A 57,671-nucleotide genomic window follows, 5' to 3' on the forward strand; every position below is an offset into this window, starting at 1 on the left:
GTCGTGGCCGAGCAGTTCGCCGCGCTGGAGGCGCTCGCGCCGGGCCGCATCGATCTCGGCCTCGGCCGCGCTCCCGGTTCCGACCCCGTCATCACCCAGCTGCTGCGCCAGAGCGGGACCACGAGCGACGTCGAGCGGTTCCCCGACCACGTGCGCGACATCATGTCGCTCGTCGCGCCCGACGGTGCCGCGCTGCGCTTCACCTCGGGCGGAACCTACGACGTCCACGCCACACCGGCCGCCTCCTCGACGCCTGAGGTCTGGCTGCTCGGCTCGAGCGACTACTCGGCGCAGCTCGCCGCCGCGCTCGGCCTGCCCTACGTGTTCGCGAACCACTTCTCGGGCAACGGCCTCGAGCGGGCGCTCGACCTGTACCGCAGCGCCTTCGTGGCGTCCGAGACCCTTGCCGCGCCTCGCACGTTCCTCACGGCCAACGTGCTCGTCGCCCCCACCCAGGCTGAGGCCGACGCGCGCGCGCTCCCCAACCTGCGGATGACGGCGCGGCTGCGCACCAACCGTCCGCTCATCCCGCTCGAGACCGTCGAGCAGGCGATCGCGGGCGCCGCCGACTTCGACGGCCTGGGCGACTCGTTCATGGCCTCGGCCCGCGCGAACTGGTTCGTCGGCGAGCCCGCGGCCGTGGCATCCGAGCTCCGCGCCTTCGCGGCGACGCACGGCGTCGACGAGGTCATGATCTCGCCGATCGCCGGCGCGTACGAGGACGAGCCGATGGATGCCTCGCCCGGCCGCGTGCAGACACTCGAGCTGCTGGCGGCCGAGCTCGCGCTCTGAGGGCCGATCGTCGTCGCAGACGTTTCGTCTCGCTTCGCTCGCTCGACCCACCCGGTCGTCGAGCGGGCGAGGAACGAGCGAGACGAAACGCTCCCGAGGGAACGACCGCGGGTCAGTCCGCGTCGGGCTCGCCCGAGATGAGCCCGCGCAGCCAGTCGCGCGCCTCGACGAAGACGTCATCGGCGTAGCGCTCGGGGTAGTGCACGACGGCGCGGTCCGCGCGGGGGTACGAGCCGAGGAACGTCACGCGCGGGCTGAACCGGCGCAGGCCCATGAGGGCGTCGGCCATGCGCTCGTCCTGCAGGTGCCCGTCGGCGTCGACGACGAAGCGGTACCGGCCGAGCTCGTCGCCGATGGGACGCGACGCCAGCAGCGAGAGGTTGATCCCGCGCGTGGCGAACTGCTCGAGCATCTCCAGCAGCGCACCGGGGTGGTCGTCGGGCAGCTCGACGATGAGCGAGGTCTTGTCGGCGCCGGTCGGCGAGGGCGGCACGACCGTGCGTGCGACCAGCACGAAGCGCGTCACCGCGTTGGGGTTGTCGCCGATGTTCGAGGCGAGCAGCTCGAGCTCGTGGTGCTCGAGGATGCCGGGAGGCGCGATCGCGGCATCCGCGTCGCTCGATCCGTCGAGCAGGCCCATGGCGCTGGCGACGTTGCTCGCCGCGGGCACGTGCGAGTGCGCCGGCAGCTCGCGCGACAGCCACTGCAAGCACTGCGCGTACGCGACGGGGTGGGCGGCGATGAGCCCGACGTCCTGAAGCCGCGCCCCGGGGCGCCCGACGAGGACGAACTCCACGGGCACGAGGTACTCGCCCACGATGCGCAGGCCGGGGATCGTCGCGAGCGCGTCCTGCGCCGTCGAGACGCCGCCGTCGACCGAGTTCTCGATCGCGATCATCGCCGCGTCGGAGCGCCCCTCGACCACATCGGCCAAGGCCTCTCCGACATTGCGGACCGGACGCCAATCGTGACCGCGAGCCTCGGGCACCTGCGCGAGGGCAGCCTCGGTGAACGTTCCGGCCGGGCCCAGGTAGCTGTATGTACGGCGGACGGGCGCCTCGGCACCGGGGAGGTCGGAAGTCACGGAACCACCCTAGTCCGCGGCATCCCTCCCCCTCCGCGCACCGGACGAACGTCACGGGCCGTGCATCAGGACCGACGGACAGGCAGACTAAAGGCATGAGTCGCGCAGGACAGCCCGCCGAACCTTCCGACCTCATCGACATCGATGAGCTGATCGCCGCGTACTACGACGTCGCGCCGGACCCGGCGGTCCCGGAGCAGCGAGTCGCGTTCGGCACGAGCGGCCACCGCGGCTCCTCGCTGTCGGCGAGCTTCAACGAAGTGCACATCCTCGCCACGACGCAGGCGATCGTGGACTACCGCCGCACGCAGGGCATCGAAGGGCCGCTCTTCCTCGGCCGCGACACGCACGGACTGTCGCTGCCCGCCGAGCGCAGCGCCATCGAGGTGCTGGTCGCCAACGGCGTCGACGTGCGCGTGGACGCCCGCGACTCGTGGGTGCCCACGCCCGCGCTCAGCCACGCGATCCTCGCCTACAACCGCGGGAGGGATGCCTCCGACCCGGGCCGCGCAGACGGCATCGTGGTCACCCCGAGCCACAACCCGCCGCGGGACGGCGGCTTCAAGTACAACCCGCCGAACGGCGGACCTGCCGACACCGACGCCACGGGCTGGATCGCGGACCGCGCCAACGAGCTGATCGCCGCCGGCCTGCAGGCGGTCAACCGGACGCCGTTCAAGGACATCGACGGCGACCGGCTCGGCGACTACGACTTCCGCGACGCGTACGTGCGCGACCTCGCGAACATCATCGACCTCGAGGCCATCCGCCGCGCCGGCGTGCGGATCGGCGCGGACCCGCTGGGCGGGGCATCCGTGGAGTACTGGGCCCTCATCGGCGAGATGCACGACCTCGACCTCACGGTCGTCAACCCCGACGTCGATCCGACGTGGCGCTTCATGACGCTGGACTGGGACGAGAAGATCCGCATGGACCCGTCGTCGCCGTCGGCGATGGCCGGGCTCATCGGCCGCCGCCACGAGTACGACGTGCTCACAGGCAACGACGCCGACGCCGACCGCCACGGCATCGTGACGCCCGATGCGGGGCTGATGAACCCCAATCACTACCTCGCCGTGGCGATCGACTACCTGTACTCGCACCGTCCGGAGTGGCCGGCGTCTGCCGCCGTGGGCAAGACGCTCGTGAGCTCGATGATCATCGACCGCGTCGCCGAATCGCTGGGGCGGCCCCTCCTGGAGGTCCCGGTCGGATTCAAGTGGTTCGTGCCGGGTCTGCTGGACGGCTCTGTGGCGTTCGGCGGCGAGGAGTCCGCCGGGGCGTCGTTCCTGCGGTTCGACGGCACCGTCTGGACGACCGACAAGGACGGCATCCTGCTGTGCCTGCTGGCCGCCGAGATCATCGCCGTGACCGGCAAGACGCCGTCGCAGCGCTACGCGGAGCTAGAGGCCGAGTTCGGGGCGTCGGCCTACCAGCGGGTGGATGCCCCGGCATCCCCCGCCCAGAAGGCGGCGCTCGGCAGACTCGCCCCCGAGGCCGTCACGGCGACCGAGCTCGCCGGCGAGCCGATCACGGCCAAGCTCTCGCACGCACCGGGCAACGGCGCGGCCATCGGCGGGCTGAAGGTGCAGACCGAGCACGCGTGGTTCGCCGCGCGCCCGTCGGGCACCGAGGACGTGTACAAGCTCTACGCGGAGTCGCTGCGCGGCCCCGAGCACCTCGCTCAGGTGCAGGCCGAGGCCCGCGAGGTGGTGTCGCAGGCGCTCGAAGGCGCCTGAACCGCAGCGAGTCCACCCGCCGACCGGCGGGTGGACTCGCTTCTCCGTGGGGACGGGGTCAGGAGCGCACGGCGCCCCGGCGGCGCGTGAACAGCACGTACAGACCGAGGACGATGATCGAGCCGAGGATCGACCCGATGATGCCCGAGGGCTGCAGGAAGCCGCCGTTGGGGTCGCTGCCGAACAGCAGGTAGCCGAGGAACCCGCCGACGAACGAGCCGACGATGCCGAGCACGATCGTGAGCAGGATGCCCATGCTCTGCTTGCCCGGGATGAGGGCGCGAGCGATGAGACCTGCGATCAGGCCCACGATGATGAGGCCGAGAATTGTCCAGAGCATGTTTCCTCCTCCTTCTCCCGGGCGCCTGTCGGGGTGCGGCGCCCGCTGTGAGATGGCCATGACGCTACCGCCGGAGGATTCCGCCGAACCTCCTCTACCCAAACCTGCCGAGAAGCGGTACATTTCCGCCCCGCAACACCTGCTTCAGAGGGCGATGGGGATCTGCGTCGTCAGCAGGCCGACGTCGGCGAGGTAGCGCTCCAGTGCGGTCGTCGCCACTCCCGTGGCCACGGAGTTGCCCTCGACGGTCGACACCTCCAGCAGCAGATCGCGCGCGGACCAGCCGGGCGCCTGTTCCTGCAGGTGCCGCCGCGTGGCCGGCAGCAGCTTGTCGCCGAGCGCCCATGTGGTCCAGCCCGTGAGGACCACCACCTCGGGATTGACGACCGCGACGAGATCGGCGAGCGCCGAGCCCAGGTAGTAGGCGGTGCGCGCGATCGTCTCGTCGACGGCAGGGTCGGGCTCGGCGCTGTCGGCCGCGCGCGCGAGCGCGGCGATGAAGTCGCTCTGGGCCTCCAGCCGGACCAGGGCGTGACCGGGGTCGATCTCGCGGAGCGTCTGCTGGATGCCGGGCACCCCGACGTACGCTTCGACGCAGCCCTGACGCCCGCAGCGGCAGCGCCGACCGTCCAGCACGAGGAGCGAGTGACCCCACTCGCCCGCCGAGTTGGTCGCGCCGCGGAGGATGCGGCGCTCGAGCACGATGCCCGCGCCGACGCCGGTGCCGAGATTGATGGTCGCGAGGCTCGAGAAGTACCGCCCGCGGCCGAGCCAGAGCTCCGCGGTCGCCATGGCCTTGAGCGGGTTGTCGATGACCAGCGGCATGCCCACGCGCTCGCGAAGGCGATCGAGCTCGAGCTCGTGCCACGTCCAGTTCGGCACCACGACCGACACCGTGTTCGGGCCTTGCACCAGCCCCGGCAGCGAGACGCCCACGCCGAGCACCTCGTCCCGGCCGACGTCGCCTTCTGCCAGCACGAGCTCCACGGCACGGCCGATGCCCTCCACGACGGAGTCCGGGTCGAGGACGTGCTCATCGCGCGCGACCTGCGCGTGCGCGAGCGGGGTGAGCGCGGCGTCGAACACGACGGCCCGGATGTACGTCTCGGCGACGTCGACGCCGACGACGCGGCCGCGTGCGCCGTTCATCGCGAGCGTCGCGGTCGGCCGGCCGATGCGCCCGGCCGTCACCTTCGTCTCGACGACGATGCCCTCGCCGATCAGGTCGCCGACGACCGTCGCCACCGTCGCGGGGCTGAGCCCCGTCGTCTGCGTCAGCTCGTTCCTGGTCGTCTCACCGGCCGACAGCACCGCGTGCAGGACGTCCAGCCGCGAATCGCTGCGGATGTCGCGCGACGTCCGTCGAAGCACCCCCATGCTCACTCCTGCACCGTCGAATCCCGCCAGTATGTCACGCGCCGTGCACCACGAGCCCGTCGGCGAGGCCCGCCGCCCGCAGCCGCACCGTGACGGTTCCGTGCGGGCGGATGTAGACGATCAGACGCCCCTCCCGCGTCGCGCGCGAGGGGGTCGAGTACGGCGTGTGATCGGCCAGATCGCCGTTCTCGACGCCGAGCAGCTCGCCGCCGTCGACGATCGCCTCGACCACGCGGTCGTCGCGCGCGATGCCGCCGGCCGCGTCCCGCAGGGTGCACTCGATCTGCAGCACGCCGTGAAGCGGGATGCCGGCGGCCGTGCACGCCGCCACGGCCTCGGCCGGCGGCGTCCACACCTCCGCCTCGATGCGGGCGGCCTCGCTGCGGGCGGCGAGCTCGTCGCGCGCGATGACCTCGCCGTCGCGCCGGGACTCCAGCACGAGCGGCTCCGCGCGCGGGCCGGTCACGGCGGTCCAGTAGCCGTGCTCGTCGTCGCGCACCAGCGGGAGCTCGTCGCCGCCGCACGACAGCGCGAGGTCGTCGCCGTTGGCGAAGACCAGGACCTCGACCGGGTGCGCGTCGGCGGCATCCCAATCGCGTCCTATCGGGTGCGACCAGAAGTCCGCACCCGCGCCCTCGGCGTGCGGTCGGGTGGCGAGATACGCGACGGGCTCGTCCGACCACCAGCTACGGCGCAGATGCCACGCGTGCTTCTCGAACCCGGCGAGGGTCAGCAGCCCGGCACCGGATCCGTGGACGGGCCAGCCGTGGGCCTCGCCCAGGTAGTCCACCCCGGTCCACAGGAACTGTCCGGCGATGAAGTCGTGGTCGGTCACGGCCTTCCACTGCGCGTACCCGTGCCCGTTCTCGCTGCCGAGGAACGGCACGGCCGGAAAGCGCTCGTGGTCGTCCTCGTACAGGTGCTCCTTGTAGTTGTAGCCGACGACGTCGAGCTCGGCGAAGAGGCCCGTGCGGCTCGACAGCTCGGGGAACGCGGCCGCGAAGGTCACCGGCCGCGACGGGTCGGTGCGGCGGGTGATGCCGGCCAGGCGCCGGGCGATCGTCGTGAGCCGGCGGACGTCGGGACGGCTCGGATCGTAGACGCGCTCGGCGGCGGGCTTGTTCGCGTCGTTGTTGCCGGTCATCTCGTCGAACAGCGGGCTCGCGTACGGATCGTTCGGGTAGTCGACCTCGTTGCCGATGCTCCACGCGATGACCGACGGGTGATGCCGGTGCGCCTCGATCATGGCGACGAGGTCGCGCTCGTGCCACTGCGGGAAGTCCTTCGCGTACCCCTCGTGCCGCGGCGGGTACACGTTGTGTCCCTGCCACCACTTGTTCTTGGGGTTCTCCCACTCGTCGAACGCCTCGTCGATGACGAACAGCCCGAGCGCGTCGCACAGCGCGTACAGTTCGGCGGCGTGCGGGTTGTGCGCCATCCGCACGGCGTTCGCGCCCATGCGCTTGAGCGACAGCAGGCGCCTCAGCCACACCGCGGTCGGCACCGCGACGCCGAGGGTTCCGGCGTCCTCGTGCAGGCACACGCCTTTGAGCACCCGCGGCTCGCCGTTGACCGAGAACCCGGAGCCGGCATCGAACGCGACGGTGCGGATGCCGGTCACGAGCTCGTACGCCGACCGGCGCTCCTCGTCGCCGGCGTGCCACACGAGGGTCGTCGTCAGCCGGTACAGGTGCGGCGCGGTGTCGGACCACAGCTCGGGGTCGGGGACGAGCGTCTCCAGCGCGACGTCGGACGCGCCCTCGGCGGGGATCACGAGGTCGGCGGAGAACTCGTGGACGCGGTCCGTGGTCAGCGAGCGGAGCTCGTGGAGGACGCGGACGGCGACGGGCTCGTCGAGGTCGGACTCGAGCGCATGGGCGACCCGGAGGGCCGCGGAGGCGGCGGGACCCACGCTCTGGGTCGTCACAGTCGTGCCGTGCTCGCGGAGCCGCACCCCCTCGTGCACGTGCAGTGCGACCGCCCGTGTGATGCCCGAGCCGTTGTACCAGCGCGCGTCCGAGATGTCGGTGTGCTCGACGCGGACGGCGATGACGAGATCGTCGTCGGGTGCGTACTCGAGCAGCTCCGTGAGATCGAACGAGAACGGGATCCACCCCGACGGACGACCGCCCAGATGGTAGCCGTTCACCCAGACGTCCGCGTTCTTGTAGACGCCCTCGAACACGATGCGCACGTGCTGGCCCGATGTCGCGGCCAGCTCGCGCAGCGACACGTGCGCGCGGTACCAGCCGATGCCTCCGGGGAGGTAGCCGGTGCCGCTGGAGGCGTGGGGGTCGAAGCCCAGCTCGACGCTCCAGTCGTGGGGCACGCGGACCGTGCGCCAGGCCGAGTCGTCGTGGCGCTTGGACCAGGCGTCGCGGTCGTCGGCGAGCGCGAAGGCCCACTGCTCTACGGCGAAGGTGCGCATACGGGGTTCAGTCCTCTTCTTCGAGGGCGGACGGGGTGGTGGGGGTCGGCGCGTACCGTTCGAAGACGCGCGAGAAGAGCAGGGCGCCGAGATACGCGATCGCGGCGAAGCCGATGAGCAGCCAGAGCAGGCCGTACCCGGTGGCCTGCGGCGAGAAGATCGTCACGACCGCGGCGAGGACGCTCAGGACGATGACGGTGAGCGGGGCGAGAGGATGCCGGAACGACATGAGCCGCGCGTTGCGCAGCACCTCCCGCGTCGAGCCCTCGAACGTGGCGAGGTACGGGAAGACGTACAGGGCCCACATCAGTGCCACGAAGACCAGCACGAACCAGACGGCCAGCAGCACGAACCGCGCGACGCCGTCCGTCACGAGCTGCGTCACCACGACGTACCACGCCGTCAGCGCGGCGCCCGCGGCCGCCACCAGCAGCCCCAGGGCCGTCGCCTGGCGGAAGTTCTGCCGGAACGAGCGGACGAAGTCTCCCGTGATGGTGCGGTCGGTGTCGCTCGCGATCCGCAGCGACACGAAGCTCAGCGCCGTGAGCGAGGCCGGCAGGGTCACCAGCGGGATCGAGGTCACCAGGAACAGCACGTTGAGGATCATCAGATCGGCGATGCGGGTGAGGAACCGCATCAGCGTCGAGTCCGGCGCGAAGATGCCAGCCATGCTGGTGCTCTCTTTCGTGGGAGGTGTGGCCGGGCGGGCCCGCGATCGACGCGGACCCGCCCGGCCGGCAGACGGGATCAGTCGACCTGGTGGTCTTCCGCCCAGGTGTCGAGGTCGGACTGGATCGAGGCGCGGGCGTCGTCGAAGCCCACGTCCTTCAGCTTCTGGCGCATCTCGGCCACCGCTGCGGCGGGGTCGTCGAACTTGCCGTACTCCAGCTGCGGGATGTACTCCGACAGCACGCCGCCGATCGCCGCGAGCGTCGGGTCGATCGCCGACTTGTCGACGATGAGCGTCGAGTACGGGTAGTCCTTGGCGACCTCATCGAGCGAGGCGTAGATCTCGTCCTTGTTCGGAGCGTCCGTGAGCTTCGTGTACTCGAACTCGTCCATGCGGCCGGCCCAGAAGTTCGAGCCGAGCGAGTCGGTCGACGAGTCGTAGCCCTCGGGGTAGGTGAGCTTGCCGTCGTCGGTCAGGACGTAGTCCGTGCCCTCGATGCCGAAGTTGAGGAGGTCGTAGTCCTCCTCGTCGTTGCGGATGAGGTCGTACACCTGGAGCGCCTTCTCGGGGTTCTTCGAGTTCGCGCTGACCGCCATGGCGCCGTGCGTCTTGATGTCCTTGAAGACGTTGCCGTTCTCCTGGCCCCAGTAGAACATCTTCGGGTCGGAGCCGGGCTGCTTCGTGGTCATGTTGTTGACGATCTGGCCGATGAAGGTCTGCGTGTGGTGCTGATCGGTGCCCGACAGCCCCGCGTAGAACTCCTCACGCGTGTCGCCGTCGTAGTTCAGCGCGTCCTCGCGCCACACCCCGAGGTCGTTCCACTCCTTCGCGAGCTCGGCGGCCTCGACCAGCTCGTCGCTGTCCATGTACCACGAGGTGACCGTGTACGGGTCGGACGCCGAGATCTGGAACGGCGCGTAGTTGCCCGCGCTGACGCCCTGCAGCGTTCCCCAGTCGGTGTTCCCCTGCAGGTAGCCGGTGAGCGCGGCCTCGCCGTTGGCGGCGCCCGCGACATCCCACGGGTACGCGTCGGGCTTGTTGGCCTTGATCCACTCGAAGTACTTCGTGAAGTCCTCGAACTTCGTGATCTCGCCGTTCGCGAAGCCCGCCTCCGTGGCCCAGTCGCCGCGGTAGAAGAAGCCGTGGTTCGTGTACTGCGTGTAGTTGTCCTCGGGGATGAACATGATCTGGTCGTCGAGCTTGGTGAGGTCCCAGTCGCCGTCCGCGTCGACCTGCGCCCACGTCTTCGGGGCGTTCTCTTTGAGCATGTCCTCGGTCAGCGGCAGGAAGGCGCCCTTGTCGGCGTTCTCCCACGCGTACAGCCAGTCCGTCGCCGTCGTGATGAGGTCGACGTTGTCGTCGCCCGACAGCAGCTGCAGGTTGTACTGCGTCTGCCAGTCGGCCCACTCGACGTAGAACAGGTCGAGCTTCGCGTTGGCCTGCTCGACGAGCTTGTCGTTCAGCTTGTCGAGCATGGCTTCGAGCCGGCCGTTGGTGGGCTTGTCGCCGAGCACCAGCATGGTGATCTCGGTCGGCTTGCCCGAGTCGTCGCTGCTGTCTGCGGTGCAGCCCGCCAAGGCGCCGACGCCCAGGCCGAGCGCCGCCGCGGCGGCGACTCCCTTGATGATTCTGTGTGACATGTGAGGCTCCTTCGGCTCTCATCTCTTGGGTGGGGACGTGCAGGGGCGTCGCCGGATGGCGGCATCCCGGATCGCGGTCCCCGCTGTCGCGGGGACCGCCGGAGTCAGCGGCGGCTCAGCCCTTCACGGCGCCGACCGTGATGCCGCTGACGAAGTAGCGCTGGACGTACGGGTAGGCGAGCAGGATCGGCCCTGTCGCGAGCACGGCGCTGGCCATCTTGAGCGTGTTGCTCGGCAGATCGGTGATGCTGACGTTGGAGCCGGCGACCGAGTTCCGCAGGGCGTTGGCCGTGTTGATGATGTTGTAGAGGTAGTACTGCAGCGGTTTGAACTCGACGGTCGACCCGAGATACAGCGACGACAGGTACCACTCGTTCCAGTAGCCGAGGGCGAGGAACAGGCCGACGGTGGCGAGCGCGGGCTTCATCATCGGAAGCGTCAGCTGCCAGAAGATGCGGAAGTCCCCGGCGCCGTCCACCTTGCCCGACTCGATGACCTCGTACGGGACGGTGCGCATGAAGTTCTTCATCAGGATGATGAGCCACGGCGTCATGAGCAGGGGCAGCCAGACCGCGAGGTAGCTGCCGCGCAGTCCCAGCGTGCGGCTCACCCACAGGAACGTGGGGGCGAGACCCGCCGAGAACAGCGTCGTGAAGTAGATGAAGAACGTGATGTGGTTGCGGAACCGGAAGTCCTGCCGGAACAGCGCGTACCCGGTCATGGCGATGATGATGAGGCCCACCGCGGTGCCCGTGACCGTCATGGTGATGGTCACGATGTACGAGCCGAGGATCTGCTGCGGCGCCGCGAAGATGTACTCGTAGGCGTCGAGCGTGAAGTCCTTGGGGAACAGCCCGAACCCGCTCTCGCGGATCGCCGACTCGCTCGAGAAGGATGCCGACAGGATGAGCACGAACGGCAGCAGGCAGAACAGCGAGAAGACCGTGATGAAGACGTACGAGATGCCGCGCAGGGCGTAGTCGCTGCGCGCGAGCTTGACCGGGCGCGCCCGGTTGGACCGCGTCCACCAGCGCTGCTTGGGCCGCTTGCCGGAAACGGTGGTGAGCGTCTCGGTCGCCGACGGCAGCAGCAGATCAGAAGAGGGCATAGTCCTTGTTCATCTTTCGGACGATCCAGTTCGCCAGGAGCACGATGGCGAAGCCGAACAGCGATTGGTACAGGCCCACGGCCGTCGAGGTCGTGAAGTTGTTCTGCGACATCACCATCCGGTAGACGGAGGTCTCGATGATGTCGGTGGTCTGGAACAGCGCCGCGTTGTTGCCGACGAGGTTCCAGAACAGCCCGAAGTTGCCGTGCATGATGCCGCCGAGCGAGAACAGCAGCAGGATGATGAACGTCGGCTTGAGGCTCGGCAGGATGACGTAGCGGATGCGCTGCCAGGCCGATGCGCCGTCGATCGCCGCCGCCTCGAAGAGCCCCTTGTCGATGCCCATGATCGCCGCGAAGTACACGATCGAGCCGTAGCCCGTGCTCTGCCACAGGAAGACCAGGATGATGATGATCGGCCAGATGCCGGCCATGCTGTAGATCTTGATCGGGTCGCCGCCGGTCTCTTTGATCAGCGTGTTGAGCGCACCGGTGTCGTAGTTCAGCAGGTTGAAGGCGATGACGCCGATGAGCACGACCGAGATGAAGTACGGCAGGAACATCACGCCCTGCGTGACCTTCTTGAAGTACTTCATCCGCACCTCGTTGAACATGATCGCGATCGCGATCTGGAAGATGTTGCCGAGCACGATGAAGGCGACGTTGTAGAGGATCGTGTTGCGCGTGAGCACCCACAGCTGCCCCGACTTCACCAGGAACTCGAAGTTCTTGAAGCCCACGAACGGGCTCCCGAAGATGCCGTCGGTGTAGTTGAAGTTCGTGAAGGCGATCCAGATGCCGGGCAGCGGCCCGTAGTTGAACGCGAGGAAGTACAGGATCGCCGGGACGCACATCAGCAGCAGCATGCGGCTGTCTCTGACGTGCTGCCAGAACGTCTTGCGCTTACGGGGCTGCGGCGCCTTCGGCGTCCGCTGCCGGGGTGGCGCCGCCTGCTGGGGCGCTTCTTTCAGAGCCATCCTCCGCCTCTCTGCGGTGACAACCGGTGTCGACGTCGACACCAAGAACAGGGATAAAACTAACCCTCGATGAAACTCCCGCCACTGTAACCTCACGCCTCTGCGACTGACAAGGACCAATTTTGGAATGCGTTTTCCGTTACGGTCGGCGACAATGGAGCCATGACCGACCTGGCGCTTCGCATCGACGACGCGGAGGCCGTCGTCACCACCGGTGGCGTGGACATCGCCCGCTACGCCTTCGACGGCGGCGGTGCCGCCTCAGAGGGGCCGAAGCCCTACCTGCACCCGCTGCGCACGCTCGGCGGCGCTCCGCTGACGGCGTACCGCCCGTGGGATCACCGCTGGCACAAGGGCCTGCAGCTCACGTGGACCCACGTGTCGGGCGAGAACTTCTGGGGCGGGCCGACGTATCGCCGCGACAGCGGGTACGTGCAGCTCGACAACGTCGGCCGCATGCGTCACGACGCGTTCACGGAGGTGGTGGATGCCGGTCCCGCGGTGTCGTTCGCCGAACAGCTGACGTGGATCACCCGGGCGGGCCGGTCGTGGGTCGCCGAGACCCGGAGCCACCGCTTCCACGGCGTGGACCCCGACCGCGGCCTGTGGATCCTCGACTTCGCCACGACCCTCCGCAACATCGCGGAGCATGACCTCGAGCTCGGCAGCCCGACGACCCAGGGCCGCCCGAACGCGGGCTACACCGGGTATGTGATCCGGATGCCGCGGGCCTGGACCGGCGGACGGGTGCTCGCCGGCGGGCTCCCCGACGACGCGGGCGCCGACGCCGTGATGGGCGTCGAGGCGCCCTGGGTGGCGTTCTCGGGCGAGCACGACGAGGTCGACGGCGGCGGCACGGTGCTCGTCTACGCCGGCGCCTCGACCGGGGGCCCCGCGATCCGCTGGTTCGTGCGCAGCGAGCCCACGCCGATCCTCGCGCCCTCGCCGTCCTTCGCCGAGCACATCGTGCTCGCACCGGGCGCCGAGCTCTCACTCACCCACCGCCACGTCTTCGGCGACCGCATCTGGACGGCGGAAGAGACGCGGATGCTGGCGGCGGAGCTCGCACCGTGAGATCGGGGTCGACGCACCGCGCTTCGTCTCGCTGGCGCTCGCTCAGCGACCGGAACACAGGTCCCGTCGGGAACCTGTGACCCGGTCGCTGAGCGAGCGAGGAACGAGCGAGACGAAGCGCAACCCCGGCGTTCCGAACGGACTCAGTCGGTGACCTCCAGCACCCCCGAGACCGGGAGGTCCCACGCCGAGGGACCCGCGGCGAGCGTGTAGGCGCCGGGCTGGACGCGCAGCGCGCCCTCATGCACCCAGTCCTCGACCGCGCCCGGCAGGCGCACGGCGTCATCCCACACGGCGAGCCGGTCGACGCCGAACGCCAGCTCGACGTCGCGGGCCTCGCCGGGCGCGAGGCGCACGCGCGCATAGGCGACGAGCAGACGGCGCGGGGTGGGCAGGTCGAGGCCGGGCGCCGGCAGCGCGTACAGCTGCACGAGCTCCTCGGCGTCGCGCTCGCCCGTGTTCGCCACGCGGACGGTGACGCGCACGGCGTCGTCGTCCTCACGCGGTCCGAACGCCGCATGCCGGTGGGTCCCGGCAGGCGCCGGCACGACGGCATCCGTCACCGTCACGGACTCGTACGACACCGACGTGTAGGTCAGGCCGTGGCCGAACGCGAACGCGGGTGCGTCGGCCTGGTGCCGGTAGGTCGCGCCCTGGCGCAGCGTGTCGTAGTCGAACAGGTCCCCCGGCTGCTGCTCGGTGGCAGGCCAGCTCTGCGACAGGCGGCCCGCCGGTTCGCGATCGCCCGAGAGGACGTCGACCAGGCCATGGCCGAGCTCCTGCCCGCCGTGGCTCGACCATACGACGGTCTCTGCCGCGTCCGCGCCGTCGAGCACGTACGGGTAGCTCGAGACGATCGTCAGCACGGTGCGCGGGTTGGCCTCGCGGGCGACGCGCCAGAGCTCCGTCCAGGCTGACGGCAGCCGCAGGTGCGGGCGGTCCTCGGTCTCGCGACCGTTCAGGTGCGGGTCGTTGCCGACCGCGACGATCACCGCGTCCGCGCGCGCGGCGGCCTCGGCCACCGCCTCGACCCCCGAGCGCACGACGCGCACGCCGAAGCGCTCGGCCGTTGCGAGCGTCACGGCCTCGGCCGCCAGCAGCCCCGAGTCGCGGAACGCGCGCACCCACCGCCCCGAGCCGAGGTGCAGCAGCGACACGGTGCCGTCGGGGTGATGGTGCAGGCGGAAGCTCTCTTGCACGACCCACTCGCCGACGCGCGTCGCGTCGGCGCGAATGGGCCAGCGGCCGCCCGTCAGCAGCAGCCCGCTGGCGTGCGAGCGGAGGGTGAGGATGCCGTCGCCCCAGTCGGTCACGTCGAACAGCGCATCCTCGCCGACGGTGGCTGCCGACGCCTCGACCGTCGATCCGTCGGCGGCGGCGGTGACGTAGCGGCCGGTGGACGTCGCCCGCAGCGCGATCGTGTCGGCGCCGCTCACGATCTCGGCCTCGCCGAACCGCTCGGCGGCCGCCGCCCCGATGCCGACGGCGTACGGCGGGGTTCCCGCGTACCAGTCGGTGAGCACGGCATCGGCGAGCGGTCCGACGACGGCCACGCGCGCGCCGGGGGTCAGCGGCAGCACGCCGGCGTCGTTCCGCAGCACGACGACCGAGCGCGCCACCGCCTCCCGCGCGAGGTCGCGCGCGCCGGGCGCGTCGATGGCGTCGGCCGTGATGCCCGCGTACGGGTCGGCCCCGCCGTCGAACTCGCCGGTCCTGATCCGCAGCTCCAGCAGCCGCAGCACGGCCTGATCGACGTCGTGCACCGTCAGCAGACCCGCGGCGAGCGCCTCGGTCACGTACCCGATCGTCGGTGCGGCGTTCGCCTCGTTGTCGGTGAACGAATCCAGCCCCGATCGCACGAGGGCCGCCGCGGCATGGACGTGGTCGGGCTGCGCGCGCTGGGTCGTGACCAGGAAGGTGGGGGCTCCGGCATCCGACACCACCGCGATGGACTCTTCGGACCACGACCGCGCCTCGGCGACGAGCTCGGGCTGCGTGTGCGCGGGCACGCCGTTGACGCGGTTGTAGGCGAGCATCATGCCGCCCGCGACGCCGGCCTCGATCGCGCCGCGGAAGGCAGGCAGCTCTTCTTCGTGCAGGGTGCGCAGCGACAGCTCGGACGACGTCACCGACCGGTCGGTCTCGTTGTTGTACGCCAGGAAGTGCTTGAGCGCGGGCACCGTGCGCCACACGCGCTCGTGGTCGCCCCGCAGCCCGCGGGAGTACGCGGTGCCGAAGACGGCGGTGACGTGCGGGTCCTCGGAGTAGCCCTCCTCGTTGCGGCCCCAGCCGGGGTGGCGCAGCGTGTTGACGACGGGCGCCCACACGTTGAGGCTCACGCGCGGGTTCTCGGCGTGCTTCGCGCGCACCTCGATGGCGGCCACCTCGCCGACACGGCGCACGAGGTCCTCGTCCCACGTGGCGGCCAGGCCCACCGGCTGCGGGAAGACCGTGGCGCGTCCGAGCCACGCGGCGCCGTGCAGCGCCTCGCATCCGGTGTGCCACTCGTCCAGCCCGAGGCGCTCGATCGCCGGGGCGACCTGATGCAGCATCGCGATGCGCTCCTCGGGCGTCAGCCGGCCGAGCAGATCGCGCGCCCGCTCGGCGAGCGGCCGGTCGACCTGCCGGAACACGGGCTGCTCCGGGGTGACGGCATCCTGGGTGTCGGTCATCGTGCCGCCTCCTCGACGTCGAGCTGGAGCGAAAGGGTGGATGCCTCGCCCCGGACGATCCGGTCGCCCACCTGCAGCGCCCACGCAGCACGTGCGTCGTCCGAGATCGCGGTGATCGTGCGGCCTTCGCGCAGCACCCGGAACGAGGTGGGCGCCGAGCCGTCGTGACCGGGAACCGTCGTGACGGCGTCGTACCCGTCGGGCAGTGCGAAGCAGCGCAGCGTGACGCCGTCCGCCCAGTCGTAGTCGGGTCGGCTGTCGTCGGCCCCGAAGGGCAGCACCGTGCCGGGGCGCACGCGCAGCGGCACGGAGTCGTAGCCGTGGGTCTCGGTGATCCAGCGGCGGCCGTCCACGACCGATCCGTCGAGGAGCGAGGTCCACTCCCCCTCCGGCACGTAGTACTCGACGGTGCCGTCCGCGGTGAACACGGGCGCCACCAGCAGGGCCTCGCCCAGCATGTACTGCGTGTCGGCGTCGAAGCCGGACCGGTCGCCCGGGAACTCCAGCACCATCGGCCGCATCATCGGCGTGCCGTCGGTGTGCGCCTGCTCGGCTGCACCGGCGAGGTACGGCATGAGGCGCATCTTGAGCTTCGTGAACTCGCGGGCGACGTCGACCGCCTCGTCGTCGAACGCCCACGGCACCCGCACCGTCGACGACCCGTGCAGGCGCGAGTGCGACGACAGCAGTCCGAAGGCGAGCCAGCGCTTGAACAGCCCGGGATCGGGCGTGCCCTCGAAGCCGCCGATGTCGTGGCTCCAGTAGCCGAAGCCCGACATCGCCAGCGACAGGCCGCCGCGCAGCGACTCGGCCATCGACAGGAAGGACGAGTCGCTGTCGCCGCCCCAGTGCACCGGGAACTGCTGCGAGCCCGCGGTCGCCGAGCGCGCGAACACGACGGCGTTGCCGACGCCCTTGTGGCGCTCCAGCGCACGGAACACGACCTCGTTGTACAGTTTCGCGTAGAAGTTGTGCATGCGATGCGGGTCCGAGCCGTCGTGCCACACGACCCCCTCGACCGGGATCCGCTCGCCGAAGTCGGTCTTGAACGTGTCCACGCCCTGATCGAGCAGCCCCTGGAGCTTGCCGACGTACCAGTCGGCGGCATCCGGATTCGTGAAGTCGACCAGGGCCATGCCGGCCTGCCACATGTCCCACTGCCACACGCCGCCGTCGGTGCGCCGGAGCAGGTAGCCCTTGTCTGCGGCTTCGCGGAACAGCGCCGAGCGCTGCGCGATGTACGGGTTGATCCACACCGACACGTGCACGTCGCGCTCGTGCATGCGGGCGATCTGCCCCACCGGATCGTGGAACGCGCGGGCGTCCCACTCGAAGTCGGTCCACTGGTACTCGCGCATCCAGAAGCAGTCGTAGTGGAAGACCGACAGCGGGATGTCGCGCTCGGCCATGCCGTCCACGAACGCGCTCACGGTGTCTTCGTCGTAGCTCGCCGTGAACGAGGTCGTCAGCCACAGCCCGAACGACCACGCCGGCACGCGCGCCGGGCGTCCGGTGAGCTCGGTGTAGCGGCGCAGCACGTCCTTGGGTTCGGGACCGTCGATGACGTAGTAGTCCAGCGACTCCCCGTCGACCGAGAACTGCACGCGCGAGTTGACCTCGCTGCCGATCTCGAACGACACATCGGCCGGGTTGTCGACGAACACGCCGTAGCCGCGGCTGGTGAGGTAGAACGGGACGTTCTTGTACGACTGCTCGCTGGACGTGCCGCCGTCCGCGTTCCACGTGTCGACGGTCTGTCCGTTCTTCACGAACGCGCCGAAGCGCTCGCCCAGGCCGTAGACCCGCTCCCCCGGCTCGATCGTCAGCTGCTGGTGCACCCACGTCGGGTCGCCGCCGCTCGGCCGGATCGCCGTGTGCGGCCGGCCGTTGCCGGTCATGTGCCCGATCGAGCGCGGCAGCGACGTCGTCAGCACGCGGTCGCCGCTCAGGAACTCGACGCGCCACGGCCCCGAGCGGGCGACGCGCACGCGCAGCGACCCCGCCTCGAGCACGCCCCACTCGTCGTCCAGCCGCACGGTGGGGACGAAGCCCTCGGCCGGCCGGACCTCGAAGTCAGGTCCCCGGTGCACCGCTCCGGAGTGGTGCTCGATGCGGACCTTGACGACGCCGGGCGCCGGCGCCGAGAACACGACCGTGAGCATCGGCCGGTTGAGCGTGTCGCCGCGCTCGCGGATCGCCGCGGTCGGCGCGTACACGCTCATGGTCCCGGCGGCCTCGTCGACGCGGATGTCGTCGACCTCGATCGCGTAGAGCGGGCTGAACGAGGGCCTGGTGAGCCAGTAGCCATCGGTGAACTTCACTGTGCGTGCCTTTCGATGAGCACCATGGCGGCGCCGGGTGCCAGGGCGACCTGGCCCTCGACGTCCGCGTCCGACAAGAGATCCCGCCGGAGGCCGGGCACTATCACGTGCCCCGTCGTCCGGCCGTGGTTGAGGAGGAAGAGGGCGTCGCCGCGCTGGACGGCCTCGACGCCGTCGGGCAGCGCGCGGTCCGGGGTCGCGCCGGTGACCCCGGCCGCGTCGAGCGCGTCGTCGAGGACGGCGGCGAGCGCCTCGTCCGACATGACGGCGCCGAGGTACCAGGCCGTGCCCGCGCCGACGCCGTGGCGCGTGATCGCGGGGGCGCCGTCGAGGTGCCCCCCGTCGAAGCGGGCCAGCACGTCGGCGCCGTCGGCGCGCAGGCGCTCCCCCAGCACACCGGCCTCCAGAGCGACGGCGGGGACGCTGGTCCACGCCGCGTCGGCGGTCACCGCCGTCGGCTCGTCGGGGAGTCCCACCCACTCCTCGCCGCTGACCCCGACGAGGTCCCGCAGCAGCACCGGCGACCGGCCCTGCAGGATCTCGGCGTTGCGGTCGGCGACGCCCGAGAACGGGCCGACGACCAGGCTCGCGCCGGCATCGACGGCCGCGGCCAGGGCGGTCGCGGCATCCTGCTCCACGATGTACGAGTGCGGCACCAGCACGACGCGGTACGCCGAGAGGTCGGCGCCCGGCCGCACCAGGTCGACCGCGATGCCCCGCCGCCACAGCGTGCGGTGCCAGCGGCGCACCTGCTCGAGCGTCTCGAGGCGGCTCGTCGGGCGGCCGGGCTCTTCGCCCGCCCACCACGATTCCCAGTCGAACAGGACGCCGACGGATGCCGTCACCCGGGCGCCCGTGACCGGCCGCAGCCGCCGCAGATCGCCCCCGAGCGCGCAGGCCGAGCGGAAGACCTCGGTGTCGGCGCCGGCGTGCGGCAGCAGCGCGGAGTGGAAGCGCTCCGCGCCGGAGCGCGCCTGCCGCCACTGGAAGAAGCAGATCGCGTCGGCCCCCCGGGCGACGGCCTGCAGCGAGTCCAGCCGGAGGCGCGCAGGCGACTTGGGCAGGTTGTGCGGGCGCCAGGAGGTGGCGCTCGGCGCCTGTTCCATGAGCACCCAGGGGCGTCCGCCCCCGAGCGACCGCATGAGGTCCTGGATCAGCGCGATGTCGCTCGACGCGGTGGGCGAGGAGTGGTCGGGGTACTGGTCGTCGGCCACGACGTCGACCTCGTCGGCCCACGACCACAGGTCGGTGAGAGGCTCGAAGCCCATGAAGTTCGTCGCCACCGGCTGCGTCGCCCCCGCGGCGCGGATGGCGTCGCGCTGCTCGGCGAACACCCGCTGCAGCGCGAAGGACGTGTACCGGCGGAAGTCGAGCGACTGGGCCGGGTTGACGAGGTAGGGCATGCGCCGAGGCGGCACGATCTCGTCGAAGTCGCGATAGCGCTGCGCCCACACGAGCGTGCCCCACGCGTCGTTGAGCGCCTCGATGGTGCCGTACTTCTCGCGCAGCCACAGCCGGAACTCGCGCTCGGCCTCCGGGCCGAAGTCGATCTGCCCGAACTCGTTCCCGACGTGCCACATGCGCACGGCGGGGTGGTCGCGGTAGCGCTCGGCGAGGTCGGTCGCGATCGCGAGCGCGTAGTCGCGATAGACGCGGGATGCCGGCGTGAACTGGTTGCGCGAGCCGGCGACGAGCCGCACCCCGTCGCGGTCGACCGGCAGGGTCTCGGGGTGGAGGACGCCCATCCAGGGCGGGGGTGAGGCGGTGGGCGTGGCGAGGTCGACGGCGACACCGTGCGCATGCAGCAGGTCGAGGACCTCGTCGAGCCACGCGAAGTCTCGCTCGCGGGGGCCCGGTTCGAGCCGGGCCCAGCTGAAGACGCCGACCGTCACCAGGTTGACGCCCGCCCTCGCCATGAGCTCCGCGTCCTCGCGCCACACCTCGGGCGACCACTGCTCGGGGTTGTAGTCCCCGCCGAAGCAGACGCCGAGCTCGGCCGTGAGCGGCGCGAGCGCGTCGGGGCGACCCGGGGTCGGAGTGCTGGCCATGGGGCGGGAACCTCTTCGCTGAGTCTCGATCGTCGACAGATTTCTGAGAGCGGTTCCGAGGAGTCCGTCGAACTTTCGAAGCGCTTCAACACGGAGACCATATACTAAGGGTGTGACGATGTCCACGCGCCGCGATGCTGCTGCCCCGCCGGCCCCCTCCGAGGCGCTCCATGCGCTTCGCGCGTCCACTCCGGCGTCGCGCTGGCTCGAGGCGTACCCGGTCGGCAACGGCATCCGCGGGGCCATGTGCGCCGGGCTGTCGGGCGGCGACCGCCTGTGGCTGAACGACATCACCGCGTGGTCCGGTCGCGCCGACGCCGACCCGCTCGAGGGCGTGGCGCTGCGCGGCTCGGGCGCCCTCGACGCCGTGCGCGAAGCCCTCGACGCCGACGATCTCGACGGCGCCGAAGCGCTTCTGCAGCGCATGCAGGCGCCGTGGGTGCAGGCCTACCTGCCGTTGGGCTGGGTGGATGTGGACGTGCGACCGGTCGTCGACAGGGCGCCCCTCGACGACCCCACGGACCGCGGGCGGGACGAGACGCCCCCACCATACGGACGCCGCCTCGACCTGCCGACCGGCATCGCGACGCACGAGTACGCCCGCGACGCAGTGGCGGTGCGCCATCGCACCTGGGCGGACCTAGTGACGGGCGCGATCATGCACGAGATCACCGCCGACGCCCCGGTGCGCGTGAGCGTCCGGGTGGGCTCGCTGCTGCGCGCGAGGTCCGCGCCGCACGGCCACGACGGCACGCTGGCGACGCAGTGGTGGCTTCCCGTGGACGTCGCCCCGGGTCATGAGCAGCCGGACGAGCCCGTCCGCTACGACGAGTCGACGGGCCGCCACGGCGCCGTCGTGGTCCGTCACTTCGGCACCTCCGAGTTCGACCGCGACACCCTCGTCGCCACGCCGGCGCGCACGCACCTGTTCGCGATCGCCACAGCCACCGCACCGTCGATCCCCGGCGACCCCGGCCCCGGCCGCGGCTCCGGCCACGGAGCGGTCGAGCGTGCGGCGGCCCTGGTGGGCGGCATCCCCTCCTCCGACGCGGACGTCCTCCGCACATCTCACGAGTCCGCGCACCGCGCCCTCTACGACCGGTGCGCGCTGGAACTGCCCGGGCTCGACGGCGACGTCGACACCGTCGAGCGCGTGCGGCGCGCGCAGGAGCACGACGACCCCTCGCTCGCGGCGCTCGCCTTCCACTACGGGCGCTACCTGCTGATCGGCTCGTCGCAGCCGGGCGGGCTGCCACTCACGCTGCAGGGGCTGTGGAACGCCCAGCTGCCCGGCCCCTGGTCCAGCGCCTACACGACCAACATCAACCTGCAGATGGCGTACTGGCCCGCCGAGACGACCGGCCTCGCCGAATGCCACGAGCCGCTGCTGCGCTTCACACGGCGGCTGGCCGAGACGACAGGCCCCGTGGTCGCGCGCGAGCTGTACGGCGCCGACGGCTGGGTGGCGCACCACAACTCCGACGCGTGGGCGTTCGCCGCGCCCGTGGGCGCGGGTCACGGCGATCCGGCCTGGGCCAACTGGGCTCTGGGCGGCGTCTGGCTCGCGCTGCACCTGTGGGATCACTACGCGTACGGGCGCGACCCGGCCTACCTGCGCGAGGACGCCTGGCCGGTGCTGGCCTCGACGGCGGCCTTCGCGCTGTCGTGGATCCAGGGCGACGACGAGCACGCGTGGACGAGTCCGTCGACGTCTCCTGAGAACCACTACCTCGACGCGGAAGGCCGCGAGCGCGGCGTCGCCGTCACGGCGACCATGGACGTCGCGCTGCTGCGCGAGCTCGCCGACGTCTGCGGCCGCGCGGCGACCGTCCTCGGCGTCGACGAGCCCTGGGTCGCCGCGCTGGCCGCCCGCACGGCGGCCCTCCCCGACCCCCGCGTCTCACCCCGCGGCGAGCTGCTCGAATGGGATCGCGAGCGCGTCGAGGCCGAGCCGCTGCACCGGCACCTGTCGCACCTCGTCGGGCTGTACCCGTACGCGCAGATCACGCCCGAGGCGACGCCCGGGCTCGCGCGCGCGGCCTCAGAGTCCATCCGGCTGCGCGGTCCCGAGTCGACCGGCTGGGCCCTCGCGTGGCGCGCGGCCATGCAGGCACGGCTCGGCGACGGCGCCGCCGTGCACGAGCACGTGCGGATGGCGCTGCGCCCCGCGGATCCTGTCCCCACGGCCCCTCCACTCGCCGCTGACGCGTCGAGCGGAGCCTCCGGCCGCGTGGGCCCAGCCGGCGGCCAGCGCGGCGGCCTGTACCCGAACCTCTTCAGCGCCCACCCGCCGTTCCAGATCGACGGCAACCTCGGGCTGACCGCGGCGATCGCGGAGGCGCTCGTGCAGTCGTTCGACGACGACCCGGCCGGAGCGGTGCGGGTGCGCGTGCTGCCGGCGCTTCCGCCGCAGTGGCCGGACGGCGCCGTGCGCGGCATCCGGATCCGTGGAGACGTGTCGGTCGACGTGGAATGGGTCGACGGCCGGCTCGTGCGCGCGTGTCTTCGGGCAGGCGCGCGAGCGGCCACAATGAATGTGTACGGGCCGGACGGTCCGATCGGCACCTGCGATCTCGCTCCCGGGACCACCCAGGTGTTCGACCTAGCAGGACGGGGAACCTCATGGTGACGATCGCGGACGTCGCGCAGGCGGCAGGGGTGTCGATCTCGACCGTGTCGTACGTCATGAGCGGCAAGCGCGCCATCTCGCAAGAGACGCGGGACCGCGTCGAGAAGGCCATCGACAGCCTCGGCTTCAGCCCGCACGCGGGCGCGCGGTCGCTGGCCTCACGGTCCACCAACGTCATCGGCCTGCAGGCGCCGCTGCGCACGGGCGTCGACGTCCACGTCGTCATGCAGATCGTCACGGGCGTCGTGACGCAGGCCCGCAAGCACGGCTACGACATCCTGCTGCTCGCCAGCGACGACTCCAAGGCGCTCCAGCGCGCCGCGAAAGGATCGATGGTCGATGCGCTCCTCGTGATGGACGTCGAGTCCGACGACCCCCGCATCGACACGCTGTCGGGCCTCGACCATCCCAGCGTGCTCATCGGCCTGCCAGAGGGCCGGCGCGCGATCCCCTGCGTCGACTTCGACTTCGAGGCCGCCGGCTGGCTGGCCGTCGACCGGCTGGTGGCGCTCGGTCACCGCCGCCTCGCCCTCATCGGCTCGCCGCTGGAGGTCATGGCCCGCCACACCTCGTACGCCGACCGGCTGGCCCGCGGGTTCCTCGCCGCGTGCGAGGCGAGCGGCGTCGTGGGCACGGTGCACGCCTGCCCCAGCACGGCCGAAGCCGTGACGACCGTCGCCGACGTCATGACCGACGACCCCACGATCACGGGGTTCTTCGTGCACAACGAGGGCGCCCTCCCCCACGTCACCGCCACCATCGCGCAGCGCGGCCGGCAGCGCGGCGACGACCTCGCCGTGCTCGCCCTGTGCCCCGAGGACGTCGCGCGCTCGGTGCCGGGACTGGCCGACAGCATCGCGGTCCCCGCCGAGGCGATCGGCGCCGCCGCCACCGACATGATCTGCGAGATCCTGACCAACGGGACCAAGCCGTCGGTGCGCCTGCTGCCGCCCGCCCTGACCGGAAGCACGGCCGCCGCGTAGCACCGTCATGCGCATCGACCCCGAAAGCCGCGCGCTCAGCGGCCTCACGACGTTCCTGACGTTCGTCGCGCTCAACCTGCTGTACCTGCTGCTGTGCGTGCCCATCGTCACGATCGGGGCCGCCACCAGCGCGCTGTACGAGGTCACGATCCGGTACTCCGACGACGAGAGCGGCCACCCGCTGACGGACTTCCTCCCGGCGTTCCGGGCGAACTTCGGCCGCGCGACCCTCGTGATGCTGTGCCTGCTCGCGCCGGCCGCCCTGCTCGGGTTCAACAGCGTGTTCTGGTTCGCGATGCCGTCGATCCTCGGCGGCGTCGCGGGCATCGTCGCCCTGCTCGGCGCGCTCTACCTCTTCGCCGCGTTCCTCTACGGCATGGCGCAGGTGGCGTACTTCCGCGCCGCGGTGCGTCAGACCCTCAAGAACTCGCTGCTGCTGCCGGCCGCCGAGCCGGTGCGCACCCTCGGGGTGCTCCTCATCCCGGTGACCCTCGTGGCCTTCACGATCCTGTTCCCGCCGTTCGGCTTCATCGTGCTCACCGTCGGGTTCTCGGTCGGCGCCTACGCCACGGCGTTCCTCTTCCGCAGCGTCTTCCGCCGTCACGAGTCCTGAGATCCCCTCGGCGTCGGTCCGGGATGCCGGCGGCCGCGCGCGGCCCGCGGTCGCGGCATCCTCTCCCCTCAGAGGACGTCCTCGGATGAGGAGCATCGCCCGAATGCTGAGCCTCGGAGCGCTCCGGCTCCGCAGCCCGGCACAGCACCTCGAATGAGGAGCCTGCGCCGACGCAGCCGCCGGCGCGCGACCGGCTGAGCGCGGTGGCATCCACTCCCGCTCACACGAACGGAGGGCTCGGGATGCCGCATCCCGAGCCCTCCGTGTCAGGCGGGTGTCAGTCGAACGCCTTGGTCACCGCGACGCGGGCGTCGTTCTGCGCCTTCGCGTTGTCCATGTCGAACTCGAGCACCTTGTCGTAGCCGAGGCCTTCCGCCGTCGAGATGAGCTCGTCGCGGAGCGACTCGAACTGGCCCTCGTTCTCGGCGAAGACCATCTGCCACGAGTACTGCTTGATGATCTCCTTGACCTGGTTGCGCAGCGCCTCGATGTCGGACGGGTCGGCCGGAGCCGCGTAGCTGGCACCCGGCGCGACGAGCAGCTCGTCGTTCGTGGTCAGGTACTCCATCGTCGAGGTCGCACCGCCCATCTTGGCCGACCAGTCCTCGGTCAGCGGGTTGGCGATCTTCGCCTGGTACGTCGGCCAGAACGTGTAGCTGTACGGGTAGCCGGTCTCGGGGTCCTCCTGCTTCGGCAGCACCGCGCTGAGGTTGAGCGCAGAGACGCCGTCCTCGTACTTGCCGCCGCCCCACTCCTCGGGCACGGTCGCACCGCCGCCGAGGAACTGCTGGTAGCCGAACTCGGTCAGCTCGGGCTCACCGGCGTCGTTGACGTCCCACGTGAGGCCCTTCGGGCCGGCCGTGCCGCCGGTCTGCGCGCTGCTGGCGTAGGCGCCCTCGGACGAGTACAGCCAGTCGACGAACGCGGCGATGCGCTCGGGGTCCTCGGCCTTCGAGCCGATCGCGAAGACCTGCTTTCCGCCGTACGCCTCGGCACCGTACGAGAAGATGTCCTGGTCGCCCAGCGGCACCATCTCGAAGCCCTTGCCGGCCTGCATGTTGGGGTCGGTGTTGTACGCCGACTGCCCCAGCCACGGCCACCACGAGAACAGCACCTGACCGGCCTGCATCTTCGAGAACAGCGTGTCGTAGTTCTGGGTGGTCGACTCGGGGTCGACGAGGCCCAGCTGGTTGGCGTCGAAGTACAGCTTCAGGTTGCGCATGTACTCGCCGTCGGGGTCGAGGATGCTCTGATAGTCGGAGCCGTCCGCCTTGGCCAGCACGAAGCCGAGCTCGTCGTAGCCGTAGTAGGTCGCCGGCTGCTTCGCCGTGACCATCATGTTGCCGTCCCAGTCCTTGAACAGCGAGAAGCCGTACGTCGGCTGCCCGTTGTCGGCGGCCGGGTGCGCGGTCTGCATCTGCTTCAGGATCGGGAGGAGGTCCTCGAGCGTGCCGACCTCGGGGTAGCCGAGCTCCTTGTAGTAGTCCCACCGCATGTACGCGCCGAACGTGGGGTCCAGTCCCTCCGACGGCTCGGAGGGCTTGATCGTCGACAGCGTCGAGGGGAAGCCGTAGATGCCGTCCTTGCCGTCGTTGAGGTGCTGCACGGCGGTGTCGTAGGTGTCGAGGTTCTTCATCGCGGGGTAGTAGTTCGACGCGTCGGCGACGAGGCCGCCCTCGATGAGCTCGTCGAGCTTCTGGCCCTTGTCGGTGATGATGAGGTCGCCGAGGTCGCCGGCCGAGACGCGCGTGTTGTAGAGCGTGTCGCCGCCGCCCGCCACGTTCGGGGCGATGATGTTCAGCTTCATGTTGAACTTGTCTTTGACGATCTTGGCGAACCAGCCCTGCTGCACGCCCATGTAGTTCGCCAGGCCGTCGAACACGTCGATCGTGATCTCCTTGTCCCACTTGTCGGGGAACTCGTCGATCGCGCCCTGGGCGGCGTTTCCGCCGCCCGCGCTGCACGACGCGAGCGACCCCGCGGCGAGGAGCGCCACGAGCGCCAGGGACACCTTCTTTCGCAGCTTCATTGCTTTCCTTTCTCGGTGGTGCGTGGTCGCTGTCAACCCTTGACGGCGCCCAGCATGATGCCCTTCACGAAGAAGCGCTGGAACAGGGGGTAGATGAAGATGATGGGCAGCACGACCAGCACCGACACGGTCATGCGTATCGACGTCGGCGTCTGCGTGGTCGCCACGCTCGCGATCTGACCGAGGTTGCCCCCGGCGTTCTGCGCGGCCTGCGCGAGGCTCGACGCCTGGTTGATGAACATGTAGAGCAGGTACTGCAGCGTGTACAGGCTCTGGTCGGTGATGTAGATCAGCGTGTCCTGGAAGCTGTTCCACTGCGTCACGGCGCTGAAGATCGCGATGGTCGCGAGGATCGGCGTCATGTTGGGCAGGTACACCTTGAAGAACACCTGCAGGATGTTGGCGCCGTCCATCTCGGCCGCTTCCTGCAGCTCCTTCGGCATCGACTCGACGTACGTCTTCGCGAGGATGACGTTGAAGGGCTGCACCACGAACGGCAGCACGTACACCCAGAAGTTGTTCGTGAGCCCGAGCGTCTTCATCACGATGAACACCGGGATCAGGCCCGCGCTGAAGTACATCGTGATGATGAGGAAGCGGTACCAGAACCTGCGCCCCCACATCCGCGTCTGCGTGAACATGAAGCCGAGGAACCCGGATGCCAGCACCGTCAGGGTCGTGCCGAGCACGGTGCGGCCGACGCTGACCACGGTCGCCATCGGTAGTCCGGGCAGGGCGAACACCTGCGAGTAGTTCGACAGGTGGAACCCGATCGGCCACAGCCGCACGTCGCCGAGCGCCGAGACGTCGTTGGCGCTGACCGAGTTGATGATCAGGTAGTAGAAGGGGTAGGCGCAGATCACCGCGAAGACGGCGAACAGCAGGTAGTTCGCGCCGCGGAACACGTGGTCGCCCGCGGAGGCGCGGTAGCGGGCCGAGGTGTCGCCGCGCTTGACGGTCGTGAGGGTCTTCGTCATCGTCATGGCGGGCTCCTCAGACGATCGATTCGCCGCGGACGCGCTTGGAGACCGCGTTGACGGTGAGCAGGAGGGCGACCGAGATGATGCTCTTGAGCATGCCGATCGCGGTGGCCATCGACAGGCTGTTGCCGGTCATGCCGATGTTGTAGACGTACAGGTCGAGCACCTGGATCCACTGTTTGTTGAAGGCGTTCTGGAACACGTAGTACTGCTCCATGCCGTTGTTGAGGATGTTGGCGATCGACAGCAGGAGGAGCACGAGGTACGTGGGCATCAGCTGCGGCAGGGTGATGTGCCGCATGAGCTGGAATCGGCCCGCGCCGTCGATGCGGGCGGACTCGTAGAGCGACTGGTCGATGCCCGCGATCGCGGCGAGGTAGATGATCGCGCCCCAGCCGAGGCCCTTCCAGATGCTCCAGAGCGTCATGGTGATCCACACGTTCTGGTCGGTGTCGAGGAACTTCACCGGCGTCGTGATGAGGCCGGAGTCCATGAGGACGTCGTTGACGAGTCCCGAGCTGGAGAACAGCGAGAACGCGATCATGTAGACGAGCACCCACGAGATGAAGTTCGGGAGCGACGTGAGGGTCTGCACCGAGTTGCGGAACCACGGCGCCTTGATCTCGTTGAGGAAGATCGCGAAGAAGAGCGGGAGGATCGACGTCGCGATGCCGAGGAAGCTGATCGCGAGGGTGTTCAGCAGCACCTGCCCGATCTGCGCCATCTGCGTCGGCGAGCTCACCAGCATCTGGAACCACTGCAGGCCGACGAACTCACTGCCCTCGAGACCGAGGGCGGGCTTGTAGTCGTACAGGGAGTACACCCAGCCGTACAGCGGCAGGTACGAGAACAGGAACGCGAGGACGAGGAACGGGAGGATCCAGAGGAACAGCGTGAAGGAGGTCCGGCTGCCGGCCGGGCGCAGGCGCCGGCCGCGCCGCCTGCGCGAGTTCTTCTCGAGCCCCCGGACCGTCGCCGCCTGGATGACGGTCTGGGCCTGCGCCTGCGTGGTCATCGGACCGCGCCCTCGGCTGCGGCGCCCCGGAGGGACGCCGCCGGGTGAGCATGACGTCGTTCCATGTCACTCCTTCGTGTACGTGGGTGCCGCTCGCATCGGTGCCTGCAGAGGCTGAGCGGATTCCGAGTTTCAAGTCGAACCGCTTCGATGTCGAACCGCTTCGATTGAAGATTAGGCGCGACCGTGGATTTCGTCAAATGCTTTCTCGTAACGCCGCGATAACGATGGGAGCGCTCTCCGCCAGCCCGGAGCGGAACGGAAAGCGCATACCATGTCGTCATGAAGCGCATCGGCATCCGAGACGTCGCCGAGCGCGCCGGGGTGTCGATCAGCACCGTCTCGAACGCGCTCAACCGGCCGTATCTCGTCAGCGACCGGCTGGTCGTCCGCGTGCGCTCGGCGGCCGACCAGCTCGGCTACGTGCCCCTCCAGGCGGCGCAGCAGCTGCGGGCCGGCAGGTCGGGGCTGCTGGGCATGACCGTCATCAACATCGCCAACCCGTTCTTCGCCGACATGGTCGCCGGCGCCGAGGACGCCGCGTCGGGGGCCGGCCTGCGGATCCTGGTCGGAAACTCCAGCGACGACATCGCCAAGGAGCGCGATCACCTCGAGCTCTTCGAGCGCGTGCAGGTCGAAGGCGCGCTGGTGAGCCCGTTCGGCCCCCTCGAACCCTGGCTGCAGCGACTGCGAGGGCGCGGCATCCCGGTGGTCCTCGTCGACGCCGTCGATGACGGCGGGGAGCTGCCGTCGGTGTCGTTCGACGACGTGGCCGGGGGCCGCCTCGCCGCCGAGCACCTGCTCGCCGCCGGGCGCCGCCGCCTGGCGTTCGTGGGCGCGCGCGAAGAGGTGCGGCAGGTTCGCGAGCGGCTGCACGGTGCACAGCTGGCCGTCGCCGCACACCCCGGCGCGACGCTCGAGCCCATCTGGACCCACCGCACGACCTCCGAGCTCGGCCTCGCGTTCGGCGCGCAGCTGGCGGCCCGCTCGCCCGCCGGCCGTCCCGATGGCGTCATCGCATCGAACGACCATCTCGCGATCGGCCTCGTCCACGGCCTCATCTCGCGCGGCGTGCGCGTGCCCGAGGACGTCGCGGTCGTCGGCTACGACGACATCGAGTTCGCCGCGATCGCCGGCGTGCCGCTGACGTCGGTGCGCCAGCCTGCCCGCGAGATGGGCCGCACCGCCGCCGAGATCCTGCTCGCGCGCATCGCGGGGACGGCGGGGCCCGACCTCGGCAACGTGGTCTACCAGCCCGAGCTGGTGGTCCGCGCCTCGACCGGCGGCTGACCTCGCGACGGGCATCCGCTCAGCTGACCAGCTGCGAGCCCCGGGCGGGCTGGTCGCCGTCGCGCCGCTCGATCGCGCGCAGCGACCGCCCGGCGAACGCCGCGATGCGGCGCGCTCCCTCTTCGCGGAAGTGCGTGTCGTCGGCGAGCCCGTCGGGCCAGACCGGATGCTCGCCGGGAGGGAAGTGCGACAGCAGAGACCGGGATGCCTCGTCCCCGAGGTCCTCGTAGAGCCACGTCGTGAACACCGTGAGGTCGATGAGCGGCGCGTCCAGCTCGTGCGCCAGGTCGCGGACCGCGTTGGGGTAGTCGCCGTGAGTGGGCGTGATCCGCTCGCCGTCGAACCACCGGCGCTCGACCGACGTGCACAGCACGACGGACGCGCCGCGGTCCGCGGCATCCCGCACCATCCCGCGGAGGCGGTCGGTGTACCCGCCGCGCGCGTCGAGCTCGGGGAGCTTCTGGTCGTTGTGGCCGAACTGGATGACGACGGTGTCGCCGGGCTCCACGCCATCGAGCAGGCGTGCCCATGAGCCGTCGGCGAGGAAGGACTCGGTCGTCGCCCCGCCGTAGGCGAGATTGCGCACCCGGGCCTCGACGACGGGCTCGAGGTAGGAGCCCCACCCGGTCATGGGGAGCTCTTCGGGCTTGGCGGGCGCGACCGTCGAGTCGCCGGCGAGGTGATACATCATCGTGGGGCCTTTCCGCGCCGCGAGGCAGCTACGTCGATACCATTGCATCATGTCGCAGAAAGCGTTTACCGGCGCCATCCGCGTCATCGGGATCGCCCAGAGCCCCCGCCCCGGCCGCTCGGTGCTGAAGCTGCTCGCCCGGCGCCCGGGCCGCATGATCCTCGCCGTGCTCGCGTTCGCGTGCAAAGAGATCCCGCTGTGGTTCCTGCCGGTCGTGACCGCGAAGATCATCGACCTCGTCGCCACCGGCGGCGAGGTGTCGACCGTGCTCATCTGGTTCGGTGTCGCGGCCGTGCTGCTGGTCCAGAACTACCCGATGCACATGGTGTACATCCGCAACTTCATGCGGGTCGTGCGCGACACCGGGGCCGACCTGCGCAACGCGCTCGCGGCGCGGCTGCAGAGCCTGTCGATCGGCTACCACACGCGTGTCAGCTCCTCGATCGTGCAGACGAAGGTGGTGCGCGACGTCGAGAACGTCGAGCTCATGCTGCAGCAGGTGACCCACCCGCTGCTGTCGTCGACCATGGTGCTCGTCGGCGCCATCGTGATGACGGCGATCGCGGTGCCGCAGTTCCTGCCGGTGTACGCGCTGGCGGTGCCGGTCGCGCTCATCCTGCGCAGCAGCCTCAGCCGTCGCTCGCGAGCCCGCAACGAGGTCTTCCGGCGCGAGGTCGAGGGGTTCGCCGCCCGCGTGGGCGAGATGGCGTCGCTCATCCCGGTGACCCGCGCCCACGGGCTGGAGAGCACCGCGGTGTCGCGTGTGCAGGCGGGCGCCGATGGTGTACGCCGCGCGGGCTACGAGCTCGACCTGCTCAACGGGCACGTCGCCTCGATCTCGTGGGTCGCGATGCAGCTGCTGGGACTCGGCTGCCTCGTGCTGGCCGCGGTCTTCGCGCTCACCGGCATCCTCCCGATCACTCCGGGCGAGGTGGTGCTGCTGTCCTCGTATTTCACGCTGCTCACACAGGGCCTCACCCAGCTGCTCATGCTGATCCCCGTGGGCGCGCGCGGCCTGGAGTCGATGCGCTCCATCTCGGAGGTGCTGCAGGAGCCCGACCTCGAGCAGAACGAGGGCAAGCGGTCGGTGGGCCACGTCGGCGGTCATGTCGAGCTGCAGCACGTGACGCACCGCTACGCCGGCGCCGACCGGGATGCCGTGCACGACGTGTCGCTCGACATCGAGCCGGGCGAGACGGTGGCCTTCGTCGGGTCGTCCGGCTCGGGCAAGTCGACGATGCTCAACCTCGTGCTGGGGTTCGTGCGGCCGACGGCGGGCCGCATCGTGCTGGACGGGCAGGACATGCAGGACCTGGACCTGCGCACCGTTCGCAGGTCGGTGTCGGTGGTGCCGCAGGAGTCGGTGCTGTTCGAGGGCACGATCCGCGAGAACATCGCGTACGGCCTCGACGACGTATCGGACGAGCGCCTGCGCGACGCGCTGCGCGACGCGAACGCGGCGGAGTTCGTCGACACGCTCCCGGACGGCTGGGACACCGTGGTCGGCGAGCGCGGCGCACGCCTGTCGGGCGGCCAGCGCCAGCGCCTCGCGATCGCGCGGGCGCTCGTGCGCGACCCGCGCATCCTGCTGCTCGACGAGGCGACCTCGGCCCTGGACCCCGAGTCCGAGGAGCTCGTGAAAGAAGCGCTGAACCGCCTCATGAAGGGCCGCACGACCCTCGTCGTGGCACACCGCCTGTCGACGATCCGCCAGGCCGATCGCATCGTCGTCCTGGAGCACGGCGAGGTCGTCGAGATCGGCGCCCACGACGCCCTCCTCGCTGCGGCGGGCCGCTACGCCCACCTCCACGCGACGCAGGCCGGGCTGCCCCACTGACCGCGGCCGCCGGCATCCCCTCCCCCCTCCTTCCGCGAGGGGCCATCTGCCGGACGAAAGTGCGGCCTACGCCCGACCCCTCGTCCACCAGGCGGCCCCTCGCGGAGTGAGGAGCGCGGGGTGGGATAGCGCTTTCCGTCGCCAGCGCCTACCCTGGGAGAAGTGGATGCCGGGCGCCCGGCATCCACTCTCCACACCCCGACCCGCACAGGGAGCACCCGTGACCGACACCCTCCGCTGCGCCATCGTCGGCACCGGCGCGATCGCCCGGCTGCACGCGGAGGCGGTCGCCGCGTACCCGCACGCCGAGCTCGTGGCGGCGACCGACCTGTCGCGCGCCTCCGCCGACGCGTTCGCCGAACGCCATGGCGTGCCCGCCGTCTACGACGACCTCGACGCCCTGCTGGCCGCCGAGCACCCCGACGTCGTGCTCATCTGCACTCCGCCCGGCGCACATCCCGTCCAGACGCTGGCCGCCTTCGCCGCCGGCGCCCATGTCATCGTCGAGAAGCCGCCGGCGCCGTCGCTGGACGAGCTGCAGCAGATGACCGAGGCCGCCGCGGCGGCGGGGCGCGAGCTCGCCGTCGTGTTCCAGCAGCGCACCGGCACCGCCGCGGCGCACGTCAAGCACCTGCTCGACGCGGGGGCGCTCGGGCGGCCGCTCGTCGCCCAGTGCCAGACCCTCTGGTACCGCGGCGCGGACTACTTCGCCGTGCCGTGGCGCGGCAAGTGGGAGACCGAGGGCGGCGGCACGACCCTCGGGCACGCGATCCACCAGATCGACCTGCTGGCATACCTGCTCGGCGACTGGACGCGCGTCGAGGGACGCCTCTGGCGCCTCGACCGCGAGACCCAGACCGAGGACGTGTCGACCGCCACGATCGTGTTCGAGGGCGGGGTCGTGGCGCAGATGGTGTCGAGCACGCTGTCGCCGCGCGAGGTCAGCACCGTGCGCATCGACACCGAGAAGGCCACCATCACCGTCGACCACCTGTACGGGCACGGCCACAAGAACTGGCGGATCACGCCCGCGGCGCACGTCGATCCGGCCGAGGCCGCGTCGTGGGCGCTGCCCGAGACCGAGGAGCCCAGCGGGCACGAGCCGCTGCTGCGAGAGGTGTTCGACGCGCTGCGCAGCGGATCGCCGCTGCCGCCGGTGGCGGACTCCCCCGCCCGGTCGATCGGGATCGTCGCGGCGGTCTACGCCTCGGCCGACGCCGACGGCGCGGTCGTCACACCGGCCGACCTCGCGGTGCACCCGACGCACCGCACGAGCTTCGCGAGCACCGTCATCGACCTGCGACCCGGCCGATGAGCCCGGTCGCCACGGGCATCGACCCGGACGCCCCGGCGCCGCGCGAGCTCTACCGCGACCCCGTGTACGACGGCGCCACCGACCCCACGGTCGTGGAATCGCCGGACGGGTGGTTCCTCTTCTACACGCAGCGCCGGGCGACCCATCCCGACCCCGGTCCGGGCGTCGCGTGGGTTCACGGCTCGCGCATCGGCGTCGCGCGCAGCGACGACGGCCTGCGGTGGACCTACGCCGGCACGCTCGAACCGGAGACCGGCGGCCTCATGCTGCGGCCCGGCCCGCCTCCCGCGGAGGTGGATGAGACCCACTGGGCGCCCGAGGTGATCCACGACGGCATCCGGTGGCGCATGTACCTCACCGAGATCGACGGCGTGCCGACGCAGTGGCCGGGCCATCAGCGACGCATCGTCGAGTACGCGTCGGACGACCTGCGCACCTGGACGCGGCGCGGACCGCTGACGCTCGCGAGCGACCGCGTGATCGACGCCGCCGTGGCACGCTGCCCCGACGGACGCTGGCGGGTCTGGTACAAGGACGAGGCGGCCGACTCGACGACCGCCGTCGCCGTCTCGGACGACCTCGACACCTGGCACGCGGAGGGCACGGCGATCGGCGGGCGCCCGCACGAGGGTCCGTTCGCGTTCGAGCTCGGCGGTCACTGGTGGCTGCTCACCGACGAGTGGCGCGGCATGGCCGTTCACCGCAGCAGCGACGCCGTCTCGTGGCAGCGCCAGGGAGGGACGGATGCCGTCATCCTCGGCGAGGGCGGCGACCCCGCCGGCGGCATCCAGATCGGACGCCACGGGTCGGTCGTCGTGACCGGCGACGAGGCGCGGCTGTACTACTTCACGCACCCGTGGTGGGACGGCAGCGAGCTCGCCGACGCCGACGAGCGCACCCACCGCCGCAGCGCCGTCCATGTCGCACGCCTGCACGTGGTGGACGGCGAACTCACCGCGCAGCGCTGAGGACCCCGTCCTCCGCCCTCACGACCTGCGGCAGACTGGGACCGGGCACAGTCGTGCCGGCATCCCGTTACTGAATCGTTCTAATTTCTCATGCTCACATCTTGCGAAACGTTTTTGGACGGGGTACCGTTGCGGGCAAGCGCTTTCCAGCATCGCTGACCCGCACCGAGGGATGCGCCCACCCCGCACACACAGACAACGGAACGTCTGCGCGGATAGACGGACACAGACGTTCAAGAGAGGACAAGGATGTTCAGCAAGAAGCGTGCATTCACCGCCGCCGCGGTCGCGGCAGGCGCCGCGCTGGTTCTGGCCGGCTGCGCCGGAGGCAGCGGTGGCGACAGCCCCGACGCGAACCCCACCCTGGACCCCGACGAGAAGGTCACCCTGAACATGTCGTTCTGGGGCAACGACGTCCGTGCCGACCTGTACAACCAGGTCATCGACGCGTTCGAGGAGCAGTACCCGAACATCACGGTCAACACCTCGTTCCTGGACTTCCCCTCGTACTGGGAGAAGCGCCAGACCGAGGCTGCCGGCGGCGGCCTGCCCGACGTCATGCAGTTCGACTACTCGTACCTGCGCCAGTACTCCGAGAACGGGCTGCTGCTCGACCTCAACCCGTACCTCGGCAACATCATCGAGACCGACCCGCTGCCCGAGAACATCCTCAGCATCGGCGTCGTGAACGACCAGACGACGGCGATCCCGACCTCGACCAACGCGTGGGGCCTGTTCTCCAACCCGAAGCTCCTCGAGAGCGTCGGCGTGGAGGACTTCGCCGGCGGCAGCTGGGAGGACTACACCGACTGGATGAGCGAGGTCACCGATGCCGGTGCCGGCTCCATCTACGGCGGCACGGACTTCACCGGGCGCATCCAGAACTTCGAGGTCCAGCAGCGCGCGAAGGGCGAGGACCTGTTCACCGAGGACGGCGAGCCGAACTTCACCGAGAAGGACCTCAAGGCGTTCTGGGAGCAGGGCGACGCGATCCGCGACGGCATCGGCATCCCCCAGCAGACGCTGGAAGAGATCAAGCCGCTCTCGGGCTTCGACGCCGGCAAGACGGCGTCCGAGCTGACGTGGGACAACTTCGGCGCCGGATACCTGGCGAACCTCGGCGAGGGCTACACCGAGCTGAACCTCACCGCCCCGCCGGTCACCAAGGAAGGCGCGAAGGACCTCTACCTGAAGCCCTCGATGCTCGAGGCCGTCTCGGCCAAGACCAAGCACCCCGAGGCTGCCGCGACGCTGGTGAACTTCCTCATCAACTCGCCCGAGTCCGGTGAGATCTTCGGCACCAACCGCGGCCTCCCGGCCTCCGAGACGGCGCTGGAGGCAGCGAACCTCGACCCGATCGCCCAGCAGATCAAGGACTACGAGGCCTCGATCACGGACCGCCTGGGCGACGCCCCGCCCGTCCCGATCAACGGCTACGGCACGCTCGAGCAGAAGTTCCTCGAGATCGGCCAGGAGCTCGGCTACGGCACCCTCACGATCGATGACGCCGTCTCGCAGTTCTTCTCCGAGATGGACCAGGTCGTCAACCAGTGACACCCTTGCCGCGGGGCCGGTACGCACCGGCCCCGCGGCACCCGACCCACCCGAACTGACGCAGCCGTCAGTCACAGAAAGGAGCCGAGGTGAGCACGACAGCGACGAGAGTCATCGTCACCGATCGCCCCGCCAAGCGCTCGTTGCGGCGCACCGTCCGCCCCGAGAACACCTTCCAGCGTCCCGGGCAGCGTTCGCGCTCGCGTCGCGAGACCGTGGCGGGCTACGCGTTCCTCAGCCCGTGGCTGATCGGCTTCTTCGGCCTGACCGCCATCCCGATGGTGTACTCGCTGTACCTGTCGTTCACGCGGTACAACATCTTCCAGCCGCCGAAGTGGATCGGGCTGGACAACTACATCCGGATGTTCACCGATGACCCGGTGTTCATCCAGTCGGCGCAGATCACGCTCGTGTACGTGTTCATCGGCACCCCGATCACGATGGCCGCGGCCCTCGCCGTGGCGATGCTGCTGAACTTCCGCGACCAGGGCGCCGGCTTCTTCCGCTCGGCGTTCTACGCGCCCTCGCTCATCGGCGGTTCGGTGTCGGTCGCCATCGTGTGGCGCGCCATGTTCTCGACCGACGGGCCGGTCGACAACTCGCTGTCGTTCTTCGGCATCGACATCGGCGGCTGGATCGGCAACCCGGCGATGATCCTGCCGATGATGATCCTCCTGCACGTGTGGCAGTTCGGCTCGACCATGGTCATCTTCCTCGCCGGCCTCAAGCAGATCCCCAAGGAGCTGTACGAGGCGGCCGAGATGGACGGGGCGGGCGCCTGGCGGCGCTTCCGTGCCGTCACGATCCCGATGCTCTCGCCGGTGATCTTCTTCAACCTGCTGCTGGGCCTCATCGGCGCCTTCCAGGTGTTCACCTCGGCGTACATCATCTCCAACGGCACCGGCGGCCCCGCGGGCATGACCAACTTCATCACGGTCTACCTCTACAAGCGCGGCTTCTCCGACGGGCAGATGGGCTATGCGGCCGCGATCGCGTGGGTCCTCCTCATCGTGGTCGCCATCATCGCCTTCATCCTTTTCCGCACCCAGAAATCGTGGGTTCACTACGCAGGAGACGACCGATGACCTCCGCATCCTTCACCGACGGCACGATGGAGACCATCGAGCAGGAGATGATGCCGGCGACGCCGTCCGCGCCCCGGCGCCGCGTGAAGCGCAAGACGTGGCAGACGGTCATCTGGCTGGTCGTCCTGCTCGCCATCACGGCGGTCGTGCTCTATCCGCTCGTGTGGCTGTTCCTGTCGACGTTCAAGCCGAACTCCGAGTTCGGGCAGAACACCGGCCTGCTGCCCGAGAACTGGTACTTCGGCAACTACGCCAAGGTGATGGAGGGCATCGCCGGCGTGCCGATGTGGCGGTTCTTCCTGAACTCGCTGATCCTGTCGGTGGCCGCCGTCGTCGGCACGCTGCTGTCGTCGGCCCTCGCCGCGTACGCGTTCGCCCGGGTGCAGTTCAAGGGCCTCGGGATCTTCTTCGCCGCGATGATCGGCACGCTGCTGCTGCCGTTCCACGTCGTGATCATCCCGCAGTACATCATCTTCAACCAGCTCGGCTGGGTCGACACGTACATCCCGCTGATCCTGCCCAAGTTCCTCGCCACCGGCGCGTTCTTCGTGTTCCTGCTGGTCCAGTTCATGCGGCAGATGCCGCGCGACATGGACGAGGCCGCGCGCATCGACGGTGCCGGCCACTTCCGGATCTTCTGGTCGATCATCCTGCCGCTGATCAAGCCCGCGCTGATCACGTGCGCGATCTTCGCGTTCATCTGGGAGTGGAACGACTTCCTCGGACCCCTGCTGTACCTCACGAGCCCCGAGAACTACCCGCTGCCGATCGCGCTGCGCCTGTACAACGACGCGTCCTCGGGCGGTGCCGACTACGGCGCCACCGTCACGGCGTCCTTCGTCGCCCTCGTCCCGGTGCTGCTGTTCTTCATCGTGTTCCAGCGGTTCCTCGTCGACGGCGTCGCCACGCAGGGCCTGAAGGGCTGAGGCAGCCATGGACCGCCGTCACCTGCGCGCCGCACGCCGAGCCGACGCCTCGGGAAGCGGGCCGACGCTCGAAGAGCGTGAGCCCGCCCGCTACCCGGGCGCGAAGGGCGCGTTCGCGCTGTTCGGCGAGGTGCTGCTGACCGGTCTGCTGATCACCGTCGGCGGTCTGCTGGTCCTGACGCTGCCGGCGGCGCTGGCCGCCGGCATCCGTCACCTGCGCCGGTACGTGAACGCCGAGCAGTCTCACACGCGCGCGTTCTGGGCCGACTGGCGCAAGGCGCTGCCGGGCGGACTGGTCGTCGGCGTCGCGGCCGTGGTCATCGCGGTCGTGCTGGCGCTCGACATCGTGCTCGCCGGCAGCGGCGCACTGCCCGGCGGGCCGATCATCGGGATCGTCGGCTGGGCGGGGCTCGCCGTCGGCGCCGTGGCGCTGCTGGCAGCGGCCGGCGCGTGGACGCCGGAGGCCGGCTGGCGTCCGGCGGTCCGCGGCATCCCGTCGGTCATCGCGGGCGATCCGCTGGGCGCCGTGTACTTCGCGGTCGCGGCCGTGCTCACGGGCGTCGTCACGTGGATGCTGGCGCCGCTCATCATCGCCGGCCTCGGCTGCTCGGCGCTCGCGGTCGTCGCCATCCCGGCTCGCCGCACCCGCCGCTGACGCGGCATCCCTCCCCCGTTCTCCGCCTTCCGAATCCATCGAAGGAGCTGCTCGACGTGCTGTACGGCGCCGATTACAACCCCGACCAGTGGCCCGAGGAGGTGTGGGACGAGGACGTCCGCCTCATGCAGGAGGCCGGCGTCAACATCGTGAGCCTCGGCATCTTCGCGTGGTCGCGCATCCAGCCCGCCGAGGACACGTGGGACTTCGAGTGGCTCGACACGGTGATCGGCAAGCTGCACGCGGGCGGCATCGCGGTGAACCTCGCGACGGCGACCGCGTCTCCGCCGCCGTGGGTGAGCGCGACGTATCCCGAGACGCTGCCGGCCGACGAGTCGGGCGCATCGTACTGGCCGGGCAGCCGCCAGCACTTCGCGCCGTCCTCGCCGACCTACCGGCGCCTGGCCGGCGAGCTGGTGCGGCGCCTGGCCGAGCGCTACGCCCACCATCCCGCCGTGGTGATGTGGCACGTCGGGAACGAGTTCGGCTGCCACCTGTGGATGGACTTCTCCGACGCCGCCCGCGACGCGTACCGCGGGTGGCTGGAGGGTCGCTATGCGACGATCGACGCCCTCAACGACGCGTGGGGCACGAGCTTCTGGTCGCAGCGCTACGGCGCGTTCGACGAGATCTTCCCGCCGCGCCTCGCCCCCTACAGCCACAACCCGTCGTCGATGCTCGACTGGCGCCGCTTCACGAGCGACATGCTGCTGGAGTGCTACCTCATGGAGCGGGCGATCCTGCTCGAGGCCGGCGCCTCGCAGCCGATCACGACGAACTTCATGGGGCCGTTCAAGCCCGCGGACTACCGCCGGTGGGCGCCGTTCATGGACGTGATCGCCGACGACTGCTACCCCGATCCGGCGAACCCGCACCGGGTGAGGGATGCCGCGTTCCAGCGCGACCTCATCCGCTCACTGAAGCCGGACACGCCGTGGCTGCTGTGGGAGCAGGCCACCGATGCGGTCAACTGGCGTCCCGCGAACCCCGGCAAGCGCCCCGGGGCGCTCATGGCCGAGACGGCGCAGTCCGTGGCGCGCGGCGCCGACGGGATCATGTTCTTCCAGTGGCGGCAGTCGCGCGCCGGCAGCGAGAAGTTCCACTCCGCGATGCTTCCCCACGCCGGCACAGAGACCCGCACGTGGGACGCCGTCACCGAGCTGGGCGCGCGCCTGAAGGCGCTGCCGGCCCTCCCCGCGCCCGGGCGGGACGCGCACGTCGGGCTCGTGTTCGACTGGGAGAACTGGTGGGCGGTCGAAGAGCGCGACCACCCCACCGAGATCGACTACCTCGCCCTCGTGCTGGACTGGTACGGCGCGTTCCACGAGCGGGGCATCCAGGTCGACGTCATCGCCCCCGAAGAGGCGGGCCTCGGCTACGACGTCGTCGTGGCGCCCACGCTGTACCTGCTGCGCGACGAGGGCGCCACGGCGCTCACCGCGTTCGTCCGGGGCGGCGGCACGCTGCTCACCGGGCCTTTCACCGACATCGTCGACGGACACGACCAGTTCCGCGACGGCGGGTTCCTCACCCAGCTCGCAGACGTGCTCGGGCTGCGGTTCGAGGACTTCGGCGCGCTGGCCGGGACGTCCGCCGGCGCCAGCGGAGTCGGCGCGCTCAACGGACAGGCCGTGCAGGCCGCCCGGGCCGCCGCGGCGGCCGGCACGGCGGAGTTCGCCCTCGACGGCGTCGCCCACCTCGGCCGCCTGGTCGCCGAGTCCGTGCACGCGACCAGCGCGACCGTCGTCTCGGCGTTTCGCACCGGCGCGCGAGCCGGGTCCCCCGCGCTCACGCGCCACGCCTTCGGCGACGGAGAGGCCTGGTACGTCGCGACGCAGCCCGCAGGCACCGGACTCGGTGCCGTCGTCGACGCGGTGGTGGCGGCATCCGGCGTCCGCCCGGTGGTCGCAGGGCTGCCCGCCGGCGTCGAGGCCGCGCGCCGCGGCGACCTCGTCACGCTCATCAACCACGGCGACGCCCGCGTCGAGATCGCGATCGACGGGACGGATGCCGAGACCGGCGTCGACACAGCGCTCGTCGTCCTCGAACCCCAGGGCGTCGCGTTCGTGATGTCGCCCGAACGGGCCGAGGCATCGGCCGCCCCCGCCGACGCGACGCGCCGCACGGCCGTCGCCCCCTGAACTCTTCCCCCACCACCGAGACCGGAGACATCCATGCCGTCACGCCGCACCCTGCTCGCCGTCAGCGCCCTGACCGCGAGCGCCGCCCTCGTCCTCGCCGGCTGCGCCGGCTCGGGCGACGCCGCCGACACCGGGAAGCCCTTCGACCCCGACGAGAAGGTCACCATCGACTTCGCGTTCTGGGGGAATGACGACCGCGCCTCGCGGTACAACGACCTCATCGCGGCGTTCAACGAGGAGTACCCGAACATCACGGTGAACCCGTCGTTCAGCGATTACCCGAGCTTCTGGGAGAAGCGCCAGACCGAGGCGGCCGGCGGCAACCTGCCCGACGTGTTCCAGTTCTCCGACAGCTACCTGCGCCAGTACGCCCAGTCCAGCAACCTGCTCGACCTCGACACGGTGTCGGACTACATCGACACCACGACCTTCGAGGACTCGCTCCTGGGCACCGGCGCGCTCGACGGCGTGCAGTACTCGCTCCCGACCGGCTACAGCCTGTGGGCGAACTTCGTCAACGACGATCTGCTGGCTGCCTCCGGCATCGACGCCCCCGAGGGCGGCACGAGCGCCGCCGACTTCGACGACTGGATGGCGTCGGTCACCGACGCGACCGGAGGCAACCCCTACGGCGGCACCGACTACACGCAGCGCATCCAGAGCTTCGAGCTCGTGCTGCGCGCGAACGGCGAGAACCTGTACACCGGCGACGGCGAGCTCGGCTTCACCGAGGACGAGCTGCGCGACTTCTGGGAGTCCGGCGACGGCATCCGCGACGGCGTCGTGATCCCCCAGCAGAAGCTCGAGGAGCTCTCGCCCAAGTCCGGGTTCGGCGCCGGCGCCACCGCGAGCGAGATGAGCTGGAGCAACTTCCTCGGCGGCTACCTCGCCGACTCCGGCGCCTCGTCGATCTCGATGATCGCGCCGCCGATCGCCAAGAAGGGCGCCAAGGACCTCTACCGCCAGGCGGGCCTGCAGGTCGCGATCTCGGCGAACACCGAGCACCCCGAGGCGTCCGCGCTGTTCCTGGACTTCGTCGTCAACAGCGCCGAAGCCGGCGAGATCTTCGGCACCACGCTCGGCTATCCGGCGTCGTCGTCGAAGCTCGCGGGCACCACGCTCGAGGGCGTCGACAAGCAGGTCGCCGACTACATCGACTCGCAGGCCGACCGCATCGGCGACGCGCCGCCCGTCCCCGTCGCCGGGTACGGCTCGCTCGAGCAGAAGTTCTGGGACCTCGGCAAGGAGCTGGGACTCGGTACGCTCACCGTGGACGACGCTGTGTCGCAGTTCTTCTCCGAAGCCGACAGCGTGCTCGGCTGAGGTTCTCCCATGGATGCCGCCGCATGGACACGTGCGGCGGCATCCATTCTCCGATTCGACGAGGAATCCCCGTGGACATCGCCACCCCCGCGCCCGGAACGGGCGCCGTCGCCCCTCGCGCCCGGCTCCGCTCGGACGCCCCGCAGCAGTCGCTCGACGGGCGCTGGCGGTTCCGCGTCTCACCGTCGCTGCGCAGCGCGCCGGCGCACTGGCGCACCGAGGACGCCGAGGGCTGGGGCGAGGTCGAGGTGCCGGGCCACTGGAACCTGCAGGGGTACGGATCGCCCGCCTACTCGAACGTGCAGATGCCGTTCCCGCTCGATCCGCCGTACCCGCCGGACGCGAACCCGATCGGCGACCACCGGTTCGAGTTCGTGCCGTCCGACGGCGTGCTCGCCCACCGTCGCCGACTGCTGCGGTTCGACGGCATCGAGTCCGCCGCCGAGGTCTGGCTCAACGACACGCTGCTGGGCACGACGCGCGGCAGCCGGCTGACGCACGAGTTCGACGTCTCGGCGGTGCTCACGGCGGGTGTGAACCGCCTCGCGGTGCGGGTCGCCCAGTTCAGCGACGCCACCTACGTCGAGAACCAGGACATGTGGTGGCTCCCTGGGGTGTTCCGCAGCGTCACGCTGCTCGCGCGCCCTGACGGCGGGATCGACGACGTCTTCGTGCGCGCCGACTACGACCCGGCGACCGGCGCCGGTCTGCTCGAGGCGGCTGTCGAGGTCGACGGCGACCGTCCCGCCCGCATCGTGATCCCCGAGCTCGGCGTCGATGCCGCCGCCGGCACCGCGCTGCGCCTCGACGGCATCGAGCCGTGGAGCGCCGAGCGCCCACGCCTGTACGACGTCGAGGTGCGCACCGCCGCCGAGACCGTACGTCTGCGCGTCGGCTTCCGTCGCGTCGAGGTCGTCGATGCGCAGCTGCTCGTCAACGGCGCGCCGATCATGTTCCGCGGCGTCAACCGCCACGAGCACCACCCCGAGCGCGGGCGCGTCTTCGACGCCGAGGTCGTCCGCGAAGAGCTGCTGCTCATGAAGCGCCACCACATCAACGCGATCCGCACGTCGCACTACCCGCCCCACCCCGACGTCCTCGACCTGTTCGACGAGCTCGGCTTCTGGGTCATCCTGGAGTGCGACCTCGAGGCGCACGGCTTCGACCGCGTCGGATGGCGCGGCGTGCCCAGCGACGAACCGGCCTGGCGCGAGGCGTATCTCGACCGCATGCGACGCACCGTCCACCGCGACAAGAACCACGCCGCCGTCATCCTGTGGTCGCTCGGCAACGAGTCGTACCGCGGCGCGAACCTCGAGGCGATGGCCCGCTGGACCAAGCAGTTCGACCCGACGCGCCTCGTGCACTACGAGGGCGACCCCGCGAGCCGCTACGTCGACGTGTACTCGCTCATGTACGCGCCGCACGACCGGATCCGCGAGCTCGGCGAGGAGCGCCTTCAGCCCGCGCCCGTCCGGGCGACGGCCGACGAGCTGCACCGCCTGTCGCTGCCGGTGATCCAGTGCGAATTCGCCCACGCGATGGGAACCGGCCCCGGCGGCATGCAGGAGTACTGGGACCTGTTCGAGCAGTATCCGCGGCTCGCCGGCGGCTTCGTGTGGGAGTGGATCGAACACGGCATCGTCGCTCCCGACGACGGCACGGGCCGCCGCCGCATGCTGTACGGGGGCGACTTCGGCGAAGCCGTGCACGACGGCAACTTCGTCATGGACGGCCTCGTCGACGCCGACCGCCGCCCGCGCCCGGGCCTCATCCACTACGCGGCCGTCATCGCGCCCGTCGTGGTGACCGTGGCCGCCGACCGCCGTCGCGTCACCATCTCCAACCGTTACGACACGCTCAGCCTCGGCCACGTCGCGCTGTCGTGGGAGCGCGTCGTCGACGGCGAGCGGGTGGATGCCGGCATCCTCACCCTCCCGTCGTGCCCGGCCCGCTCCACGGTCGACGTGGAGCTGCCCGAGTCCGCTCGCGCACCGCGCCCGCACGCCGTAGCGGACGTCGTCACCGTGACCGCGGCCACCGCCGGCGACAGCCCCTGGGCGACGGCCGGACACGAGGTCGGCAGCGGGCAGGATGTCGTGCGCCGCGCGCGCCCGGCCGCCGCGCCGGCCGACGCGACGGCATCCGATCGCGGCGTCGGACCGCTCGAACTCGACCCGGCCACCGGACGCGTGACCGCGCTCGGCGGACTCGCGCTCGACGGCCCGACCGTCGACGTCTGGCGCGCCCCGACCGACAACGACCGCGACTACGGCCTCGAGGAGCTCGACCTGCCGTCGATGGCCGAGCGCTGGCACGACGCCGCGATCGACCGCATGGTGACGCGCCTCGTGGGCATCGACGCCGACGGCGGCGCCGTGCGCGTGCGCACCCGCACCGGCACCCCGATCTTCGACAGTGCGATCGACGCGACCGCGACGTGGTCGGCGCTCGAGGACGGCGCCGTGCGCCTCGACATCGCTCTCGAGCCGCACGGGGGCTGGACGGGCGAATGGGCCCGGCTCGGGCTCGACTTCGAGCTGCCCGGCGCTCCGGGCGACGTCGACCTCGTCGGCTACGGTCCTGTGCCGAGCTATCCCGACCTCCGGTCCGGCGCGCGGTTCGGGTGGTGGCGCATCCCCGCCGGCGAACTCACCGTCGGCCACGTGCGTCCGCAGGAGAGCGGGTCGCGCATCGACGTGAGCGAGGCGACGATCCGCCTGCGGGACGCCACCCTGCGCATCCGCTCGCTCACGGCGCCGTTCGCGCTCACCGTCTCGCCGCACAGCCGGCGCGCCCTCGCGGCTGCCGCGCACGACTGGGAGCTGCCCGACGAGGACCGCACCTTCGTCGCGCTCGACCTCGCGCAGGCGGGCGTCGGCACGGCGTCGTGCGGTCCGGGCGTGCTGCCCCGGCACCGCCTCTTCCCGCGCGCGGCCGAGATCTCGCTCACGTTCGAGCGCCTGCCGCTCTGACCCCTACCCGACCGACTCGCACAGGAGCCCCGATGACCGACGCCACCGCCCGCCTCGATCCGCACCACGACATCGCCGACATCGACCGCCGTCTGTTCGGCGGGTTCGTCGAGCACCTGGGGCGGCACATCTACGACGGCATCTTCGAGCCCGGCCACCCCGCGGCAGACGACGAGGGCTTCCGCACCGACGTGGTCGAGCTCGTCAAGGAGCTCGGCGTCTCGACCATCCGCTACCCCGGCGGCAACTTCGTCTCGGGCTACCGGTGGGAGGACGGCGTCGGCCCGAAGGACGAGCGCCCGCGCCGGCTCGACCTGGCATGGCACTCCACCGAGACCAACGAGGTCGGCCTGCACGAGTTCCAGGCATGGCTCGACCGCGTCGGCAGCGACCTGATGCTCGCCGTCAACCTCGGCACGCGCGGCACGCAGGAGGCCCTCGACCTGCTCGAGTACGCCAACGTCGACACGCCGACGACGTGGACGGACCAGCGCGCCGCGAACGGGCGCGAGACGCCGTTCGGCGTGAAGATGTGGTGCCTGGGCAACGAGATGGACGGCCCGTGGCAGGTCGGTCACCGGGGCGCCGACGACTACGGCAAGCTCGCGATGCGCACCGCCAAGGCCATGCGCATGGTCGACCCGGGCGTCGAGCTCGTGGTGTGCGGATCGTCCGGCCGCGGCATGCCGACCTTCGGCTCGTGGGAGCGCCAGGTGCTCGAGCACACCTTCGACGACGTCGACTTCATCTCGTGCCACTCCTACTACCAGGAGCATGACGGCAACGCGCAGGAGTTCCTCGCCTCGGGCGTCGACATGGCACGCTTCATCGAGTCCGTGGTCGCCATCGCCGACACCGTGGCGGCGACGAAGAAGAGCGACAAGCGCATCATGATCTCGTTCGACGAGTGGAACGTCTGGTACCTGCACGACGACCAGGGCGGCCAGAACGACAAGCCCGAGGAGAAGGGCTGGCCCGTCGCCCCGCGTCTGCTCGAAGACCAGTACAACGCCCTGGATGCCGTCGTCTTCGGCGATCTCCTGATCACGCTACTGCAGCACGCCGACCGGGTGCGCTCGGCCTCGCTCGCCCAGCTCGTCAACGTCATCGCGCCGATCATGACCGAGCCCGGCGGACCGGCGTGGCGCCAGACCACCTTCTTCCCGTTCTCGATCACGTCGCGTCTCGCGCACGGGCGCGCGGTGCGCGTGCCGGTGTCGTCGGGCTCGTTCGTCTCGGCGAAGCTCGGTGACGTGGCGACCCTCAACGCCGTCGCCACCGTCGATGACGAGGGCGTGTCGCTGTTCGTCGTGAACCGTTCGACGACGGATGCGGCCACCCTGCGCGTCGACCTGGCCCCGCTGGTGCGCGAGCTCGACCGCGAGGTCTCGGTCGCCGAGGCGCACCTGCTGCACGACGACGACCTGTATGCGGCCAACACGCTCGCCGATCAGACGCGCGTGGGCGTGCGCGGGGCCGACGCGACGGTCGACGGCGACCTGCTCACGGTCGAGCTGCCGGCCGTGTCGTGGGCCGCGATCCGGCTGGCGTGAGGCGCCGACGACGATGACACGCCTGCTGCACCTCGATGCCACCGTGCCCGCACGCGACGAGCGGCGCCCGCGCATGGCGAACGACGAGGACGTCCGGCGCGGGCTCGGCATCACGAGCCGCTGCCTGTTCCGGGACGGACGGCCGTGGCTGCCGGTCTCGGGCGAGCTGCACTATTCGCGCGTCCCCCGCGAGCGCTGGACCGAGCGCCTGCGCCTGATGCGCGCGGGCGGGATCACCGTCGTCGCGACGTACGTGCTGTGGCTGCACCACGAGCCGGTGCGCGGTGAGGCCTCGTTCGACGGCGGCCTCGATGTCGCCGCGTTCGTCGACGCGGCGCGGGCCGAGGGGCTCGAGGTGGTGCTGCGCATCGGACCGTGGGCGCACGGCGAGGCGCGCAACGGCGGCTTCCCGGACTGGGTGCAGCAGGCGCCGGTCGCCCACCGTACCGACGATCCCGCGTACCTGGCGCTCGTGGCCGAGTGGTTCGGGCGTCTGGCCCGCGCGCTGGGCGACCGCGGCAGGCCCGACGTGCTGCTCGGCATCCAGCTCGAGAACGAACTGTACGACCAGCCGGGGCATCTCGTGACGCTCAAGCGCCTCGCCCGCGAGGCCGGGCTGTCGGCGCCCCTGTGGACGGCCACCGCATGGGGCGGCGCGCAGCTGCCCGACCCCGAGGTGCTGCCGCTGTGGGGCGGGTACGGCGACGGGTTCTGGGTCGACCCGGGTGAGCCGTGGGACCGTACCTTCCGCGCGCACTTCTTCTTCTCGGACACGTGGGACGACCCCGGCATCGGCGCCGACGTGAGGGAAACGGATGCCGCGTCCGCCGGCCGTGCCCCGGCTGCCACGCGCAGCGCCGAACTGTCGCCGTGGTTCCCTGCCGCGACGTGCGAGCTCGGCGGCGGGATGGCGACGGCGTACCACCGTCGTCCGCGGCCGGACGCGCTCGACATCGCGGCGGTCGCGCATGCCAAGCTCGGCAGCGGCTCGGCGTGGCAGGGCTACTACATGTACACCGGCGGCACGAACCCCGGCCCCGATCTCGAAGAGACGCAGGCGACCGGGTACCCCAACGACCTGACGCCGCGCAGCTACGACTTCCACGCGCCGATCGGCGAAGCGGGCCGCACGTCGCCGACGCACGCGGCGCTGCGGGGCCAGCACGCGTTCATCGCCGCGTTCGGCGAGCGGCTCGCCCCGATGCCCTCGCACCTGCCCGACGTCCGGCCCCACGGCGTCGAGGACGCCGAGACGCTGCGATGGGCGGTGCGGGCCGACGGCGGCTCTGGCTTCGTGTTCATCGGCCGGCACCAGCCTCACGTGCCGCTGCCGACGTACCGGGGCGCACGCCTGCGGGTCGCGACGACCCACGGCACGGTCGAGCTGCCCAGCGCCCCCGTCGACATCCCCGCCGGCACGCTCGCGCGCTGGCCGCTCGGGCTCGAGGTCGAGGGCGTCACGATCGAGTGGGCGACGGCCACGGCGCTGACGGTGCTGCCGGGCGCGGTGCCCACGCTGGTGCTGGCCGAGGATGCCGGCATCCCGGTCGAGATCGCGCACGAGGGCGTCGTGCATCCGGTCACGCCCGGCGCGGACCCCCTGCGGCTCGCCGGTGCGCTCGACGTGCTGGTGCTGACGGCCGCCGACGCGGCGGACGCCTGGGTCGTCGAGTCCGGCGAGCGCCGGCTGCTCGTCTCGCCCGACGAGGTGACGTGGGACGCCGCCGGCGCGCTGTCCGTGCGCTCGGGCGCCGGCCGCCCCGACGTGCGGGAGTACGCCGCCGGAGCCTGGCGTTCGCTCGGCCTCGAGCTCTCGGACGGCGCCGGGCTGGAGGCATCCTGCTTCGTCCGGACCGTGCGCGAAGCATCGGTGCCGTCGGGCGACTACGGCAGCCGCGACGGACGTCAGGGCGCGCCCCGCGACGAGGTGCTCGACGCCCACGCCGCGGTGTTCGCGATCGACCTGGCGCCGCACACGGACGACGCCGTGCTGCGGGTGCGGTGGGCCGGCGACGTCCTGCAGCTGCGTGTGGACGGCGAGACGACGACCGACCGGTTCTGGGACGGTTCGGAGTTCGTCGTCAGCCTGCGCGACGCGGGCGTCGGCCCGGGATCGCGCGTCGAGCTGCGCATCCTTCCCCTGCGCGCCGACAGCGGCGTGCACCTGCCGGACGACGCCGCTGCGCGCCTGGCCGCGGCGACCGAAACGCTGTGCGCACTCGACGACGTGACCATCGAACAGCGCGCCCTCTGGCGCGAGACCGCAACCGGACGAGAGCCGAAGGAGACCCTCCGATGACCCTGCGCAAGACCCAGACTCCCCCGATGGGCTGGAACAGCTGGGACAGCTACGGCACCACCGTGACCGAGGACGAGGTGCTCGCGAACGCCGTATTCATGGCCGAGCACCTGCTGCCCCATGGCTGGGACACGATCGTGATCGACGCCGACTGGGCCGACCCGCAGCCGCGGTCGCACGGCTACAACGACGAAGCGGCCCTCACGATCGACGCCCACGGGCGGCTTCAGCCCGACCCGGTGCGCTTCCCGAGCTCTGCGGGCGGCGCCGGGTTCGGTCCGCTCGCGGCGCGCCTGCACGGGCTCGGGCTGAAGCTCGGCGTGCACGTGATGCGCGGCATCCCCCGCGTCGCCGTCGCCGCCGACACCCCCGTGCTGGGCACGGACTCGACGGCGTCGCAGATCACCGACACGACCAACGTGTGCGAATGGAACCCGCACTACGTCGGCCTGGATCACACCCACCCGGCCGCGCAGGCGTACTACGACTCGTGCGTCGCCCAGTTCGCCGAGTGGGGCCTCGACTTCGTCAAGGCCGACGACATGCTGTGGCCGTACCAGGTGCCCGACATCGAGGCGTACGCGCTCGCCGTCGAGCGCGCCGACCGCGACCTCGCCCTGTCGCTCTCGCCCGGGCGCGACCTGTCGGCCGCCCACCTCGACCACCTGCGTGCGAACGCGACGATGTGGCGCGTGTGCGACGACGTGTGGGACCGCTGGGACGACATCGAGCCGAACTTCGCCCGCCTCGCGCGGTGGGCGCCGTCCGCCGGTCCCGACGGCTGGCCCGACGCCGACATGCTGCCGCTCGGCCGCATCGGCATCCGGGCCGAGCGCGGCGAGCCCCGGGAAGGCGCGCTGACGCTCGCCGAGCGCCGCACGGTGGTGACCCTGTGGGTGATGGCCCGCTCGCCGCTCATGATCGGCGGCGACCTGCCGACCAGCGCGGCCGAGACGATCGACCTGTTCACGAACGACGAGGTCCTGCGCGTGCTGACCCAGTCGCACGGCAACCGCGAGCTGCTGCGCGAGCGCGGTCTCGTCGTGTGGTCGGCCGCGGGGGCCGCCGACGAGCGGTGGGTCGCCGTGTTCAACCTCGACGACGAGGCGCGGGTCGAGCCGTTCGACACGCGGTCCCTCGGCCTGGGGGCGGCGCCCGCGGGCGTCGTCGACGTGTGGGCCGGCGAGTCCGTCGCGGTCGAGGCCGTGCACGAGCAGTCGGACGCCGCCCGCAGCGTGGCGCCCGGCAGCTCGGTCGTGCGCGTCGAGCTGCAGCCCCACGGCTGCGTGCTGCTGCGCGCCTGACGGGCGGGCCGCAGACGGTGCGATGAGCGGACGCCTCGGGAAAGCGCTTGCGAGGCATCCTCTCTCGTGGCACACTATTGGAAAGCGTTTACCCAGCGTGCCGACCGCCGCCGGGTACCCAGAGCATTCAGAGAAGAAAGCAGGACCCCGTGACCGACACGACCCTCGCCCCCGCCGGCACCGAGGCACTCCCCCAGGTGCGCGAGATCGGCATCATCATGAACGGCGTCTCGGGCCGCATGGGCTACCGCCAGCACCTCGTGCGCTCCATCCTCGCCATCCGCGAGCAGGGCGGCATCGAACTGTCCGACGGCACCAAGGTCACCGTCAAGCCGCTGCTCGTGGGCCGCAGCGAGGCGAAGCTCGCCGAGCTCGCCGCCAAGCACGGCATCGAGGACTACACGACCGACCTCGACGCGGCCCTCGCCGACCCGCGCTGGGAGATCTACGCCGACTTCCTCGTGACCAAGGCACGCGCGTCGGCGCTGCGCAAGGCGATCGCCGCCGGCAAGACCATCTACACCGAGAAGCCCACGGCCGAGACCGTGGCCGAAGCCCTCGAGCTCGCCAAGCTCGCCGACGAGGCCGGCGTCAAGACCGGCGTCGTGCACGACAAGCTGTACCTGCCCGGCCTGCAGAAGCTCAAGCGCCTCATCGACTCGGGCTTCTTCGGCCGCATCCTCTCGGTGCGCGGCGAGTTCGGCTACTGGGTGTTCGAGGGCGACTGGCAGCCCGCCCAGCGCCCGTCGTGGAACTACCGCGCCGAGGACGGCGGCGGCATCATCGTCGACATGTTCCCGCACTGGAACTACGTGCTCGAGAACCTGTTCGGCGACGTCAAGACCGTCTACGCGCAGGCCGCCGTGCACATCCAGGACCGTTGGGACGAGAAGGGCGAGCACTACACCGCCACGGCCGAGGACGCCGCCTACGGCATCTTCGAGCTCGAGGGCGACATCGTGGCGCAGATCAACTCGTCGTGGACGGTGCGCGTGAACCGCGACGAGCTCGTCGAGTTCCACGTCGACGGGACGCACGGCTCGGCCGTCGTGGGCCTGTTCGGCGCGAAGATCCAGCACCGCAACGCCACGCCCAAGCCGGTGTGGAACCCCGACCTGGCCGACGACCACGACTACGACGCCGACTGGGCCGAGGTGCCCACCAACGACGTGTTCCAGAACGGATTCCGTCAGCAGTGGGAGGAGTTCCTCGAGTCGTACGTGCTCGACACGCCCTACGCGTTCGACCTGCTCTCGGGCGCGCGCGGCGTGCTGCTGGCCGAGGCCGGCCTGCAGTCCAGCCGCGAGGGCCGCAAGGTCGAGCTGCCGTCGCTGACGCTGGAGTGAACCGGATGCCGCACCTCACCCTGCTCTCGGCCGACGGCGTGCTCTCCGCCGCCGAGCTGAACGAAGCCCCGGGCTACACCCGCCCCGACGGGCCGCTGCGCTCGCGCGTGGCGTACGCCGCCGCGCACGTGGTGCCGAAGACGTGGGCCGACAACACCCCCGGCCGGCCGGCCGAGGTCGACTGGGACGCCACGCTCGACTTCCGTCGCGCCGTGTACTCGTGGGGTCTCGGCGTCGCCGACGCGATGGACACCGCGCAGCGCAACATGGGCCTCGACGCCGCCGCGACCCGCGACCTCATCGCACGCTCGGCGCAGGTCGCCCGCGAAGAGGGTGGATCGGTCGTCGTCGGCGTCAACACCGACCACATCGACGACGAGCACATCTCGATCGACCAGGTCGTGGATGCCTACAAGGAGCAGCTGCACTTCACCGAGGAGCAGGGCGCCGGACCCGTTCTGATGGCCTCGCGCCACCTGGCGCGCGTGGCCGAGTCGGCCGACGACTACCGCCGTGTGTACCGCGAGGTCCTGCAGTCGGCGACGGCACCGGTCGTGCTGCACTGGCTCGGCACGGCGTTCGACCCCGTGCTCGAGGGCTACTTCGGCTCGACCGACTGGCGCGAGGCGTCGGCGGTGCTGCTCGACATCATCGAAGAGAACGTCGACAAGGTGGCGGGCGTCAAGATGAGCCTGCTGGATGCCGCCTCCGAGGTTTCGGTGCGCGAGCGCCTGCCGGAGTCGGTGCGCATGTTCACCGGCGACGACTTCAACTACGTCGGGCTCATCGGCGGTGCGGACGTTCCCGAGGCGACTCAGCCGGATCGGGATCCGGCATCCCCGCGTCAGCACTCGGACGCGCTGCTCGGCGCCTTCGCGGCGATCACGCCCGTCGCGTCGGCGGCGATCCAGGCGCTCGACGCCGGCGACCCCGCGCGGTACCTCGAGATCCTCGGCCCGACCGAGGAGCTCAGCCGTCAGGTGTTCGCCGCTCCGACGTTCTACTACAAGACCGGCGTCGCGTTCCTGTCATGGCTGAACGGCCACCAGGCCGCGTTCCAGATGGTCGGCGGACTGCACTCGGCGCGCAGCCTTCCGCACCTGTCGCGAATCGTCGAGCTCGCGAACGCGTCGCTCGCTCTGGAGCAGCCCGAGCTCGCGGCGATCCGCTGGCACGGCATGCTGCGTCACAACGGCATCGAGGTCCCGGGGGTGCTCGCGTGAGCGGCGTCGTGGACCCGCGCCTGTCGATCAATCAGGCGACCATCAAGTACGCCGACCTCGCCACGGCGCTGCGCGTGACGGCGGAGGCCGGGGTTCAGGGCATCGGGCTGTGGCGCGAACCGGTGAACGAGGTGGGCCTCGCGACCGCCGCGTCGATGCTGGCCGATTCGGGACTGCGCTTCACGACGCACTGCCGCGGCGGGTTCTTCACGGTGCCCGAGGGCCCGGCACGGCGCGCGTCGATCGACGACAACCGCATTGCGATCGAAGAGACGGCGACGCTCGCCGCCGCGGGCGCACCCGGGTCGACCGCGATCCTCGTGCTGGTCGCGGGCGGCCTGCCCGAGGGCTCACGCGACCTCGTCGGTGCGCGCGAGCGCGTGCGCGATGCGATCGGCGAGCTGGTCCCGGATGCCGCCGCCGCAAGCGTCACCCTGGCCATCGAGCCGCTGCACCCGATGTACGCGTCGGACCGCTGCGTCGTCTCGACGCTCGGCCAGGCGCTCGACATCGCCGCGGACTTCGACCCCGCGGTCGTCGGCGCGACCGTCGACACGTTCCACATCTGGTGGGACCCGGACGTGCTCTCCTCGATCGAGCGCGCCGGCCGCGAGGGCCGCATCGCGACGTACCAGGTCTGCGATTGGAAGACGCCGCTGGCCGCGGACGCACTGCTCAGCCGGCACTACCCGGGCGACGGCGTCATCGACTTCGCGTCGCTGACCGCCGCCGTCGAGGCCACCGGCTACGACCGCGACATCGAGGTCGAGATCTTCAACCAGGACGTGTGGGACACCGATCCCCGCACCGTGGTGGACCGCACGGCCGCCGGGTTCGCGGCATCCGTCTCGCCGCACCTGCGTGCCCGCGTCGCCGGCTGACCTCACGCAAGACTCGGAGCGCCCGCGGGGTTCTTGGCCCCCGCGGGCGCTTCGTCGTTTCCGGTCTTCTCAGCCCTTCAGCCCGGTGAAGCCGATCCCGCGGACGATCGACCGCTGGAAGATGAGGAAGACCAGGATCGGCGGGATGCTGGCGATCAGCAGCCCGGCGATCAGATAGGCGGGGCTCGTCGCCTGCGCCAGACGCGGAAGCGCGACCGACAGCGGCTGCGCTTCGGGGTCGGTGAGCACGATGAGCGGCCAGAGGAACTCCTTCCACGCCGACATGATCGCCAGCAACGACACCACGGCCAGGATCGGGCGCGACATCGGCAGCACGATCCGCCAGAAGATCGTGAACCACCCGGCGCCGTCGATCTGCGCCGCCTCGAAGAGGTCGCGCGGGATCTCGTCGAAGAACTGCTTCACGAGCAGGATCGTGAACGCGTTCGCACCCGCCGGGAGCCAGACCGCCCAGGGCGTGTCGGTGATCCCGACCCCGAGCAGCGGCAGGTCCAGCACCGTCAGGTAGAGCGCGATGAGCGTGACCGTCGCCGGGACGAAGAGCGTCACCAGGAATGCGCCGTAGACGACGCCGCCGTACCAGGGCCGGATCACGGCGAGCGCGAAGCCCGCGGTGGTCGAGACGACCAGCTGCACAATCCACGACCCCAGCACCAGGATGACGGTGTTCCACAGGTAATGGCCGATGTCGAGGAGCTCCCAGGCGACGGGGATGTTCTCCCACATCGCCGGCTCGGGGATGAGGCTCAGCGGGCGCAGCACCAGATCCGTGGGGGTCGAGATCGCGGCGCGCAGCATCCACACCAGTGGAATGGCGCCGAAGCCGATGAGTCCGGCCACGAGCACGATGTGCATGAGCGTCCAGCCTCCGCGCACGCTCGACCGCTTCCAGTCGTGGGCTGAGAGGAGGCCGCGTTCCCGCGGCCGACCGGAGCGCCTGTCCTTCTTGGCGCGAAGCGGGGCGAGCGTCGTGGTCATCGCGAACTCCAGGATCGGGTCAGGCGCAGATACACCGCGGAGACGATGACGAGCACGATCGCCAGCAGGACGCTGAGTGCCGTGGCGACTCCGTAGTTGCCGAACAGGAAGGCGTACCGGTAGATCATCAGCATGATGGTCACGGTCGCGTTGGCCGGGCCGCCGTCGGTCATGACATACGGCTCGGTGAAGACCTGGATCGCTCCGATGATCTGCAGGAGGAGCAGCACGAGGATGACTCCGCGCATCTGCGGGAGCGTGATGTGCCACACGCGGCGCCACACCGAGGCGCCGTCGAGCTCGGCGGCCTCGTACAGCTCGGTGCTCACGCCGGTGAGTGCTGCGAGGTAGATGAGCACAGCAGTGCCGGCGCCGGACCAGGTGGCGGCGATCACCAGGCTGGGCATGGCGAGCTCCGCAGACTGCAGCCACGGCAGCGGGCCGATGCCGACGATGCCCAGCAGGCTGTTGGCGACGCCGGACTCCCCTGGAGCGAAGAAGACCTTGAACAGCAGGACCGCGACGACGGGCGGGATGACCACCGGCAGGTACGCGAGCACGCGGGCAAGGGCGCCGCCGTGGCGCAGCTCTGACATCAGGACGGCGCAGACGAGCGGCACCGGCAGCCCGATGGCGAGCGAGAGGACCGTGAACCACAGGGTGTTCACCGCCGCCTTCGGCAGCAGCGGGTCGGCGAACAGCACCTCGAAGTTGCTCCAGCCGACCCACTCGGCGGGGGTCACGAGGTTGGTCTGCTGGAAGGCGAGCGTGAAGCTCTGCACGATCGGCCACCACGCGAAGTAGGCGAAGATGACCAGGGACGGCAGGAGGAAAAGCAGTCCGGCCGTGGCGGCCCGTTGCCGCATCCCGCATCGCCTGCGCGCACGCCCGGCGGCCGGGGTCGCCTCGACGGCGCGGCCGGGGGCCGCGCCGTCGAGGCGCTCAGGCGCGATGGTCATGACGCGTACTGGGCGAGGATGGTGTTCACCCTGCTCTCGGCGTCGTCGAGCAGCGCGTCGATGTCGGCGTTCGGGTCGGTGAGCACCGCCTGCACCAGTGGATCGAGCGCGGCGTAGATCTCTTGGGAGGCCACAGGCGGCTCAGGCACGTAGTCGAACTCCGAGAGCGAGGCGACGTACGGATCGAAGTTGTCGACGGGCACGTTGACGTACTCGTCGATGGCGTCGCGATATGCGGCGTAGGTCTCATCGCTGAAGATCGGCAGCACCGGGACGCCGACCGGCAGTCCATCGGCCGCGGACGCCTCGGCCGTCTCGGCGGCGATGTCGAGGTCGTAGTTCGGGCGCAGCGCGCGGTACTCGATCCAATTCACGGCCGCCCGCTTCTCGGCTTCGGTGGCGTTCGCGCTCACCATGAGCACTGTCGCTCCCGCGAGCGTCGCATCGGCCCCGCCCTGCGGCATCGGCCCGGCGCCGAACGCGTCGGGATCGCCGCCCTGCGCGATGTAGTTGGGATACACGTCCGGAGGCGCCGACACCCACATGCCGACGTTTCCTGCCGTGAACTCCGCCACGAGGTCTTCCTGCTTGCCGAGGACGTTGTCGCCGAGGGAGTCGTCGTCCCAGCGCATCCGCTGCCACGTCTCCAGCACGTCGCGGGCGGGGTCGTCGTTGAACGCGGCGACCCAGCTGCCGTCCGCGTCCTGTTCGATCATCTGTCCGCCGTTCGTGTAGGTGTACCCGGTCAGGTGCCAGCCTCCGCTGTTGTTGGTGCTGATCTCACCGAACCCGGTCTTTCCGGTCTTCTCGGTGATCTGCGCCGCATACTCGCGCACCTCGTCCCATGTCGTCGGCGGTTCGTCGGGGTCCAGCCCCGCCTGCTCGAACAGGTCGCGGTTGTAGACGAGCCCGAACGCGTAGCTCTTCTCGGGGATGCCGTACACGGCGCCGTCGCGCTCGAGGAACTGCATCACGCGCGGGTTCAGCTCATCGAAGCCGTCGATCTCGTCCACCACGTCCGACAGGTCGGCGACCTGCCCGCGCTCGATGAGGGCGGGCGGCTCGGTCAGCGGGATCCGCAGCAGGGTGGGGGCGCTCCCGCCTGCCAGGCGGGTGGCGAAGGTCTTGGCATCCCAGGGCACGTCCGAGGCCTCGATCGTGATCTGGGGGTTCGCCTTCTCGAACTCGGCCACCTGGCGTTCGAAGAGGGCGACGGCCGCGGTGTTGGTGGCGGCCGGCTTTCCCATGACCGTGATGGTGACCGCTTGCGGCTCGCCGGCGTCCGTCGGCTGCGGAGTGGTGCCTGCGCTGCTGCAGGCGACGGCGGTGCCGGCCAGGACCGGAACGAGGACGAACGCCGCGACCAGGCGACGCTTTCGCTGATGCATGATGCCTCCGAGGTGGGGTGTTGCGGCTGAGCCGCGGCTTCCACAGACGGCGGGACCGTGATCTTCGGTGACACGTCGTCGTGTGTTCGTTCGTCAGTATGCGCACTGACACGTCGACATGCAACCTTTTTTCAGCTTTTCTCAACCTCGGGTTTAAGAGTTGTGCTTTTCTGTTCCATTGTGATGAGATCGGCACATGACCTTCTCGCCGGACATCGCGCGTCCGACGGCACTCCTCGCCATGAGCCGAGCCTCGTTCGAGGACCTGTTCGATCCGCCGCGCCTCGCTCGCCTGCGCTCCACGGTGCGCCTCGCCCAGCCCGCGCGCCTGGAGGAGCTCGGCTCCGAAGAGGCGATCACACGGCTGCACGACATCGAGATCCTCGTCACGGGATGGGGGACGCCGCGTCTCGGCCCCGACGTGATCGCGGCCGCGCCGCG

42 protein-coding genes (2 of these 42 running past the window's edge) are annotated in these 57,671 nt (G+C 70.6%); 24 read left to right on the forward strand and 18 right to left on the reverse strand.

The features are described 5' to 3' along the window. A protein-coding gene (locus FB391_RS13315) for an LLM class flavin-dependent oxidoreductase (RefSeq protein ID WP_141895043.1) crosses the window boundary here: on the forward strand, window positions 1-792 show its 3' portion. 282 nt of this gene lie to the left of the window's left edge; the window shows 792 of its 1,074 coding nt (coding positions 283-1,074); its start codon lies off the left edge, out of view; its stop codon occupies window positions 790-792. A gap of 112 nt (window positions 793-904) precedes the next feature. On the opposite strand, the gene pheA is transcribed toward FB391_RS13315, so the two are convergent. After that, window positions 905-1,876, reverse strand: a complete 972-nt coding sequence (pheA, locus tag FB391_RS13320; protein ID WP_141895045.1) for a prephenate dehydratase — start codon at window positions 1,874-1,876, stop codon at window positions 905-907. Between the two features lie 95 nt (window positions 1,877-1,971). Between pheA and pgm the strand changes: the two genes are divergently transcribed. Further along, complete coding sequence (gene pgm, locus FB391_RS13325) at window positions 1,972-3,615, forward strand: phosphoglucomutase (alpha-D-glucose-1,6-bisphosphate-dependent) (protein WP_141895047.1); 1,644 nt, start codon at window positions 1,972-1,974, stop codon at window positions 3,613-3,615. A 58-nt stretch (window positions 3,616-3,673) separates the two neighbouring features. Here the strand turns inward: pgm and FB391_RS13330 are convergent, their stop codons facing one another. The 7 genes from FB391_RS13330 to FB391_RS13360 form a co-directional block, all read right to left on the reverse strand. After that, window positions 3,674-3,955, reverse strand: a complete 282-nt coding sequence (locus FB391_RS13330; protein ID WP_141895049.1) for a GlsB/YeaQ/YmgE family stress response membrane protein — start codon at window positions 3,953-3,955, stop codon at window positions 3,674-3,676. Between the two features lie 144 nt (window positions 3,956-4,099). After that, window positions 4,100-5,332, reverse strand: coding sequence for an ROK family transcriptional regulator (locus tag FB391_RS13335; RefSeq protein ID WP_141895051.1), 1,233 nt, complete (start codon window positions 5,330-5,332; stop codon window positions 4,100-4,102). A gap of 34 nt (window positions 5,333-5,366) precedes the next feature. Next, a complete protein-coding gene (locus FB391_RS13340; RefSeq protein WP_141895053.1) occupies window positions 5,367-7,760 on the reverse strand; it encodes a glycoside hydrolase family 2 TIM barrel-domain containing protein in 2,394 nt (797 codons plus the stop codon). Window positions 7,761-7,767: 7 nt separating this feature from the next. After that, window positions 7,768-8,430: a YesL family protein gene (locus tag FB391_RS13345; RefSeq protein ID WP_141895055.1), complete on the reverse strand. Its 663-nt coding sequence runs from the start codon at window positions 8,428-8,430 to the stop codon at window positions 7,768-7,770. A 77-nt stretch (window positions 8,431-8,507) separates the two neighbouring features. After that, window positions 8,508-10,070 carry an ABC transporter substrate-binding protein gene (locus FB391_RS13350; protein ID WP_141895057.1) on the reverse strand — a complete coding sequence of 521 codons (1,563 nt, stop codon included), beginning with the start codon at window positions 10,068-10,070 and terminating at the stop codon, window positions 8,508-8,510. A 115-nt stretch (window positions 10,071-10,185) separates the two neighbouring features. After that, window positions 10,186-11,178 (reverse strand): carbohydrate ABC transporter permease, encoded by a 993-nt coding sequence (locus tag FB391_RS13355; protein WP_141895059.1) that lies wholly within the window; start codon window positions 11,176-11,178, stop codon window positions 10,186-10,188. Further along, window positions 11,165-12,154, reverse strand: coding sequence for an ABC transporter permease (locus FB391_RS13360; protein WP_141895061.1), 990 nt, complete (start codon window positions 12,152-12,154; stop codon window positions 11,165-11,167). Before FB391_RS13360 ends, FB391_RS13355 begins: the two co-directional genes overlap by 14 nt. A gap of 162 nt (window positions 12,155-12,316) precedes the next feature. On the opposite strand from FB391_RS13360, the gene FB391_RS13365 reads away from it, so the two are divergent. Next, on the forward strand, window positions 12,317-13,228 hold the full coding sequence (locus FB391_RS13365) for a DUF6807 domain-containing protein (RefSeq protein WP_141895063.1): 912 nt from the start codon (window positions 12,317-12,319) through the stop codon (window positions 13,226-13,228). A gap of 143 nt (window positions 13,229-13,371) precedes the next feature. Here the strand turns inward: FB391_RS13365 and FB391_RS13370 are convergent, their stop codons facing one another. From FB391_RS13370 to FB391_RS13380, 3 genes are read right to left on the reverse strand one after another with little or no spacing between them, the layout of a single operon-like run. Further along, entirely contained in the window at window positions 13,372-15,900 is a 2,529-nt protein-coding gene (locus FB391_RS13370; protein ID WP_141895065.1) for a glycoside hydrolase family 3 C-terminal domain-containing protein, read from the reverse strand. Further along, window positions 15,897-18,221: an alpha-xylosidase gene (gene yicI, locus FB391_RS13375; protein WP_141895067.1), complete on the reverse strand. Its 2,325-nt coding sequence runs from the start codon at window positions 18,219-18,221 to the stop codon at window positions 15,897-15,899. Before yicI ends, FB391_RS13370 begins: the two co-directional genes overlap by 4 nt. After that, a complete protein-coding gene (locus tag FB391_RS13380; protein WP_141895069.1) occupies window positions 18,218-20,269 on the reverse strand; it encodes a beta-galactosidase in 2,052 nt (683 codons plus the stop codon). Before FB391_RS13380 ends, yicI begins: the two co-directional genes overlap by 4 nt. A gap of 118 nt (window positions 20,270-20,387) precedes the next feature. Between FB391_RS13380 and FB391_RS13385 the strand changes: the two genes are divergently transcribed. Genes FB391_RS13385 through FB391_RS13395 form a run of 3 tightly spaced genes read left to right on the forward strand, consistent with a single transcriptional unit; the run spans window position 20,388 to window position 24,494 of the window. Continuing rightward, a complete protein-coding gene (locus tag FB391_RS13385; RefSeq protein ID WP_246093520.1) occupies window positions 20,388-22,898 on the forward strand; it encodes a glycosyl hydrolase family 95 catalytic domain-containing protein in 2,511 nt (836 codons plus the stop codon). Then, complete coding sequence (locus FB391_RS13390) at window positions 22,892-23,881, forward strand: LacI family DNA-binding transcriptional regulator (RefSeq protein ID WP_141895073.1); 990 nt, start codon at window positions 22,892-22,894, stop codon at window positions 23,879-23,881. The genes FB391_RS13385 and FB391_RS13390 overlap by 7 nt, the downstream gene beginning before the upstream one ends. A 7-nt stretch (window positions 23,882-23,888) precedes the next feature. After that, window positions 23,889-24,494, forward strand: a complete 606-nt coding sequence (locus FB391_RS13395) for a DUF624 domain-containing protein (RefSeq protein WP_141895075.1) — start codon at window positions 23,889-23,891, stop codon at window positions 24,492-24,494. A 277-nt stretch (window positions 24,495-24,771) separates the two neighbouring features. Here the strand turns inward: FB391_RS13395 and FB391_RS13400 are convergent, their stop codons facing one another. The 3 genes from FB391_RS13400 to FB391_RS13410 are packed head-to-tail and all read right to left on the reverse strand — an operon-like array spanning window position 24,772 to window position 28,518. Beyond that, a complete protein-coding gene (locus FB391_RS13400; RefSeq protein ID WP_141895077.1) occupies window positions 24,772-26,523 on the reverse strand; it encodes a type 2 periplasmic-binding domain-containing protein in 1,752 nt (583 codons plus the stop codon). 32 nt (window positions 26,524-26,555) lie between these two features. Further along, on the reverse strand, window positions 26,556-27,506 hold the full coding sequence (locus FB391_RS13405) for a carbohydrate ABC transporter permease (protein WP_141895078.1): 951 nt from the start codon (window positions 27,504-27,506) through the stop codon (window positions 26,556-26,558). 10 nt (window positions 27,507-27,516) lie between these two features. Beyond that, complete coding sequence (locus FB391_RS13410) at window positions 27,517-28,518, reverse strand: ABC transporter permease (protein ID WP_141895080.1); 1,002 nt, start codon at window positions 28,516-28,518, stop codon at window positions 27,517-27,519. A 282-nt stretch (window positions 28,519-28,800) separates the two neighbouring features. Here FB391_RS13410 and FB391_RS13415 point away from each other — a divergent pair, with 282 nt between their 5' ends. Continuing rightward, window positions 28,801-29,808 (forward strand): LacI family DNA-binding transcriptional regulator, encoded by a 1,008-nt coding sequence (locus tag FB391_RS13415; protein ID WP_141895082.1) that lies wholly within the window; start codon window positions 28,801-28,803, stop codon window positions 29,806-29,808. Between the two features lie 19 nt (window positions 29,809-29,827). On the opposite strand, the gene FB391_RS13420 is transcribed toward FB391_RS13415, so the two are convergent. Further along, the gene (locus FB391_RS13420; RefSeq protein ID WP_141895084.1) at window positions 29,828-30,499 is read right to left on the reverse strand and encodes a rhamnogalacturonan acetylesterase; all 672 of its coding nucleotides are present in this window, start codon (window positions 30,497-30,499) and stop codon (window positions 29,828-29,830) included. A 49-nt stretch (window positions 30,500-30,548) separates the two neighbouring features. On the opposite strand from FB391_RS13420, the gene FB391_RS13425 reads away from it, so the two are divergent. The 16 genes from FB391_RS13425 to FB391_RS13500 all read left to right on the forward strand — a co-directional run bounded on the left by FB391_RS13425 (window position 30,549) and on the right by FB391_RS13500 (window position 53,884). Further along, window positions 30,549-32,336, forward strand: coding sequence for an ABC transporter ATP-binding protein (locus FB391_RS13425; RefSeq protein WP_141895086.1), 1,788 nt, complete (start codon window positions 30,549-30,551; stop codon window positions 32,334-32,336). Between the two features lie 220 nt (window positions 32,337-32,556). After that, window positions 32,557-33,651 carry a Gfo/Idh/MocA family protein gene (locus tag FB391_RS13430; RefSeq protein WP_141895088.1) on the forward strand — a complete coding sequence of 365 codons (1,095 nt, stop codon included), beginning with the start codon at window positions 32,557-32,559 and terminating at the stop codon, window positions 33,649-33,651. After that, complete coding sequence (locus FB391_RS13435) at window positions 33,648-34,619, forward strand: family 43 glycosylhydrolase (protein WP_141895090.1); 972 nt, start codon at window positions 33,648-33,650, stop codon at window positions 34,617-34,619. Before FB391_RS13430 ends, FB391_RS13435 begins: the two co-directional genes overlap by 4 nt. 249 nt (window positions 34,620-34,868) lie before the next feature. Further along, the gene (locus FB391_RS13440) at window positions 34,869-36,173 is read left to right on the forward strand and encodes an ABC transporter substrate-binding protein (protein WP_141895092.1); all 1,305 of its coding nucleotides are present in this window, start codon (window positions 34,869-34,871) and stop codon (window positions 36,171-36,173) included. 89 nt (window positions 36,174-36,262) lie between these two features. Beyond that, a complete protein-coding gene (locus tag FB391_RS13445; RefSeq protein WP_141895094.1) occupies window positions 36,263-37,258 on the forward strand; it encodes a carbohydrate ABC transporter permease in 996 nt (331 codons plus the stop codon). Window positions 37,259-37,284: 26 nt separating this feature from the next. Continuing rightward, window positions 37,285-38,184, forward strand: coding sequence for a carbohydrate ABC transporter permease (locus FB391_RS13450; protein ID WP_425462958.1), 900 nt, complete (start codon window positions 37,285-37,287; stop codon window positions 38,182-38,184). Window positions 38,185-38,191: 7 nt separating this feature from the next. Next, window positions 38,192-38,839, forward strand: coding sequence for a DUF624 domain-containing protein (locus tag FB391_RS13455; protein WP_141895098.1), 648 nt, complete (start codon window positions 38,192-38,194; stop codon window positions 38,837-38,839). 56 nt (window positions 38,840-38,895) lie between these two features. Continuing rightward, on the forward strand, window positions 38,896-40,980 hold the full coding sequence (locus FB391_RS13460; protein WP_141895100.1) for a beta-galactosidase: 2,085 nt from the start codon (window positions 38,896-38,898) through the stop codon (window positions 40,978-40,980). Window positions 40,981-41,013: 33 nt separating this feature from the next. Then, window positions 41,014-42,303: an ABC transporter substrate-binding protein gene (locus tag FB391_RS13465; RefSeq protein WP_141895103.1), complete on the forward strand. Its 1,290-nt coding sequence runs from the start codon at window positions 41,014-41,016 to the stop codon at window positions 42,301-42,303. Window positions 42,304-42,374: 71 nt separating this feature from the next. Next, the gene (locus FB391_RS13470) at window positions 42,375-45,278 is read left to right on the forward strand and encodes a glycoside hydrolase family 2 TIM barrel-domain containing protein (RefSeq protein WP_246093510.1); all 2,904 of its coding nucleotides are present in this window, start codon (window positions 42,375-42,377) and stop codon (window positions 45,276-45,278) included. A 32-nt stretch (window positions 45,279-45,310) separates the two neighbouring features. Then, window positions 45,311-46,831 (forward strand): arabinosylfuranosidase ArfA, encoded by a 1,521-nt coding sequence (arfA, locus tag FB391_RS13475; protein WP_141895107.1) that lies wholly within the window; start codon window positions 45,311-45,313, stop codon window positions 46,829-46,831. A 13-nt stretch (window positions 46,832-46,844) separates the two neighbouring features. After that, window positions 46,845-49,130, forward strand: coding sequence for a beta-galactosidase (locus tag FB391_RS13480; RefSeq protein WP_185843071.1), 2,286 nt, complete (start codon window positions 46,845-46,847; stop codon window positions 49,128-49,130). After that, a complete protein-coding gene (locus tag FB391_RS13485) occupies window positions 49,127-50,434 on the forward strand; it encodes a glycoside hydrolase family 27 protein (protein ID WP_246093511.1) in 1,308 nt (435 codons plus the stop codon). Before FB391_RS13480 ends, FB391_RS13485 begins: the two co-directional genes overlap by 4 nt. A gap of 149 nt (window positions 50,435-50,583) precedes the next feature. Continuing rightward, window positions 50,584-51,780 carry a Gfo/Idh/MocA family protein gene (locus FB391_RS13490; RefSeq protein ID WP_246093513.1) on the forward strand — a complete coding sequence of 399 codons (1,197 nt, stop codon included), beginning with the start codon at window positions 50,584-50,586 and terminating at the stop codon, window positions 51,778-51,780. A 5-nt stretch (window positions 51,781-51,785) separates the two neighbouring features. Then, window positions 51,786-53,003 (forward strand): dihydrodipicolinate synthase family protein, encoded by a 1,218-nt coding sequence (locus tag FB391_RS13495; protein WP_141895109.1) that lies wholly within the window; start codon window positions 51,786-51,788, stop codon window positions 53,001-53,003. Then, complete coding sequence (locus FB391_RS13500) at window positions 53,000-53,884, forward strand: sugar phosphate isomerase/epimerase family protein (RefSeq protein WP_185843072.1); 885 nt, start codon at window positions 53,000-53,002, stop codon at window positions 53,882-53,884. The genes FB391_RS13495 and FB391_RS13500 overlap by 4 nt, the downstream gene beginning before the upstream one ends. 69 nt (window positions 53,885-53,953) lie before the next feature. Here the strand turns inward: FB391_RS13500 and FB391_RS13505 are convergent, their stop codons facing one another. The 3 genes from FB391_RS13505 to FB391_RS13515 are packed head-to-tail and all read right to left on the reverse strand — an operon-like array spanning window position 53,954 to window position 57,230. Further along, on the reverse strand, window positions 53,954-54,883 hold the full coding sequence (locus tag FB391_RS13505) for a carbohydrate ABC transporter permease (protein ID WP_141895111.1): 930 nt from the start codon (window positions 54,881-54,883) through the stop codon (window positions 53,954-53,956). Further along, the gene (locus tag FB391_RS13510) at window positions 54,880-55,842 is read right to left on the reverse strand and encodes a carbohydrate ABC transporter permease (RefSeq protein ID WP_141895113.1); all 963 of its coding nucleotides are present in this window, start codon (window positions 55,840-55,842) and stop codon (window positions 54,880-54,882) included. Before FB391_RS13510 ends, FB391_RS13505 begins: the two co-directional genes overlap by 4 nt. Beyond that, on the reverse strand, window positions 55,839-57,230 hold the full coding sequence (locus FB391_RS13515; RefSeq protein ID WP_141895115.1) for an ABC transporter substrate-binding protein: 1,392 nt from the start codon (window positions 57,228-57,230) through the stop codon (window positions 55,839-55,841). The genes FB391_RS13510 and FB391_RS13515 overlap by 4 nt, the downstream gene beginning before the upstream one ends. A 196-nt stretch (window positions 57,231-57,426) precedes the next feature. Between FB391_RS13515 and FB391_RS13520 the strand changes: the two genes are divergently transcribed. After that, window positions 57,427-57,671, forward strand: partial view of a hydroxyacid dehydrogenase gene (locus FB391_RS13520; protein ID WP_141895117.1) — the start only. It continues 784 nt past the right edge of the window; only the first 245 of its 1,029 coding nucleotides appear in the window; the start codon lies at window positions 57,427-57,429; the stop codon falls past the right edge of the window.

The sequence above is a fragment of the Microbacterium kyungheense genome (assembly GCF_006783905.1).
Classification (GTDB): Bacteria; Actinomycetota; Actinomycetes; order Actinomycetales; family Microbacteriaceae; genus Microbacterium; species Microbacterium kyungheense.

What these genes read in the sequence shown, in the direction of transcription:
- FB391_RS13480 (WP_185843071.1), top strand. Translation starts at nt 46,845, where the DNA reads ATGACACGCCTGCTGCACCTCGATGCCACCGTGCCCGCACGCGACGAG.
- FB391_RS13390 (WP_141895073.1), top strand. Translation starts at nt 22,892, where the DNA reads ATGGTGACGATCGCGGACGTCGCGCAGGCGGCAGGGGTGTCGATCTCG.
- FB391_RS13405 (WP_141895078.1), bottom strand. Translation starts at nt 27,506, where the DNA reads ATGACGATGACGAAGACCCTCACGACCGTCAAGCGCGGCGACACCTCG.
- FB391_RS13360 (WP_141895061.1), bottom strand. Translation starts at nt 12,154, where the DNA reads ATGGCTCTGAAAGAAGCGCCCCAGCAGGCGGCGCCACCCCGGCAGCGG.
- FB391_RS13365 (WP_141895063.1), top strand. Translation starts at nt 12,317, where the DNA reads ATGACCGACCTGGCGCTTCGCATCGACGACGCGGAGGCCGTCGTCACC.
- FB391_RS13400 (WP_141895077.1), bottom strand. Translation starts at nt 26,523, where the DNA reads ATGAAGCTGCGAAAGAAGGTGTCCCTGGCGCTCGTGGCGCTCCTCGCC.
- FB391_RS13510 (WP_141895113.1), bottom strand. Translation starts at nt 55,842, where the DNA reads ATGACCATCGCGCCTGAGCGCCTCGACGGCGCGGCCCCCGGCCGCGCC.
- FB391_RS13465 (WP_141895103.1), top strand. Translation starts at nt 41,014, where the DNA reads ATGCCGTCACGCCGCACCCTGCTCGCCGTCAGCGCCCTGACCGCGAGC.
- FB391_RS13345 (WP_141895055.1), bottom strand. Translation starts at nt 8,430, where the DNA reads ATGGCTGGCATCTTCGCGCCGGACTCGACGCTGATGCGGTTCCTCACC.
- FB391_RS13495 (WP_141895109.1), top strand. Translation starts at nt 51,786, where the DNA reads ATGCCGCACCTCACCCTGCTCTCGGCCGACGGCGTGCTCTCCGCCGCC.
- pgm (WP_141895047.1), top strand. Translation starts at nt 1,972, where the DNA reads ATGAGTCGCGCAGGACAGCCCGCCGAACCTTCCGACCTCATCGACATC.
- FB391_RS13420 (WP_141895084.1), bottom strand. Translation starts at nt 30,499, where the DNA reads ATGATGTATCACCTCGCCGGCGACTCGACGGTCGCGCCCGCCAAGCCC.
- FB391_RS13425 (WP_141895086.1), top strand. Translation starts at nt 30,549, where the DNA reads ATGTCGCAGAAAGCGTTTACCGGCGCCATCCGCGTCATCGGGATCGCC.
- FB391_RS13415 (WP_141895082.1), top strand. Translation starts at nt 28,801, where the DNA reads ATGAAGCGCATCGGCATCCGAGACGTCGCCGAGCGCGCCGGGGTGTCG.
- FB391_RS13515 (WP_141895115.1), bottom strand. Translation starts at nt 57,230, where the DNA reads ATGCATCAGCGAAAGCGTCGCCTGGTCGCGGCGTTCGTCCTCGTTCCG.
- FB391_RS13455 (WP_141895098.1), top strand. Translation starts at nt 38,192, where the DNA reads ATGGACCGCCGTCACCTGCGCGCCGCACGCCGAGCCGACGCCTCGGGA.
- FB391_RS13370 (WP_141895065.1), bottom strand. Translation starts at nt 15,900, where the DNA reads ATGACCGACACCCAGGATGCCGTCACCCCGGAGCAGCCCGTGTTCCGG.
- arfA (WP_141895107.1), top strand. Translation starts at nt 45,311, where the DNA reads ATGACCGACGCCACCGCCCGCCTCGATCCGCACCACGACATCGCCGAC.
- FB391_RS13450 (WP_425462958.1), top strand. Translation starts at nt 37,285, where the DNA reads ATGGAGACCATCGAGCAGGAGATGATGCCGGCGACGCCGTCCGCGCCC.
- FB391_RS13335 (WP_141895051.1), bottom strand. Translation starts at nt 5,332, where the DNA reads ATGGGGGTGCTTCGACGGACGTCGCGCGACATCCGCAGCGATTCGCGG.
- FB391_RS13505 (WP_141895111.1), bottom strand. Translation starts at nt 54,883, where the DNA reads ATGACCACGACGCTCGCCCCGCTTCGCGCCAAGAAGGACAGGCGCTCC.
- FB391_RS13385 (WP_246093520.1), top strand. Translation starts at nt 20,388, where the DNA reads ATGTCCACGCGCCGCGATGCTGCTGCCCCGCCGGCCCCCTCCGAGGCG.
- FB391_RS13380 (WP_141895069.1), bottom strand. Translation starts at nt 20,269, where the DNA reads ATGGCCAGCACTCCGACCCCGGGTCGCCCCGACGCGCTCGCGCCGCTC.
- FB391_RS13340 (WP_141895053.1), bottom strand. Translation starts at nt 7,760, where the DNA reads ATGCGCACCTTCGCCGTAGAGCAGTGGGCCTTCGCGCTCGCCGACGAC.
- FB391_RS13410 (WP_141895080.1), bottom strand. Translation starts at nt 28,518, where the DNA reads ATGACCACGCAGGCGCAGGCCCAGACCGTCATCCAGGCGGCGACGGTC.
- FB391_RS13485 (WP_246093511.1), top strand. Translation starts at nt 49,127, where the DNA reads ATGACCCTGCGCAAGACCCAGACTCCCCCGATGGGCTGGAACAGCTGG.
- FB391_RS13350 (WP_141895057.1), bottom strand. Translation starts at nt 10,070, where the DNA reads ATGTCACACAGAATCATCAAGGGAGTCGCCGCCGCGGCGGCGCTCGGC.
- FB391_RS13330 (WP_141895049.1), bottom strand. Translation starts at nt 3,955, where the DNA reads ATGCTCTGGACAATTCTCGGCCTCATCATCGTGGGCCTGATCGCAGGT.
- FB391_RS13440 (WP_141895092.1), top strand. Translation starts at nt 34,869, where the DNA reads ATGTTCAGCAAGAAGCGTGCATTCACCGCCGCCGCGGTCGCGGCAGGC.
- FB391_RS13395 (WP_141895075.1), top strand. Translation starts at nt 23,889, where the DNA reads ATGCGCATCGACCCCGAAAGCCGCGCGCTCAGCGGCCTCACGACGTTC.
- FB391_RS13435 (WP_141895090.1), top strand. Translation starts at nt 33,648, where the DNA reads ATGAGCCCGGTCGCCACGGGCATCGACCCGGACGCCCCGGCGCCGCGC.
- FB391_RS13355 (WP_141895059.1), bottom strand. Translation starts at nt 11,178, where the DNA reads ATGCCCTCTTCTGATCTGCTGCTGCCGTCGGCGACCGAGACGCTCACC.